The organism is Halomonas sp. GFAJ-1, assembly GCA_002966495.1.
Lineage (GTDB): Bacteria > Pseudomonadota > Gammaproteobacteria > Pseudomonadales > Halomonadaceae > Vreelandella.
Map to the genome: position 1 here is coordinate 3,341,691 of CP016490.1, position 57,671 is coordinate 3,399,361.

Here is a 57,671-nt window from a genome sequence, read left to right on the forward strand (position 1 = left end):
GAGGTGCTGATGCTGCAAGAGTGGCTGGCCACCCGCATTAATACGTTAGCGCCGAGTCAGCTGACGTTAGCTGATCCTGGCTATAAGTTGCTTTCTCACTGCACTGAAAAAACCAATGCCCCAGGCAGCCCCAAGGCCTGGCAGCAGGTGTTTGCAGCATTTGGCTTAAAACTTGAACTGGCCAATACCGGCTGCTGCGGTATGTCCGGCACGTACGGACATGAAACCCGCAATGTGGCAACGTCAAAAACCATTTACGCCCAATCCTGGCAGCCCCAGGTGGAGGCCGAGGAAAATACGGGCAAGCTGCTAGCAACAGGCTACTCTTGCCGCAGCCAAGTGAAACGCTACTCTGCGCAAACCCTACCGCATCCGCTTCAGGCGCTGCTTAGGTGCCTGCACAGCCGTTAAGCTTGCTATAAGCGAACGAAAGGGGCTTACATCGGATGTAAGCCCCTTTTTTATTACACTGCATTTTCTATTTCACGGATTAAGCAACTATCCAGCTGTTACTCCGTGAAAGGCAGCGAGGAGTGGTGCAGCACAATGCGCAGCTCGCCTTCATCGTCTAGCTGATAGCCCCAGCTCTTATCTACTGTGGTGGTGTTGCCATCGCTATCCAGGATAGAAACATTGCCCACAGTCATCGCTGTATCACCGCTAATAAAGATAGCTGCGTTATCAATGGTCACTTCCTGCCAGCCATTCAGTGCGAAGCCGCTATCGTTGGGGAATTCATCGCTATGCCCAACAAAGTAAGCCAGCGCGCCCTCGGGCGTGGTACGGAAAGTTTGCGGCGCGGCTGCTAACGTTGGTTTAAATAGCACCGGCCCCATCTCATAGCCATAAGCGCTATCAATAACCAATTGGGCCAGTTCACTGGCGGCCTCAATGCCGTCGTTTTCATAGGTGTTTGAGATATTTACCAGCGCTTCACCCCACGCTTTTTGCGCTTCGATCACCTGTTCTTCCGTAATGTCTCCGCCTAAATGCGTTACCTCATAGGCGCCTGCTAAGGAGGCAGTACCGATACCCATACCCAGCACGGCGCTAGTAAAAAGTACTTTAATCATTACTATTGATCTCCTAAGTACATATAAAAAGGCAGTGAACGTTTTGCTTCACTGCTCTACTTAGCACGCCGGTCTACCTTCGTGCTAAGAAACCTACTTGAACGCAGGCTCTTGCCATCAATCAGACTGACACCTCTTAAAAGTTAACCAAGAAGCGAAGTTAAGAGGCGCTCTAAAAAAATAGTCTTTTTAACGCGAGTCCAGGGTTCTCTTCACGCATAAAGGCTTCGCCGACCAAAAAGCCGTTTACATCGTGGTCACGCATTAGCTCTACGTCATCGCTGGTATGGATACCAGACTCGGTAATTACCGTGACGCCTTCAGGAATGCTTGGCAACAGGTCAAGAGTGGTATTCAGGCTCGTATCAAAGGTGTGTAGGTTGCGGTTGTTGATGCCCACCAGCTTCAGGTTCAGCGCCAAAGCGCGCTCTAGCTCAGTGGCGTCGTGGACTTCTACCAATACATCCATCCCTAAAGCGTTAGCCTGCTGATGCAGATCGCGCAGTTGAAAGTCGTCCAGGGCAGCGACAATCAGCAAGATGCAGTCTGCGCCAATGGCCCGGGCTTCGGTTACTTGGTAACCATAGGTAATAAAGTCTTTACGAATCACTGGCAGCTCGCACGCGTCACGGGCGGCGATCAAGTAATCTTCATGGCCTTGAAAAAAATCCGCATCGGTCAGCACCGAGAGACACGCAGCTCCTCCTTGGGCATAGCTTTGCGCAATATCCGCAGGGTGAAAATCTTCGCGCATTACCCCTTTAGAGGGCGAAGCTTTTTTTACCTCGGCGATCACCGCCGCATCACCCGCAGCAATACGGGCATTCAACGCATCAATAAAGCCACGGGGAGCGCTCTGCTTTTCAGCCAGCGCCAGCAAATCCGCTTCACTGACCGCTTGGCGGCGCTCAGCCACCTCTTGGTCTTTACGGGCCAAAATACGCGTTAAAATTGTCGGTGTTGCCTGGTCGCTCATTGAAGTATTTATCCTTTAAAAACGCTGGTGAAGTGCGAAAGCTCTTTTAACTTTTCAAGCGGCAGCTTGGAGGCTTGGGCATCCTGGGCTACCATCACGCCCTCTTTTAAGCTATCGGCAACGCCCGCACAGTAAAGCGCCGCACCCGCATTCAGGGCAACCATATCCGCAGCCGCACCTTCGCCACTTAACGCAGCTTTTACCAGCCTCAGGCTGTCTTCGGCGCTAGCCGCTTTCAGCGTTGCTAAGCTTTGGCGTTCAATACCCAGCGCTTCCGGGGTAATGGTGTACTGGGTAATGTCGCCCTCTTTGAGTTCCGCCACCAGCGTAGGTGCCGCCAGGGAAATTTCATCTAGGCCATCTTCTGAATGCACTACCATTACGTGGCGGCTGCCAAGCTTTTTGAGCACTTCAGCCATGAGTGGCACAAGCTCAGGAGCATAGACCCCCAGCACTTGGTTTGGTGCACTGGCAGGGTTAGTCAGCGGGCCAAGAATGTTAAATAGCGTGCGCACACCCATTTCACGGCGCGGGCCAATAGCGTAACGCATTGCGGGGTGGTGGTTGGGAGCAAACATAAAGCCAACCCCCACCTGCTCAATACAGCGAGTTACCTCTTCCGGTTTAAGGTCAAGATAAATACCGGCTATATCGAATAAATCTGCACTACCTGAGGAGGAAGAGACGCTGCGGTTACCGTGCTTAGCCACATGAGCGCCACCCGCAGCAGCCACAAAGCTAGCTGCCGTCGAGACGTTAAACAGATTAGCGCCATCACCACCGGTACCCACAATATCTACCACGTTGTCGGTACTAAGCGTCACCCGCTTCATTAGCTCGCGCATTACCTGAGCGGCTGCGCTAATTTCCACGGCGCTTTCGCCTTTCATGGCCAGTCCCACTAGCAGGCCACCAATTTGCGCATCAGAGGCTTCGCCGGTCATGATCTGGCGCATCAGCGCGTGCATCGCATCGAAAGAGAGGTCTTCGCGGCGCATCACCGCGTTAATTGCATCTCGCATTTGCATGAACAGAAAAGCCTCTAAAGCGTATGAATTTGGCGATCAGCCGCGTTGTAAAAAATTGGCCAATAACGCATGACCTTGGCGCGTGAGTATTGACTCAGGATGAAACTGTACCCCTTCAATATCCAAGTTACGATGGCGAAAACCCATTATCAACCCAGGCGTTACGTCATCGCTTGCCGTCAAGGCGGTGACCTCTAAACAGTCGGGTAAGCTTACTTCATCCACAACGAGCGAATGGTAGCGAGTTACCTCAAGCGGGTTTTCAAGCCCATTAAATACGCCTTGCCCCCAATGCACTACGGCAGACGTTTTGCCATGCATAACCTCTGGCGCACGCACTACCTTACCACCGTATACCTGACCAATCGCCTGGTGCCCAAGGCAGACACCCAAAATAGGCAGTTTACCGGCAAAATGGGTAATAGCTGCCAATGAAATACCCGCTTCGTTAGGCGTACAAGGTCCCGGTGAAATCACCAAATGAGTAGGCGCGATGGCCTCGATTTGTTCAAGGGTAAGCGCATCGTTGCGGTAGGTCATTACCTCCGCACCAAGCTCACTCAGGTACTGAACGATATTGAAGGTAAAGCTATCATAATTATCGATCATCAAAACTTTAGGCTTGCTAAACAACTGATTAACGTCAACATTAGCCATCTATCTACTCGCAGTTACCCAGGCTAGTACCCAGGCTCATCCTTTAACACCGATCAGGGATTGTACCGCCCTACCTATGCATCCGCCACGCGCTATCGCTAGGCCAGAAGCCTAGTCCTGTACTTATAAAAACAAAACAGATGGCAACCTTAAGCAGGCAAGAGGCTAACCGACTATTAGTAGTAACGGCCATAGATAGAGCGGTAAAAGCACCGCACAACAACGTGCCGTACGATGCTTTGATTTGCTTCGATAAGCTTAGGCGGGAGATTTTGCTTGCTTAGGGCTATGGGCTGCGTGCAGACGGGCAATTAACTGGTCTTCTAGCGCAAAGCGCTCGGTAAGGCCTTTTGCCAGTCGATCAATCCAGGCAGGTAAGCGCGCCAAGTTTTGCTGGCAACGCACCGGCGACGCAAAGTCTTCGTCAAACTCCAGCACCATAGCAGTAGACATTTCTAGCCGCTCCAGCAGCTTCGAGGCAATTAGCAAAGCGCTTTCGTCGTTGAACGCTTTGGCCTCTTCCGCTAGCTGAGGGTAAATTTCAAAATGCCCGGCGCTGATATAATCCATTAACAGCTCACTGAAGACATCAACACGCGCTTTGCTAACCGCTTCCAATTCAGCATCGCAGGCGTCTTTCAGTTCGATAAAGCTAACCAAAAGCGCGCGACGTTGATCCAGCCAACGGTCAATCAAACTGTGCACGCCCCCCCAGCGCTCCAGGGCATTTTTGCAATCTTCGAGCATGGGGTTTTCTCCTTGCAGATAACCACCTTTGATAAGGCTAGACTCGCCTTTCCATCTAACCCTGTCAATCCCAGCAGGTACGGTTTCCATGATACTAAAGGCCAATCTATCTATAGGCTGGCCGCGTATGAATGCTTAACTAGCGCTTGATGGCCACCCACAAAATACGCAGCGGTGCGATAGCTAAGATTAAAAAGCCCACCAAAGTCCACGCGGGTAGCGAAAGGCCTAACAGCATAAAGTCAATTTCGGCGCACTCTCCAGAACCAGTGAGCACCATAGCGACTACTTCCTGCATAGGCAGGATATCCATCATGTAGTCCAGGCCAGGACCGCATGAGGGGACTTGGTCAGCGGGCAGGCTCTGCAACCAAACGTGACGACCGGCAATAAACGCGCCGACACCTACCGCGATTCCCCCAAGCGCGCCATAAACGCTCTTACCTATACGACCACGGGGGTTATGTATCGCGGCGACGGCCAACACTAGCCCAGCGGCTATCACCGCTACACGCTGAAAAATACACAATGGGCAGGGGGCAAGCCCGGCAATATGCTCAAGGGCCAGGGCGACCGCCATCATGACAACGCAGAATGCAACACCGACTAGCGCAGCGGGGCGAATAGAAGCGGCGCTCATTGGCTATCCTCTGATGAGATAGCCGAAAGCGCACGAGACTCACGCGCTTTGGCAAAATAGCTGCTTAGAAACTCGCTAAAACTTTCTTGATCAGCGGCTTCGATATCCCGCTGCTGCTGGTGGGAGGTTTCAATGAGCTGTGCCAACAGCGCCTCACGGGAGCGCAGCATCGGCGTTGCTTTAAGCTTATCCGCCTGCTCTTTCGCTAGGCTTAATAACGCATCACTCAGCGAACCATTACCCTCTTGTAGACGAGCCAGCATCTGCGCTGACGGCGTCAATGATGGATCCTTCAGTCGTGGCGCTAACGCTTCTAGCGCGGCGGCATGAGGGGTGCCCTCTTCCACTGCATCCAGCAGGCGTGCGACTTCGCCTAGTTCTGCAAATATCTGTTCGCCCCACGCTCGCACGGTGGTGGTTTCACAGTTATGTATTAGCGTTAGCGCCGGGTCGCGGCCGCGCTCTACCACCAAACGGCGGTTGTCATCCAGGCGGTCGCACTCCTCATCGGAGATCCAGGGGCTATCGCTCAGCAGGCACCACATCAAAAAAGTGTCGACAAAACGCATCTGCGTTTCGGTAACGCCTAGCGGGTCGAAAGGGTTTAAATCCAGGCAGCGCACTTCTATGTACTCAACCCCACGCGCTTCAAGCGCTTGACTGGGCGTTTCATTGTGCTTGGCTACCCGTTTGGGACGAATATCGCTGTAATATTCGTTCTCAATTTGCAGAATATTGGCGTTTAGCTGATGCCACTCTTCGCCGGTTTTTACGCCTAGCTTTTCATAGTCAGGCCACGGAGAAGAGATCGCATGACGCAGCGTGTTAACGTAGTTAGACAGCGAGTTAAAGCAAATTTTTAGCTGCGATTGTACTTTATTCTGGTAGCCCAAATCCGACATCCGCAGGGTCGTCGCATACGGCGCAAAGTAGGTATCGTCGCTGAGTGACTGTAGCTTTTCAGGCACTTTACCTTCAGGTAAAAAGCTCTTATCAATGGCCGGTGAGGCACCAAACAGATAGAGCAGCAGCCAGCTATGACGCCGAAAATGCCGAATCATGCCGAAATAACGGGTGGAGCGATAATCGTTAAAGGGAATGTTCGTGGCTTTTTCCATCTCACGCAGAGCGTGCCACATATCTTCTGGCAGCGAGACGTTGTAATGCACACCTGCAATTGCCTGCATTATGCGCCCGTAGCGCACATCCAACCCTTTTCGATAGACATGCTTCATGGTGCCAACATTAGAGCTGCCATAGTCAGCTATCGGCACGCTTTCATTGCCCGACAGCCGCGAAGGCATACTGCCGGGCCATATCCACTCATTGTCTAGGTGATGATAAGTAAAGGTATGCAGGTCTGATAAGAACGCCAATGCTTCACGTGGCTCTGAGTAAACCGGCGTTATGTACTCAAGCAGTGCTTCTGAGTAGTCGGTAGTGATATGCGGATGCGTTAATTTAGAGCCTAACGCCTGGGGATGCGGCGTTTGGGCAATATGACCATTGGCATCAACCCGCAGCCCTTCTTTTTCCAGCCCGCGACGCAGGCGACCTAACCGCCCTAGCCGAGCGCTAGGCAGCAAGCGCTCAACCTGAGCAGTTAGCGAAGATGGCACAGTGAGAGGTTCAGGCAAGGTGAACACTCCTTGTCAGTAAGGCCCGCCATAAGCAGGCCTTGGTGAAATCAGCTGGCATTGCCATGGTCGTTTTTCATGCTTTCTAGCGAGAACAGAAAGCAGGATATGGCGGCAATCCTGTTTTTTTCAAGACACGCGACTATTTGCCCTGCTTTGCTTTAAGCAGCGCTGCGCCTAATGCTCCCATGGCCGCGGGGGCCTCATTTGGCTTGGGCTGGCTGCCCTGTTGCTGGTTACCCTGTCGACTACTGCGCGGTGGTTTGCGTGGTTCGTGGTTAACCGTGCCGCTGGCCGTAGCTTGGGCTTGCTGTTCTGGTTCATCGTCCAAGCGCATGGAAAGCCCTACCCGCTTGCGGGAAATATCCACGCTCATTACTTTGACGCTGACAATATCGCCCGCCTTAACCACGCTGCGCGGATCGTCGATAAAGCGGTCAGAAAGCGCTGAAATGTGTACGAGTCCGTCTTGGTGAACGCCCACATCCACAAAGGCGCCAAAGTGAGTCACGTTGGTCACAGTGCCTTCCAACACCATTCCCAGTTTTAAGTCTTTCAGAGTTTCAACGCCTTCGCGGAACTCAGCGGCTTTAAACTCAGGGCGCGGGTCGCGCCCCGGCTTATCCAGCTCTTTTAGAATATCGCTCACCGTGGGCACGCCAAAACGCTCGTCGGCAAAATCAGCGGGCTTAAGCGCTTTTAAGGTAGCGCTGTCACCAATCAAGCCCTTTACATCCCGACGATTCTGCTTGGCAATGCGCTCCACCAGGGTATAAGCCTCGGGGTGAACAGCGCTGGCATCCAATGGGTTTTCAGCATTGCTGATGCGCAAGAAGCCGGCACACTGCTCAAAGGTTTTTGGCCCCAGGCGGCTAACCTCTAACAGCTCTTTACGGCTTTTGAACGCGCCTTGGTCATTGCGCTGGGCCACGATATTCTCGGCAATCGCCGCGCTCAGGCCTGCCACGCGAGAAAGCAGTGCGCTAGACGCAGTGTTGAGATCCACACCAACCGCGTTAACACAGTCTTCTATGACAACTTCCAGGCTACGTGACAGCTGCACCTGGGAAACATCATGTTGATATTGGCCTACACCAATGGATTTAGGCTCAATTTTAACCAGCTCTGCGAGTGGATCTTGCAAACGGCGGGCAATAGAGACAGCGCCCCGAACGGTCACATCAAGATCCGGCAACTCACGGGAGGCATATTCAGACGCAGAGTAAACCGAAGCACCCGCTTCAGACACCATCACTTTGCTCAAACGATATGCCGGCGCTAATGCTTTCAGTAGCTCACCCGCCAGCTTATCGGTTTCGCGGCTTGCGGTGCCGTTACCCACGGCAATCAACTGAACATCGTGCTGCTTAACAAGCTTCGCCAAGACACCCAGCGACTCATCCCAGCGGTTTTGCGGCGCATGGGGATAAATAGTGGCTTGATCAACGAACTGCCCCGTCGCATCAACCACCGCTACCTTACAACCAGTTCTTAACCCTGGATCAATGGCAAGCGTCACTTTTTGACCTGCTGGCGCTGCCAACAGCAAGTCTTTTAAGTTAGCTGCAAATACTTCAATCGCTGTTAGCTCAGCCTGTTCCCGCAGACGCCCTAACAGCTCGGTCTCAAGCGCCGTATAGAGCTTCACTCGCCAGGTCCAGCGCACTACTTCAGCTAACCATTTATCCGCTGGGCGGCTTTGATCACTAATACCAAACTGTTTGGCAATGGCGACCTGGGCAGGGTGTATCGGGGCTTCCTCTTCGCCGGGAAGACGTATCGACAGGCTGAGCACTCCTTCATTACGCGCTCGGAACATCGCCAAGGCGCGATGAGATGGCGCTTTGGCGATTTTTTCATCGTGCTCGAAATAGTCGGCGAACTTGGCACCTTCCTGCTGCTTGCCATCTAACACGCGGGCACTTAGCTCGCCCTCTTGCCAGAGGCGCTCGCGCAGTTGACCAATCAACTCGGGGTCTTCTGCAAAGCGCTCCATCAAAATCTGTTTAGCACCATCTAACGCGGCTTTAGCATCCTCAATGGCGGGGATATCGCCCTCTGCGGGACGCAGATAGTGGGTTGCTTCGCTTTCTGGATTAAGGGATGGGTTAGCAAGTAGCGCATCCGCCAACGGCTCAAGGCCTGCTTCGCGAGCAATTTGCGCTTTGGTGCGGCGCTTTTTCTTAAACGGTAGGTATAGATCTTCAAGGCGCTGTTTGGTCTCAGCAGCGTCAATGCTGGCTTTTAGCGTGGCATCAAGCTTGCCCTGCTCATCAATGGCAGAGAGTACCGCCGTGCGGCGCTCTTCAAGCTCGCGCAGATAGCGCAGACGCTCATCGAGTTGGCGAAGCTGGATATCGTCTAATGCGCCGGTGACTTCTTTACGGTAGCGGGCAATGAAAGGCACGGTAGCGCCGCCATCTAAAAGTGCGACCGTGGCGGATACTTGCTCGAGACGTACGCTTAGCTCAGTCGCTAGGCGGGAAATAATACGCTGATTGACATCCATAAATTGCAACTAACTCATGCAGCATTTTTAAGTGCCAACAAGGTATCACAAACCCACAGCGGCGGCATGGGTTGGCCACGAGTGACGCTACTTTAAAGCAAGCAACAAGCCTTTAAGTAGGCACAAAACGCAGGGCTACGCCGTTGTTACACCAGCGTAGGCCTGTAGGCTCTGGCCCGTCGTTAAACACGTGCCCCTGATGACCTTCGCAGCGGGCGCAGTGATATTCGGTTCTGGGCCATATCATCTTGAAATCTAATTTAGAGAGAAGATGACCTTCTATATGGGTGTAAAAGCTTGGCCAACCCGTGCCTGAATCATATTTCATGGCACTGGTAAAAAGCAGCAAATCACACCCAGCGCAGCGGTACTCCCCATCCCTCACTTCGCTATCTAATGGACTAGAGAAAGAGGGCTCAGTGCCCTCTTTACGAAGCACATAAAAGGCATCGTCGGAAAGACGCTCTCGCCACGCCTCTTCACTCAGTGTCAGTTTTTCAATACCGGGGGCTGCCTCAAGATTCAAACGTGGAAAACCATACGATACACCTGGAAGTGCACCCGCTAATCCGGTTAGGCCAGCCAAACCTAAAAATTGACGCCGTTTCATAAGCGCAGCTCCCATCGAAGACATGAAATGAATAGACCACAAAAAAGGGGCAGTGCCTCAGCACTGCCCCTTCTACGACCGCTTAGTTATCCAAACGTTCGACAAGCCAAATATTTATGCAAACCTTAGGTCAGCTGCGGGCCAGCTTTCAGAATCGCATCGTTAACGCCCTCAAATTTCTTGAAGTTATCGACGAATTTGGTTGCCAAATCGCGCAGGTGGCGATCATACGCATCACGGTCGGCCCAAGTTTCACGAGGGTCGAGCAGACTAGAGTCTACGCCCGGCACGGCAACCGGTACCTGCAGGTTCAAACCATCAATGTGTTTGGTTTCCACATCGCGCAGGATACCCGACTGAATCGCGCTGATAATCGCGCGGGTAGTCGGAATCGAGAAGCGTGAGCCGCCCTCTCCGTAAGCACCGCCAGTCCAGCCGGTATTAACCAAATAGACCTGAGCATCTTTCTTTTCAACGCGCTTGATCAAAAGATCAGCGTATTCACGCGCAGGACGTGGGAAGAAAGGCGCACCAAAGCAGGTCGAGAATGTGGCAGCTAAGCCCTCAGAAGAGCCCATTTCAGTAGAACCGACCTTCGCGGTATAGCCCGAAAGGAAGTGGTACGCGGCCGCTTCTTTGGAAAGAATCGATACCGGTGGCAGCACGCCCGACATATCGCACGTTAGGAAGACAATTGCGTTCGGCTCGCCGGCCAGGTTTTCCGGTACGCGTTTTTCAACGTGCTCCAGCGGGTAGGCGGCACGGGAGTTCTGGGTCAGGCTGTCGTCAGCGTAAGCCGGCTCACGGCGGTCGTTGAGTACAACGTTTTCCAGTACGGTGCCGAACTTAATAGCATTCCAAATAACCGGCTCGTTCTTCTCGGAAAGGTCGATACACTTAGCGTAGCAACCGCCTTCCATATTAAAGACGATACCGTCGCCCCAAGCGTGCTCGTCGTCACCAATCAAGTAGCGAGCCTGGTCGGCAGAAAGCGTCGTTTTGCCCGTACCAGAAAGGCCGAAGAACAGGCAGGTTTCGCCATCTTCCCCAACGTTGGCAGAGCAGTGCATCGGCAGCACGTCAGCAGCAGGCAGCAGGAAGTTCTGCACCGAGAACATGGCTTTTTTCATTTCGCCGGCGTAACGCATACCGGCAATTAGCACTTTGCGCTCGGCAAAATTGATAATTACGCAGCCGTCTGAGTTAGTACCATCACGGCTAGGGTCACACTCAAAACCGGCTGCGTTAAGAATTGTCCACTCATCTTTGGCCGCTTGGTTGTAGGCCTGAGGACGCACAAACATGGTGCGACCAAACAGGTTTTGCCAAGCGGTCTCAGTGGAAACACGCACTGGCAGATAGTGAGTCGAGTCACTACCTACGTGTAGTTCAGCAACGAAATGCTCACGGCTACCCAGGTAGTCTTCTACGCGTGCCCACAGCGTTGAGAATTTTTCAGCGTCGAACGGACGGTTAACGCTACCCCAGTCAATGCTGTCGCGGGTAGAAGGTTCATCGACGATAAAGCGGTCTTTCGGTGAACGCCCTGTGCGTAGGCCGGTGTTAACCACCAGGGCACCGTTAGCCGACAGGCGGCCTTCACCACGGGCCACGGCGCGCTCGATCAGTTCGGCGCTGCTGAGATTGACGTGGGCTTGGGGAGCGGCTTGAGTCGTGGTCATGTCGATTCCTGGGCCTTAAGGCCGTTTCTCTCGTTTACCGGGCGTCACCGACGCCTTAAATGGTCAGCCCAGCCACGATAAAGGGGGCTGGACGCGCTTAAGTCCGGCGCATTATGACAAAAAGAAAGCCCCCGGGAAACGGGGGTTTTGAGCAAATGTCTTGTAGTTAAACTACTACATTTGTGTACTATTTTGTGCTGCACCGCAATATTTATTCAAACAACCGTTTAGCAGGCTTGCTATATCCATTGCTGTGCCTAGCATGGCAGTTAAACATCTTTTGCACACCTATCTACCAGGGCGACTACATAACTAGTGAATCACCGGAGGGGACGCACCTGGGTCATCTAACAAAATTTCAATATCCGCTGCCGTGTAGTGATATTTCGTATGGCAAAAGTGGCATTGGGTATCAATGACGCCCTGCTCGCGCAAAATATCAAGCAACTCTTCTTGTCCTAAGGTGTAAAGCGCGTGGCTCATCCGCTCTCGAGAGCAGGTGCACCCAAAGCGTAGCGCTTTAGGCTCGAAGACCCGTGCGGTCTCTTCATGATATAGCCGATAAAGCACTTCACGCTGCTCAAGGCCAAGCAGCTCATCGGACTTAATCGTGTCAGCCAACACAACACTGCGCTCCCAAGCATCCACGTCCTGATTCTGCGAAGCATCGGGCAAGCGCTGCAGTAACAGCCCCCCAGCCCGCTTGCCGTCCGCCGCAAGCCATAACCGCGTCGGCAGCTGCTCCGACTGACCAAAGTAAGCCTCAAGACAGCCGCCCAGAGTACTGTGGTCTAACGCGACAATGCCCTGGTAGCGATGCCCTTCTCGTGGGTCGAGGGTAATCACAATTTGGCCTTCACCCACCAGCTCACGGAAGCTTGCGTACTCACTCGGCAGCGCTGCATCTTCTCCAATACGAGCAATGGCGCGCAGTTCACCACCAGGGTTAGACTCTGCCATTAACAGTGCCAACGCCCCTTGTCCGCGGACTTCAATGCTTAGCGTGCCATCTAGTTTAATGGTATCGGTTAACAGCGCCACGGCAGCCAACAGCTCGCCAAGTAGCTCATTAACAGCGGCAGGGTAAGCGTGGCGGTCAAGCACCTCTTGATAGGCTTCGGCAAGCGTAACAATTTCGCCGCGCACGTTGGTTTGGTCAAACAGGAAACGCTGGATTTGATCAGACATAAAAAACCGTATGAAAGGGAAAAAGAATAAAAGTGCCTGAGGAAATCAGCGTATTGGCTGAACCTCTCAGTCACTCCCGTGACGCTGAAAGCGTTGAATATCACGACGCTGCTTTTTATCAGGGCGCTTAAGAGGGTGCTGCATAGCTTCGTTGGTTAGGCGTCGCGCTTCGGCTTCTTTAGCCCGGCGCTGAGAACTCTCTTCGGTTTCTGCATAGAGCTTGCGCGCCTCGGGGGCACCACGACGCTGGTCGGACAGCGAAGTCACTTCCACCTCATAGATATCCCACCCTTGCGGCACGCGTATTAAAGCACCTAGTTCTACGGCTTTACTGGTTTTCACCCGTGCGCCGTCATAATGCACCTTACCGCCTTCAATCGCTTTTTTAGCCAAGGCGCGGGTTTTAAAAAAACGGGCGGCCCACAGCCACTTATCCAAGCGAACGCTATCACTCATTAACGCTCTCCAAAGGTTTATGAACCCTACCCCGGCAAATTATTTGGCAGTAGCTGGGCAAACCGGTCTAGGGCGATAAATTCCTGTAGTTCTTTTTCAGGCCGCCGGCTATCGGGCTGCTTGATACCTAACAGGTGCTTAATACCAAACTCGCGGGCACTTTCCAGTACGCTCGCATTGTCATCGATAAACAGTGTACGCGACGGGTTAAAAGGCTCCCGCTCTTGAAGGGCAAACCAAAAGGCCTGCTCTTCTTTGGCAGCCCCAACATCTTCTGAGGAGATGATGGCATCTAAGTAGTTTTCCAACCCTGTGAGCGGTAACTTTAAGGCTAAGCTAGCACGGTCAGCGTTGGTGGCAAGCACCACGCGTGGATGGGCGTTCTTTAGCCATTTTAGAAAGTCTAACGCGTCACTGCGCAGGCCAATCAAATGCTGCACTTCCTGCTTTAACGCTACAATATCTACCCCTAGTTCACGACTCCAATACGCTAGGCTGTACCAATTGAGCGTGCCCTGCTCACCAATAATGCGTGCCCGCAGCTCTTCTTGGCTGGCGATATCAAGCTGGTGAAGCTCCACATAGCGCCGGGGCAAATGCTCCAGCCAAAAATGGCTGTCGAAATGCAGATCCAGCAGGGTGCCGTCCATATCGAGTAGGACGGTATCGATCCCGCGCCAATCAATCATTGCCGCTCCAGTCTTAAAGAGTAAGCGTGCTATTGTAGCGTAACCCGTTTTTTGCAGCCACGGAGGCACGATGTCTAATAGCGATCAATCGTCAGGCGAGACCCTAACCGGCTACCCGCGCAAGCCACAGATTTTGGCCCGCCAGAGCGTGGCAAGAAGCCGTTTATTTCATATTGAATCTCTAGACTTACGCTTCTCAAATGGTGAAGAGCGCCAGTTTGAACGCTTGACCGGCGCTGACCGTGGCGCTGTTATGATTATTGCCATGCCCGACCCAGAGCACGTGCTGCTTATTCGTGAATACGCCGCCGGGTTTGAAGATTATGTACTAACGCTACCTAAAGGATTGGTAGACCCTGGCGAAGATATCGTCACCGCGGCCAACCGCGAACTTATGGAGGAGTGCGGATTCGGTGCCCACTGCATTGAACCGTTGGTAGAGCTTTCCTTAGCGCCTAATTATATGCGTCACCGCATGCAGGTACTGCTCGCCACTGACTTATACCCTAAACGACTACCGGGGGATGAACCCGAGCCACTAATTGTCGAAACCCACGCCCTTGAAGAGTTACCCGCGCTGCTGCTCCGGGAGGATTTCCACGAGGCCCGTGCCATCGCTGCACTGTACATCGCTAGAGACAAACTGCGCGAAGAGAAGCGTGACAGCGCGATGGATTTACTCTGAGGCGGAAAGGGATTAAAACAAGGGCGCCATCGGCCACCCTGAGCTTTTCACAAACGCTTTTTTTACAAACGTTTTTTTACAAATGGTGCTTGAGCGCTATCCAACGCCGCTGCCGATGGCTATCCAGGCCCGCCTCCAGAAGCATCATAGTACGCAGGGCATCGTCGATATTTACCGGCAGCGGAGCGCTATCACGTAAGGCGGCCGCAACCCCTTGATAGTAAGCAAGGTAGTTCCCCGGCAGCGTGGGGTGCTCGCGATGCTGAATAGACACGGACTCGCTTTCATCTTCGTTGAGCACCAATGCACCAGGAGCATCCACTCCCCAGTGCGGGGTAGGTATTTCGCCACCCTTTAAGCGCTCTTCTTGGGGGTCAAGACCATATTTGGTGTAGCTACCTTTGGTGCCGTGGATGCGAAAACGCGGCGTCGGCTCGGCTACTAGCGTACCGGCACTTAAGCTAACCCGAAAGCCGTCGTACTCCAGCAAAGCGAGGAAATCGTCATCCGCTTTGGCACCGTCACGTCGCATGGCTAACTCCAGTAAAATGGCGCTAGGCATCCCAAATAGCTCGCAAGCCTGATCTAACAGGTGCGGGCCTAGGTCGTACCAAATACCGCCACCTGGCGTGGCTTTTTCACGCCAGCGGTCGCGTACTTCAGGGCGAAAGCGATCAAAGCGCGACTCAAACCCTATCATACGCCCCAGCGTGCCTTCCTTTAGCAGCGCCTGAATGGTCAGAAAGTCGCTATCCCAGCGGCGGTTGTGAAAGACCGATATCAGCCTCTCTTTATCCACCGCTAGGGCTTTTAACTGTTTTGCCTCTGAGAGTGTCACGGTGAATGGCTTATCGACCACGACATGCTTACCCGCTAAGAGTGCCGCTTTAGCTAAGGGGAAGTGGGTATCGTTTGGGGTGGGAATCACAACTAGATCAAGGTCTGGTCGCTTACATAGCGCCAGCGCTTGGCTTTCTATTTCCACATTGGGCAGATTCGCCTTCACCTTGTCCGCATCGCTTGAGGAAACCGCCACTAGATCCAGCCCTTCAGTCGCTTGAATCAGCGGGGCATGGAAGGTTTTGCTTGCGAAGCCATAGCCAACAAGGCCAACGTTGATGATCGCCTTCATTACAATCCTTAGTTGATTTGACGGTTCACGGTTGGCAAAAAGAACAGCCCGTACGAGACGGGCTGTTATGACGCAATTAATCTAGCTTGGAGAGGTCGCGCACCGCGCCTTTATCGGCGGAAGTGGCGAGCAGCGCATAGGCTTTTAGCGCGGGAGTCACCTTCCGAGGGCGCTCTTCAACCGGTTTCCAGGCGTCTTTGCCCTTAGCGTCCATGGCTTCCCGGCGCTTGGTCAGCTCTGCATCACTGAGCTGTACGTTGATGGTGCGGTTAGGAATATCGATCAGGATGGTGTCACCTTGCTCGACCAAACCAATCGCACCACCTGCCGCGGCTTCAGGAGAGACATGTCCAATCGAGAGACCGGATGTACCACCGGAGAAGCGGCCATCGGTCAGCAGCGCGCAGGCCTTACCCAAACCTTTCGACTTAAGGTAGGAGGTCGGGTAAAGCATCTCCTGCATACCGGGGCCACCTTTGGGGCCTTCGTAGCGAATGACGACCACATCGCCCTCTTTCACTTTGCCATCTAATACGTTGGCAACGGCTTGGTCTTGTGACTCCACCACGTGGGCTTTGCCCTCGAACACCAGAAGAGAGTCATCAACGCCTGCCGTTTTCACGACGCAACCATCGAGCGCAATATTGCCATATAGCACGGCCAAGCCGCCTTCGCGGGAAAAGGCATGTTCCAAATCACGAATACAGCCCGTGGCGCGGTCACCGTCCAAACTTGGCCAACGAGCGCTTTGCGAAAACGCCGTTTGGGTGGGCACGCCTCCGGGGCCTGCTTTGAAGAACTCCACGACCTCTGCGCTTGGTGAGCGCATGATATCCCACTCATCCAATGCTGCTTTCAGACTGTCGCCATAAACGGTGGGAACCGATGTATCCAATACTCCCGCACGGTCGAGCTCGCCCAGAATCGCCATGATGCCCCCGGCGCGGTGAACATCTTCAATATGATACTTCTGGGTATTGGGCGCCACTTTACACAGCTGCGGCACTTCGCGAGAAAGACGGTCGATATCCGCCATGGAGAAGTCCACCTCGGCTTCTTGGGCGGCGGCCAGAAGATGCAGAATAGTGTTCGTGGAGCCACCCATGGCGATATCCAGCGTCATGGCATTTTTAAAGGCGGCTTTGTTACCTATGGCACGGGGCAACAGGTGGACTTCTTCACCTTCGTAGAAACGTTTAGCGAGTTCGACAATCCGGTGTCCGGCATTTTCAAACAGTCGACGGCGGTCTGAGTGAGTAGCCAGCACCGTGCCATTGCCGGGCAGCGCTAACCCAAGCGCTTCCATTAAGCAGTTCATGGAATTAGCTGTAAACATACCGGAGCAACTGCCACACGTGGGGCATGCGCTGCGCTCTACTTCGGCAAGGGTTTCATCATCCACGCTGTCATCGGCCGCCATTACCATCGCATCAACCAGGTCAAGGCCGTGATCTAACAGCTTTGTTTTACCCGCTTCCATGGGGCCACCGGAAACAAAAATGACCGGAATGTTCAGGCGCATCGCGGCCATCAGCATTCCGGGGGTGATTTTGTCGCAGTTGGAAATACACACCAAGGCATCAGCACAGTGTGCGTTGCACATGTACTCAACGCTGTCGGCAATAATATCTCGGCTTGGCAGCGAATAGAGCATGCCATCGTGGCCCATGGCAATGCCGTCATCCACCGCAATGGTGTTGAACTCTTTGGCAACACCACCCGCTTTTTCTATCTCACGGGCAGCTAACTGCCCCATGTCTTTTAAGTGAACATGGCCCGGTACAAACTGAGTAAACGAGTTAGCCACTGCAATAATGGGCTTATGGAAATCGTCATCCTTCATACCCGTAGCACGCCAAAGGGCACGGGCACCGGCCATATTACGGCCAGCAGTGGTAGTACGGGAGCGATACTCGGGCATGGTGTCCTCTACATCTTTATCGTGGCCTGCCACATTCGTGGCAGCAGGCAAATGAATCCAGCGGCTTTGAATTGTGGCATGAGCGAACCGTAGAGACTAGATGGTGAGGGCAACCAACACTCACTTTTACACACCTTCGGCCTAATACACTGCATAAAACATGCCACCCGAAGGTGGCATGAACGTAGTCGATCTTCTAAACAAAAAGTACCAGCGCTAAGTTACTCCTTCAGGCTCCTCCTATGAACGTTGAGCGGCACATTCATTAATTAAAACTCGTCCCAGTTCTGCGTGCTTTGAGAGCGGGCGGGCGCAGACGAGGATCTGGCGGCAGGCAAGTTGAGCGATGCTTTACGCAGCGCTTGGTTAACTTGGTTAAGCTTTTCACGTGCGGCTTGAATGCTTTCTTCCTGGGCACCTTCTAACCGGAACGCGTCAACAACGTTTGCCAACTCGAAGGCTTCTATCGCCAAGTTATCTGCGGAGGCGGCAATGCTCTGTACCTTCGTCGCATTTTGCTGAGTGACGTTGTCCATTTCGGCAATTGCTGTATTAATCTGCCCAATACCGCTGCTCTGTTCACTGGAAGCGGTGCTAATCGACTCCATCAACTCACTTACGCGACTCACCTGCTGCATAACGTTTTCGATCGCTTTTTCCGCCTGCTCAACGGCGGTACGGCCACCGCTTACCTCTTGAGTGGTGCTATCAATCATCTTACGAATTTCTTGTGAAGCGTCCGCACTCCGGCTAGCAAGCATACGTACTTCGCTAGCAACGACCGCAAACCCTCGGCCATGCTCACCCGCACGGGCTGCTTCAACAGACGCATTAAGTGCCAAAATATTAGTTTGAAAGGCAATACCGTCGATCACCCCGATCATTTCGGTCATTTTTTCGGCACGCTGTGCGATGCGCTGCATCCGTTCAACCAGCTGCTCCATTTGCGCTTGGGTATCGCGGGTACTGACAGCATTCTGCGCAGCAAGCTCGGTAGCCTGACGGGCATTTTCGGTATTCTGCTGCACCGTTGAGGTCATCTCCTCCATGCTTGAGGCGGTTTGCTGAAGCGATGACGCCTGCTGCTCCGTGCGCGAGGCAAGCTCTTCGTTTTCAGTGGCAATTTGCTGAACTGCTGGCGTCACCACTGAAACACGGTTTTCTACATCGCCGACAATGCTCGCTAAGCTAAAGCGCATGGTATCCAAGGAATAGAGCAGCTCGCCTAACTCATCATTCGTTTGACGACGCTCCCGCGCGGCAAGGTTGCCCGCCGCAATTTGAAACGTCATGTGCCGCGCGCCTGCTAAACTGCGAAATACCGATTTGAGAATGACAAAACTAAGCCCCACCATCACCAATAGCCCTACCGCCATCAACACCAGCTGAGCAATCAGCATTTGCTGACGCCCCTGCTTCGCCTCAGCCACTAGCGCTTCGGCATTAACGCGCTCTTGGCTAACGAGCTGGCTAATCGCCTCGCGAAGTATTTCGGTGGTTGGCTGAACGCTGTCGTTAAAAGCTTCAAACGCTGCAAACCCATTGGCTTCCATGACAGCAGCAAGCGCTCTATCAATACCGCTGCGCCAAGTGACCACCGCAGCATCAAACGCTTGTACACTCTCTTCCCCCGAATCATTGTCAGCAAGGTACTCACCCCACAACCTTTCAATGACTTGGGTATGCCCACCCGTTGTGTCGGCAACAGCCTCTAAATCAACCCGCCTTGGATTGCGAATAGCAGGTTCAATCACTTCAACCGCCTGCCCTACATGCCGCTCGATACGCTGAAGATTCGTTACGGCCTCGAGGCCAGAACGGTTCAGTGTTTCCAAGCGATCCCCTGACTGCACCAAACCAAAAATCCCTAACCCACCAGCCAATGCCAGCAGTAGCAGCGAGGCAATAACCATGCCGGTGAGCTTAGCTTTTAAACTGGTTAGCTGAAAACGCGTAAAAAAACCGCCAATCCCACGGCGTTTTAGCTGCCCTTCTGAAAGCGTATAGCGGCGAGACTTACCCTTCTCACGAATCTCGGCGTACACTCTTTCGGCCAAAGCAATACGCTTCGGCGAAGCTTTGCGCCGTAATGAGGTATAACCAACAATGCGATCTCCATCCCTTAGTGGTGCGACAGTGGCATTAACCCAGTAGTGATCGCCGTTTTGACGACGATTTTTGACTGTCCCCTGCCAAGTACCACCAGCCTGTATAGTTTTCCAAAAATCAGCATAGGCCGCTTCTGGCATATCTGGGTGGCGAATCAGGTTGTGAGGCGCCCCCATCAACTCATCTCGCGTATAGCCACTAACTTCCACAAACGCAGCGTTTGCGTAAGTCACATTGCCTTTTAAGTCAGAACGAGAAATTAAAACCGTTTCATCGTCCAGCGCGTATTCACGTTGCGTGATGGGTTGATTATTACGCATTCAGGTTCCCCAGGGTTATAATTTAGAAACTGCTGAAAGCTTTTTCGCGAATCAGGAGCTCTTTTATATTGGCAGGTATTATCCTGTGTCTTCTCTTAATTTAACTAGTAAACAAATGTAAAAAAGCGCCATTCTTTATAGAATGGCGCTTGATTTAAACGGTCGAATTATAAACTAAGTCTTAGCTAGCTAAACACTACGTTAGCGACATCACGGTAACGGTTGGCAAAGTGTACCGTCATGCCCTCTTTTAAATAGTCGGGTAACTCTTCATAGTCCCGGCGATTAGCGTCAGGCAAAATCACCTCGAAAATATCGCTACGCCGTGCGGCAATGATTTTTTCACGGATTCCTCCTACGGGTAGCACCTGCCCAGTTAGTGTCAGCTCTCCGGTCATGGCTAGCGGCCGCTTAATTGCCTGATGCTTGGCCAGCGAAAGTAGTGCCGTCGTCATCGTTACCCCGGCAGAGGGGCCATCTTTGGGTGTGGCGCCTTCAGGTACGTGAAGGTGCACAAATGCGGAGTCAAAAAAGTCCGCATCCGCGCCATACTCAGCCAAATGGCCCAAGGTGTAGCTATAGGCGATATTAGCGGACTCTTTCATTACATCGCCCAGCTTACCGGTGAGTTTAAACCCGCGGTCTAGGGCGTGCACTTTACCGGCTTCAATCGGCAATGTGGCGCCTCCCATGGAGGTCCAGGCAAGCCCGGTGACCACCCCTTCACCTTTAAGCACTTTTTCTTTACGGAAAAGGGGCGCACCTAAAAATTCTTCCAGGTTTTTAACCGAAATTTTTACCGTCTCTAGCTTCTCTTCTAACAGCTTAACTGCCGCCTTACGCACAATACGGTGTAGCTGTTTTTCTAACTGACGAACACCCGCTTCCCGGGCGTAGCCGTCAATCACCTGTTTAAGCGCAGCGTCGGTTAAGTTAATGCGCTTTTTCGGCAAATTGTCGCGCTTAAGCAGCTTAGGCCAAAGGTGGTGTTTAGCAATCTGCAGCTTCTCTTCAGCGATATAGCCTGACAAGCGTATCTGCTCCATACGGTCCAACAACGGGGCTGGGATAGAGTCCAAGGTATTGGCCGTACACACGAACAGAACCTTGGAAAGATCCATTCGCACGTCCAGATAGTGATCAAGAAAGTCGACGTTTTGCTCAGGGTCTAGCACTTCAAGCAACGCAGAGGCAGGGTCACCCTGAAACGATTGGCCGAGCTTGTCAATCTCATCCAGCATAATCACTGGGTTTTCAACTTCAACTTCTTTAAAGGCTTGCACCAGCTTGCCGGGCATGGCACCTACATAGGTGCGTCGGTGGCCCTTAATTTCAGCTTCATCGCGCATACCACCCACTGAAAAACGATAAAACTCACGGCCAAGCGCTTCAGCAATCGAGCGTCCTATTGAGGTTTTACCCACTCCTGGCGGGCCAACCAACAGCACAATAGAGCCACCTACATCGCCTTTAAAAGTACCTTCCGCGAGGAATTCAATAATTCGCTCTTTAACGTCTTTCAAACCATCGTGATCGCGGTCTAGCACCTCACGGGCTGTAGCAAGGTCTAGCTTATCCTGGCTGGTGACACCCCAAGGCAGTGACGTTAGCCAGTCTAAATAGTTACGCGTTGTGCCGTACTCTGGAGAGCCGGTTTCCAGCACGCTGAGCTTATTTAGTTCGTCGTCAATGCGGCTCTGGACGCGTTCAGGCACGACCAGCGACTCCAGGCGCTGCTTGAAGGTATCAACATCGTTTTCGCGGTCGTCTTTTGAGATGCCTAGCTCGCGCTGAATGACCTTCAGCTGCTCACGCAGGAAGAACTCTCGCTGGCGCTCCTGCATCTGGGCATTCACCTGCTCACTGATCTCGCCCTGCAACAGCGCCACATCAATCTCTTTACGCAGCAGCGGCAACACTTTCTGCATCCGCTCTTCCACCGACAGGGTGGCCAGCACATCCTGAAGCTCTGGGCCTTTAGCGGAGGTAATGGCAGCGGCAAAATCGGTCAATGGCCCTGGTTGATGAGGGCTAAAGCGGTTGAGATAGTGTTTTAACTCTTCGCCATAGAGCGGGTTAATCGGCAGCAGCTCTTTAATGCCGTTGATAATCGCCATGGCATAAGCACGGGTCTCTTCATTCTCCGCGTCAACCGGCTCTTTTGGGTAAGTCACTTCAACTAAATAGGGCGGCTCTTTGGAAAGCCAGCGGGTAATTTTAAAACGCTGCAGCCCCTGAGCGATAAACTGGATCTGCTGATCCTCGCTCTTGAGCTTATGTACTTTGACGGCAGTCCCAATCGCGGGAAAACGGTCATGGTCAAGCGAATCCACGCCCTGCTCACCGACAAACGCAACCCCAATGGTGTGGTGCGGTGTGTTGCCCACTCGACGCATGGTCTCTTCCCAGCGCTCACGGTTAATAACCAACGGCTGGACTTGAGCAGGAAAGAAAGGACGATTATGAATCGGTAGGAGATAAATACGCTCTGGCAGCATTTCGCTGGCAGGCACCAGCGAATTTACCCGTTCGCCGTCGGAACGGTGCTCTTTATTTTCAGAGAGCGTTTCACTTTCAGAGGGCTCTTGGTGGGACTCTTGTGGCTCGCCATCGGTTAGCCAATCAAGATCTTCGTGATCGCGGTCGTAATCTTGGTCGCTCATGCGCCCTCCAATCCACAGTAACAAGCAACAGTCACTAGCAACTGTCACTGCTTGATATGCCTTGTGGAATGCGGGCACAAAGCCAAAACTTCAACCCTTTACGATGGCTTAAAGCAATACAGTTACGGCCATAAAGCGGGTATCGGCCGACCGTTTACCCGCCACCCCCCTCGTACCACGTCAAACTGCAGCTCTCGGGTTCCCAGCGGCAGGCCTAGCCATAGCGCAGCTACGGTAGGGGCATCATGCCAAATAAAATCGCCGTCGATACGCTCAAGCCAACGTGCTCGCTCCTCAGGCTTTTCTAGGGCCGCAATACTTAGTTCATTAAGATTGCGAGCATCAAAAAACAGCGCGCCATCCGCCTCAACGCTCAGCCCCAATAACGGGCTGTCAATGATGACGACCGGCACATCCAAGCGAGGCGAATCGCTTAATACTTGCAGCAAGTCTGGCTCCAAACGGGCCAGTAATCCTTCTGCCATCGGCAAGCTGGTATCTCCCCAGGCAGCCTCTTGGCGTAAACGCCGAATAGTTTGCCGCACGGCATCCGCGTTAAGGCGAGAAAGCTCTGCTTCCACTCTGCCGCTAAACAGAGGTGTTTCAGGGGCTTCACTGGGCACGCGCACTTCACCCACAATAAGCTCGCCTTTAAGGCGCAGCTCACTCTCATCAAGCACCATATAGCTGTGCACATCCAGAGGCGCTACCTGAACATCATAAGCGGGATAACGCATCGCTAAGTTTTCGATATGCAGATGGTCGCGCTGGGCAAAATGGTAGGCATCTTCAATGTAGGTATAGCGACTTTCCAATACGCTAGGGCCAAGGGTTAGCTGGGCCAGCCCATCCGTTAAGGTTAATTGATCCAGCAGCACGCGGGTATGCCAATCACCAAATACGCCTTCAAGACGTATGCGCGCACCGCGCACGTCTAGCTCGCGGCCATTTTGTTGAATAACAAACGGGGCCAGTGCTAACCGCAGCTCGCTATAACCGCTGAGCGTATGATAACGGCCCTGCCAGCGAGGCACTGAAGGCGCTGATACTTCACCCACCGCTTTTTGCAGAACGCTATCTAAGCGCGGCAGTATTGTGCCCTCCACATCGGTACTTAAAATTCCATGGCGCGCACGGTAGCTTATCTCTAGTCGCCAAGGACGACCAAGCAGCGGCGAAAGCAATAAACTTCCCTGCGATGTTAACCATCCTTGGTGGCTTTCCGTACGGCTCACCCGCCACTCCCCCCGTGCCTCGAGGTCTTCAAGCGCTTGGCGAAGGCTGCGCTCAAACAGCACGCTCGAAAGCAGTTGCGCCACCATCCATGCAACAGCGATGACGGCGAGAACGGGAGCGATCAGACGTTCCTTGCGCATGCCCTCTCCTTTAACAGCCCAAAATGGCGAGCAGAGCCAACGTTACCTATCTGTTCAGGCCAGCACAGTTAAAACAATCAGCCCAAAAAGTACATGTAAACCCAGTACAACCCAAGCTCTTGCAGCCAAACCTAGTGCAGCCAAAACCAGAGGTGCATGGTACTCCAGGCGTAAATCCCTGCCATTACGTCATCAATCATAATGCCGAAACCGCCCGCTACCCGTCGGTCTGCCCAGCGGATAGGCCAAGGCTTAAAGACATCAAAAATGCGAAAGACGATAAAGCCCCAAAGTGCGGCTTCCCAGGAAAAAGGCACCGCCGCCATGGTAATCCAGTAACCAACAAACTCATCCCACACAATACCCGAGTGGTCATGTACCCCTAAGTCTTGCGACGTTTTCTCACAGAGCCAAACGCCTACAACAAAGGCGGCCATCACCAAGCTTAAATACCATACCAGGGGTAGATCGGCCATTATCCAATAAAAAGGAATTGCCGCTAGAGTACCGAAGGTACCGGGCGCCCACGGAGCGGTGCCACTCCCCAGACCGAAAGCAAAAAAGTGGGTTGGCCTGCGCCAAACACTGGCGGGCGCACGGTTCATACCTCACCCCCACTAAAGTGCTGCCAGCCTGCATAGTCGGTGGCATCAATTCCTCTCACCCCCGGCGTTTCACAGCAGCGCCCTATCACGGTAAGCGGCAGGCCTATACTGGCAAGGCATGCCTGGGCACGCGTTACGTCATCAGGGGCAAGCGTTACCAGAAGTTCATAGTCGTCGCCGCCTGAAAGAGCCGCTTGACGAGCAGCATCAAGCCCACGCTGCTCTACCAACCCTTCCGCTAACGGAATCGCCTCTAAATCAAGTACCGCACCCACCTTTGAGGCAGTACGCAGGTGGGCGAGATCTGCCAGCAGCCCATCGGAGATATCCATGGCTGCCGTGGCAATGCCACGAAGCGCAGCGCCTGCTGCAAGCCGGGGCTCAGGCAACAAATAACGCTGCAGTAAGGGGTGCGATAAGTCTCGCTCCCCCTGTTGCCAATACGCCAAACCGCCCGCACCACCGCCTAATGCGCCGGTTACCGCAATCACATCACCCGGCTTAGCACCGGCGCGGGTCATCGCTTCACCTGCGGGCACTTCACCCATCACGGTAACGCCGATGGTTAGCGCCCCAGAGGTAACATCGCCCCCCACCAGCGTTGTAGCATGCTGATGACAAAGGTTATGAAACCCTTTTGCATAGTCCGCTAGCCACTGTTCAGCGGCGGCATGCTCTGCAAATACCCGCTGATCGAGGGTTAGCGCCATTAGGCACCAGCGCGAGGTTGCCCCCATCGCGGCCAAATCGCTTAACGCAACGGCAAGAGCGCGGTGCCCTAGCGCATAGGCGGGGGCATCGCTGGGAAAGTGGACATCGATAACGGACGTATCGACGCTGACCGCCAGTTGCTGCCCTGCCTTGGGCACCAATAGCGTGGCATCGTCGCCATTTCCAAGAGCAACGCCGTCAGTCGCTTGCGCCTCCTGCGGCGACATAAAATAGCGTCGAATCAATTCAAATTCGGCAAGCACAAAGGCCCCTTAAACGCTTGATCAGGCCGCTCGCTTACAAACGGCGAGCGCTGACTTCGGCACTACGTAAGCGGTTTGCCAGCTTATCAAGAATGCCATTCACGTACTTATGGCCGTCGGTGGCGCCAAATGACTTAGCCAGCTCAACGCCTTCGTTGATCACTACACGGTACGGCACTTCCATCCGGTGGGAAAGCTCGTAAGCACCCAAACGCAGAATCGCTAGCTCCACCGAGTCCAGATCCTCTAAACGGCGATCCAGCAACGGGGATATTTCACGATCGAGTTCTGCCTTAAAACGCACCGTATTGTGCAACAGCTCATGGAAAAGCGCTTTGTCGGCAATTTCCATTACCTTGACCCAGTTTTCGTGATCTTCCAGATCGTCATCAGCCACTTGGCTACGGAACTCAGCTTCAATAGTGGTGATGGATTTACCGGTCATTTGCCACTGGTAAAGCCCTTGAACCGCCAACTCACGTGCGGCGTGGCGCCCTTGCTGCGCAGCAGAGGGCTTACGCTCACTACGCTCGCTCATTGGTTGTCTCCTAACGGCAGCGCACGCAGCAGCGAGACCATTTCCATCGCGGCCATGGCTGCTTCAGTACCTTTATTACCGGCTTTGGTACCCGCACGCTCGATGGCCTGCTCAATAGACTCAACCGTCAATACACCGTTTGCCACCGGTGTATCAAACTCAAGCTGGAGATGGTTCATCGCTGTGTTGCAGCCACCCGCTACGTATTCAAAGTGAGGCGTTCCACCACGAATCACCGCGCCCAAGGCAATCACCGCATCAGGCTGCATGACTTTAAGCACGCGCTTTACCGCCAGCGGCAGTTCCCAGGCGCCGGGCACGTGAACAATGTGGATGTTTTCAGCATCAACACCGTGGCGGGTCAGGCTATCGACCGCACCCTCCACCAAGCTATCCACCACATGGTGGTTAAACCGCCCAACGACGATGACATAGCGGCCATCAACATCTACAAAAGTGCCTTCAACTTGCGAAAGGGATTGCATCAATTTATTCCTGCTGAGAAATTGGCTCATACGCCGTGTCATTAGGCCCCAGGCGCTCGACGACTTCGAGATCAAACCCGGAGAGGGCCGAGAACTTCCACGGGGAGCTAAGTAGCCGCATTTTACCCACGCCCAAATGGCGCAGAATTTGCGAGCCGGTACCAATCGTTAAGTAGTTGCCGGAACCGTCTGAATCGCTGGTGCGCGGTTGACGCACGCGGTCGAGGAAAATATCCAGCTGATTTTTGAAATCCTGATGCGGGCGTCCATCATCGATCAGAACAAACACTCCAGCGGGTGCCTGGGCAATTTCGCTAATCGCACGCTGAGCGTCCCAGCGGCACTGCTCGCCCTTCAGTAAGCCGAGCACATCCCGCAGCGTATCGGCCAAATGCACGCGAACCGTGGTAGCTTGCTCTGGGGTGGGCTGCCCTTTCACCAGTGCTAAGTGGTGTGCGCCTTGTATACGGTCGCGGAATACATGCAGCGCCAGCTTGCCGTGGGCAGTATTAACGCTTGAGGTTTCGATCAGGTCAATGGTTTGCTCATTGACGATACGGTAGTGAATTAAATCAGCAATCGTGCCGATTTTAATACCGTGCTTCTTGGCAAACACTTCTAACTCGGGGCGACGCGCCATACTGCCATCATCATTCATGATTTCGCAGATAACCCCACTGGGGTCACAGCCTGCCAACGCCGCAAGATCACAGGCCGCTTCAGTATGACCAGCGCGGCGTAAAACCCCACCCGGCTCGGCCATCAGCGGAAAAATATGTCCTGGCTGTACGATATCGGTCGGCTTGGCGTGGGGGGCTGCAGCCGCTTGCACGGTGCGAGCACGATCTGCCGCAGAGATGCCCGTTGTAACGCCTTCTGTTGCCTCGATAGAGAGCGTAAATTTAGTCCCGAAACCGGAACCATTGTCCCGCACCATGAGCGGCAGATTAAGCTGCTCGCAACGCTCGCGGGTCATGGGCATGCAGATAAGGCCACACGCATAACGCGCCATGAAGTTGATATGCTCGGCCTGGACTTTTTCGGCCGCCATGATGATATCACCTTCGTTTTCGCGATCCTCATCATCCATGAGAATCACCATTTTGCCCTGGCGAATGTCTTCCACCAGCTCAGCGATAGGGGATAGCCCCTCAGAAGAGAAGTGCGCCATGGAATCTCCAAAATAAAGTGGTCGCATTGCATGCGATTTCGCGCGTCAGGGTACCTTGCTATGCATTCTTGCGCTAGTCAGCATCAGGTTCGGCAATAATGTGCCAGTCACGCCCAACCGCGCGCATCTCTTTAATCGTCAGCCGCTTTTGGTCTGCCATGCGGGTTAACCCCGGCAGGGCAAACAGCGGCCTGGCTTCACCACCAAGCAGCGTGGGGGCGACAAATAACTGCAGTTCGTTAACTAAATTGGCATCTAACAGCGCGCCAGCCAGCGTTGCGCCTGTTTCCACCAGCAGCTCATTAACCTGCTCATTATCGGCTAGCCAGTGCAGCATGTCAGCCAGGGCAATACGCCCCCCTTGGTCGGCAGGAAACACCACTATTTCCGCGCCCGCCGCTTCTAGTTTGTGGCGTTTCTCTTCACTGTGCTGCTCGGTGGTAATCAATAGCGTGCGTCCTGGCTCGCGTAAGCAAGCGGCGGCCAGCGGCAAGCGGAGCCGGGAGTCTAAAATAACGCGCAGCGGTTGGCGTTTAACCACCTCATCGGCATTCGCCAGCGCCAGCTGGTCGGCCCGCAAGGTTAGCCGTGAATCGTCCATAATCAACGACTCAACGCCACTTAAAATAGCGCTGGAACGCGCCCGTAACCGCTGTACCTGACTACGCGCTTCGGGGCCGGTAATCCATTGGGACTCACCTGACCCCATCGCCGTACGCCCATCAAGGCTCATCGCCATTTTAAGCCGCACAAAGGGGCGCTTATGTTGCATACGGGAAATAAAACCAGGGTTTAGCGCCCGTGCATCCGCTTCCAAAAGGCCTACATCAACTGTTACCCCATCGGCTTGTAGCCGCTTAATACCTTGCCCACTTACCTGTGGATTGGGATCGACCATCGCGACAACCACACGGGAGACCTTGGCCTCTGCCAACGCCACCGCGCATGGCCCAGTGCGGCCGGTATGGGAGCAGGGTTCCAGCGTAACGTATGCGGTTGCCCCGCGGGCTAAGCCAGCCGCTGCGTTTAGTGCGTGTATTTCAGCGTGAGGGCCGCCGGCACTGATGTGAAAGCCTTCACCCACTACTCGCCCCTCATCGCTTTCATCATAGCGGACGATAACGCAGCCCACGCGGGGGTTTGGGTCGGTGGTATAAAGCCCTTGCTTGGCGAGCTGAAGCGCCCGCGCCATGTACTTATGATCTTGTAGGGAGAACGCAGCGTGGCGTGGCTCAGCGCCCATTACTGTTTTCCGCCATTATTGGGTGTGGCCACCGATCGCTCTTGATCAGGCTCCTGGGAAAGCCGGTCTATTTCAGCGCGAAATTCGTCTAAATCCTGGAATTTACGGTACACCGAGGCAAAACGAATATAGGCAACTTGGTCTAAATTGCTTAACGCCTGCATAACAGCCTCGCCAATCTCTCGGGCGTTAACTTCTCGGTCCCCCTTGGCGCGCAGCGATTGACGAATACGCTCAACCGCGGCCTCAATCGCTTCGGCACTTACGGGACGTTTTTCCAGCGCGCGCAGCATTCCTGCCCGTAATTTGGCTTCGTTAAAGCTCTCCCGAGATCCGTCCGACTTAACCACCCGGGGCATGATGAGCTCGGCGGTTTCATACGTCGTAAAGCGCTCATGGCAGCTGGCACACTGGCGACGCCGACGCACCTGGTCACCCTCTGCTACCAGCCGAGAATCGGACACTCGAGTATCATTAGCACCACAAAAAGGGCAATGCATGGCAGTCAACCTATTATCAGTACGTGCAGCTAACAGCACAAAAAAGCATATTTATTCAACGCGGCGTTAACCTAGCATTGTAACGATTTGGCACACAAGCTGCAGCGTTTGTCGCACGTTGTTTAGGAGAGCGCCCGCATGACCCCTTTCGAGCAGACGGTACATCACTATTTAACGCACCTTTACGGCCCGCGAGCAGGCGAGGTTCAGCGGCGCTTAGAGCAGCATCTTGCGCATTTTCGACCTAGGCTACCAGCGGCGCTGCAGACAGCAACAGCCGCCCCCGACGCACCAACATGGAGCGAGAAAGACCAGTGGGTGATCAGTTACGGCGACACAATTGTCGCTGAAGACGCCCCTCCCCTTGCGGTGCTAAGTGAATTTCTCCAGCGCTATCTGGGCGATCGGATTAGCGGGGTGCACGTGCTGCCCTTTTTCCCCTGGAGCAGCGATGACGGCTTCTCAGTGATCCATTACCGGGAAGTAGAGCCAACGCTGGGCGACTGGACACATATTCGCGAGCTGGCCAGCCACTATGACCTGATGGCAGATTTGGTGCTTAACCATGTTTCACGAGAATCGCTCTGGTTTGTGGACTACTTAGCTGGCAGCCTACCCGGGCGGGACTACTTTATTGAAGTAGACCCGGAAACCGACGTTACCCAAGTGACACGTCCACGCAGCAGCCCGCTTTTAGTGCCCGTTTCTACGCGGCGGGGAACCCGCCACCTGTGGGCAACCTTCTCGGAAGATCAAATCGACTTAAATTTTGAGAATCCCGATGTATTACTCGAGTTTGTCGGTATCCTGCTTTTTTATCTTCAGCAAGGCGTGCGCATTATTCGCTTAGATGCAGTGGCGTTTTTATGGAAGCGTCTGGGCACGTCCTGCATTCACCTACCGGAAACCCATACGGTAGTGCGCCTGTTGCGAGCCATTGTGGACGAAATAGCCCCCGGCACCCTGCTGATTACCGAAACCAACGTGCCTCATGCAGAAAATATCAGCTATTTTGGCTTAGAGCGTTTGCCCGAGGGGGCACCCGACGAAGCCCATATGGTGTATCAGTTCGCCCTGCCGCCACTGCTGTTGCACACATTAACCCGAGGTGAAGCATCCACTCTCCAACACTGGCTCGCCAACCTGCCAGTGCTGCCCAAGCAGTGCACCTACTTAAACTTTACTGCCAGCCATGACGGTATTGGCGTACGCCCGCTGGAAGGTCTGCTGCCTGACCATGAGCGGGATGCCCTATTAGAACTAATGCACCGCTTTGGCGGCTTCGTCAGCATGCGCAGCAACCCCGACGGCAGCGATACCCCCTATGAAATTAACATTACTTGGTTTGAAGCCATGCGTGGCACGCGGCGGGGGCCAGACCCATGGCAAATTGCCCGTTTCATATGCAGCCAAGCCATTATGCTGAGCCTACAGGGCATTCCCGCGCTCTACCTGCATACGCTGACCGGCACACTGAATGACGTAGAAGGCGTGGAACGCAGCGGGCGTCTTCGCTCAATTAATCGGCGGCGCTGGAAGCGTGATGAGCTGGCACTGCTGCTTGAAAACCCCTCTACACCCACCCATAAAGTTTTCAATACGCTTAACCACTTGCTGGAACTGCGCCGCAGCGAGCCCTGCTTCCATCCGCATGCTGCTCAGCGTGTACTGCCAAGCCCGCCTGACTTATTAGTGGTTGAGCGTGGCCCGCTTAGCGACGGCCGTCGTTTGCTAGCACTCTTCAATGTTACCGACACACAGCTTCCACTAGAGCGCGCGGGTGAAGCGGTTAACCAAGCGCTCAGCCTACATGATTGGCAAGACTTGAATCCCAATAGCCAAGGAGAGGAAAAAGCCGCTTTATCCCCTTATGCGGTACGCTGGCTGGTGGCTATTAACTGACCAAGGCCAATTGATAAAACAAAACCAGCACTTGGATAGAAATCTTCAAGCTTGCATTGCGGCATAACGTCTCAGTGCAGAAAAACATAATCGCCAAATAATCACGCAGTGACACACTGTGGCACGGATCATTACTAAGGATTGTAGTTAATTATGCTGCAGCAAAGCATTGCGATTGGCCCTATGGGGTTTAGCCTTCATCAACTCGTCATTGGGTTAGCCTTTTTGCTCGCGCTTCTGGCGGGGGCACTCATCGGCCAGCGACACCGCGTCGCAGTGAGCGATACGCTATTTACCGTGCTGTTTGTCGCGATTATTGCCGCACGGGGCGTTTTTGTTATTCGCTATTGGGGAGAGTACGACAGTCTTCTAGCCCGCCTGGACATTCGCGACGGTGGCTTTGATATTTTGGGAGGGCTCGTTGCTGCGCTAGGCTACGCGGGCTGGGCGCTGTGGCGCTCCCCCCGTCAACGCATCCCGCTTAGCGGCGCGTTAATGGTGGGCGGTCTCACCTGGGGCCTAATTGCCGGAGGGTCGACCCTGATTGAGCAGCAGTCCCGTCCTTTACCTGACATTGCTTTAACCACTCAGGAAGGCATCACGACCAGTCTTCCCCACTTTGCACAGCAAGAACAGCAGCCAATGGTGGTGAATCTCTGGGCAAGTTGGTGCCCTCCCTGTATCCGTGAAATGCCCGTGTTTGAGCAAGCCCAACAAGCTGAACAGGACATTACCTTTGTGTTCGTAAACCAAGGGGAAAGCGCCCAGCAAATAGCGTCATTTATGAACCAATATGCGTTTTCGTTGGAAAATGTTTGGCAAGATCCAGCCAATGCTCTGGGTCAAGCTACTGGCGCCAATGCCATGCCCACCACGCTTTACTACAATGCCGAAGGCCAACTGGTGAACACCCACTTCGGTGAGCTTTCCCGCGCCACCCTAGAACAAGGGTTAGAGCGTTTAAGATAGCGTTTTTCAGCGCCACGATGCTGAACATTAATTAAGGATACGGTTATGCAACGTTTTACTCTTTCCCATTTAAGGCTTCCCTCCCTAGGCCGCTTTGTGATGTTAGCGGGTCTTGGCGCTGCCCCGCTAAGCTATGCCGAAGACCTTCCCGCGCCGGTTCAGGCGTTGAGCAATCAGGGGTTAACGATTCACGGTCAGTTCGAGGCACCCGGCGGAATACGAGGCTATGGCGCCAGCGTACAGGGCCAGGACATGGCGATCTACTTAACACCCGATGGTGAGCACGCGATTGTGGGTACGTTAATGGATAGCGACGGTAACGACCTCACCGAAGCACAGCTTGATGAGCACGTCCGTGTTCCTTTGGAAGCTGAAACGTGGCAACTGCTGGAAGAGAGCCACTGGATACAGGATGGCGACACCGCAGCACCACGCATTATTTACACGTTTACAGATGCCAACTGCCCATACTGCCATCAGCTTTGGGAGCAAGCACGCCCGTGGGTAGAGGCAGGTAAAGTCCAACTGCGCCATATTATGGTCGGCATTTTAGCCACCAACAGCCCTGCATTAGCGGCCACAATGCTAGGCGCAGACGACCCCAGCGCCGCGCTTAATGCGCACAGTAAAGGTACGCGCGTCAGCGCCAGCGCTCAGCCGCGAGATATTGAAGAACAGGTCTATGCCAATAATCAGCTGTTTGAAGAGCTAGGCTTGTACGCCACGCCTACCAGCGCTTTTCAGCGCGAAACAGAGAGCGGCAGCATTCGTATTGACCGCATTCAAGGAATGCCTAGCGAAGAACGCCTGATTGAGATGATGGGCAGCGAAGCACCCTAACAGATGAACAAGTAGGGGCAACCACTTGGCTGCCCCTACTTACGATGCATGTTACTAGGATTATCACTGTGCTTGACGGTTTACTCCTCAGAAAGCTGCTCAAAGCGAGGCATACCTACATTCCAAGGGATAATGTTGCCTTTCTCACCCATATTCGCGTGATCGCCCAGTACATGGCCGTCGTGCTCGCGGGTTTGCCCATAGAGCGAGCGATTATGGAAGGTGGGGCCAAAGCGCTCTAATGTTTCGGCCACATCGCCCGTATAGCGCGGGTCTTGGGGCCGCTCTTGGCTGCTCATGTAGTACGCGATGTCCCATGCGTCTTGCTCATTAAGCGAGCGAGGCTGCCCAAGCGGCATATTGTTGTAGATAAAGCCTGCGGCCGTATCGACCCGCACCAAGCCTGCGCCCCAGTTGTTCGAGCCATCGCCCCACGGCGCGGGGAATACGTACTCACCGTTCTCATAATGCCCCGAACCATCGTCGCGGTGGCAAATGGCACACTGCTCCTGATAGGCCGCTTCGCCCCGGGCGTAATTGGGCTCCTGTTCCGGCTCATCCGGCGCAGGGAAACCGCGCCCATAAATTGGCTGGCTGGGGTACATGGGCGCCCCTTTCGCTAACCACTGGTGGTAAGCACTTAGGGCCAGCATCTCATCACTACCGTATTCAGGCGGTGTGCCATTCATCGAGTAAGCAAAGCAGCCTGCAATACGCTCTTCAAGGTTGTTGACGTGCTGATTTTTACCTCGAAAATCCGGCAAGGTGATGGCTGCGGCCCACACGGGGGCACTAAATGGCTGGCGACCCTCACCTAAGTGGCAGCTAGAGCAGTTCATGTCGTTATAAACATACTCATCACGCAGCTGCTGGGTATCGGTAAATAGCTCGTAGCCGTAGCGAATGACTTTTTTCAGCTCGGGGTGAATATCTGCCGCGTCAAGGTCTTCCATGGTAGGCGGCACATGCACAAGCTCCCCTTCTTGAGGGGCTGGAAAGCCAAGCTCAACCAAACCTTGGTAAGGCGCTTCATCTGCCTGGGTGGCACCACTATCAGCAAAGGCGTTAATGACTAACCCTGTCGCTAACGAACTACCGACTAGCGCTAACACGAGACGCTTTTTATGAAACATCATTGCGCTGCCTCCCCTGCTGAATTAACCGGTTGCTCACTGACCGTTTGCGTGGCGTACCATGCGGATACGGCCTGGATATCCTCCTCGCTCATGCGCTTGGCAATGGCGCCCATTAAGTTTTGCGGGTCGTTGCTGCGCTCATCATTTTTCCAAGCAAGCAGCTGACTACTGAGGTAACCCGCATGCTGGCTGGTAATAGCTGGAAAATCACTTCCTGCGCCATTTCCCCCTGGGCCATGGCAACTTTTACACGACACGATATACGCATCCCAATCGCCGCGCTCGGCCAATTGCTGGCCACGGGCTAGCACCGCTTCGCTAGCGCTCTCGCCACCCTGGGCAGGCGTAATGGGCATTTGGCTGTAGTAAGCCGCCACATCGGCAATCTGCTCGTCACTGAGCATACTGGCAAACGGCATCATCGAGGCGTTTTGTCGGCGCCCCTCTTTAAAATCGTGCAGCTGCTTGACGATATAGCCCGCATCTAATCCTGCCAAACGTGGCCAGGACTCACCGCCGGGAATATTCATGCCACCACCATTTGCCTGGTGGCATGCGGTACAGGTTGCCGCTGCGGCCTGGCCACGCTGCGCATCGCCCTCTTGTACCTCGGCAAACGCAGCCCCTGCTGCTAGGCAAGCGCTGATCAGCACACTCACCTTGCCCCACTGTTTTTTATTCATGTCTCCCCCGATCGCTTGGTCGTTATCACTCTTTTATTAAGGGTCTCGCCTTCCATCTTTCTGCGTGTTTAGCGTTACCGTAGGCACCGTTAAGTGCGCGCTAAAACCGCCTGCTTCAGCATTTTCAAACGCCACACTGCCGCCAAAGCGCTCAGCAATGGCTTCCACAATGGCAAGCCCTAAGCCACTTCCCTGCTGCTTGCTGGCTCGCCAAAAACGCTGGGTGAGCTGCTTCAGCGTTGCCTCATCTACCCCGGGGCCTTGGTCATGCACACTGAAGGTCGCTTGGCCATCCACGCACTGCACACCCAAGGAGACCGCAGCGCCACGTGGGCCGTGATGCAGCGAGTTATCCAGCAAGTTTCGCAGCGCTGTGATCGCAAGTTCTCTGGGCATAGCAAGGCATACATTGGGAAGCGTCTCTGGCGACAGGCACTGCCCCGGCGCCGCCACGCTGTCGGCTATCGCATACTCAACAATTTCTGCCACCTGACTCGGCTCGCCATCGTCAAAGCGCATTCGTCCTTCCACCCGGGCCAATGTGAGTAACTGATCTAGGGTATGTGCTAGCCGCACAACTCCTGCTTCGGCATGGTGCAGCGACGCTTCAGCCGCGGCCCCTTGGGCACGCTGGGCGACTTGCAGGTGAGTTTTAATCGCCGTTAGCGGGGTACGCAGTTCATGGGCGGCGTCGTTCGTGAAGCGCTGCTCACGAACGAGCGTGTGCTGCACGCGGATCAGCAACCCATTGAGGGTCTCAATAAGCGGTTTGATCTCTTTAGGCACGCCATAAGTAGACACTGGCGCTAACGCTTCAGGATGGCGGCTAGCCAATGCCGCTCGCAGACGCGCTAAAGGCAACAATCCACGCCATACCCCCACCCACAGGGCGATAAAGCTGCCGATCAGCGCGACAATAAAAGGCACCACGGCCACGCGAACGACATCGCTAAGCAACTTATCGCGCTCATCCATACGGTCGGCGGTGGTGATCACCAAATCACCACGCTCATAGGTAAACACGCGCCAGGTGGTATCGCCCTCTTGGCGGTAGGTGTGCCCCCTAGCACCCGGGGAGAGTACCGCTTCAAGGTTGGCATGGGTGCGAGCAATGATGTTGCCTTGTGGCGAATGAACCTGACAGGCCAAGCCTTCAATCGGGGGAATTGAGAGCGCCGCTGTTGCGCTCTGGGCCCATACCTCTTCGGGTAGCTGAAGCACTAGCCCAGCGACCATGCGCGCCGACTGGGCTAAGCGCTGATCAAGGGTTTCTACAAACTTTTTTTCTAGGTCATTTAGTAACCACGCCGCTGCCACACCCCATAACACCACCAGGGTTAAGCCTAGCGTTAGCAGTAGGCGGGCACGCAAGCTCATTGCTGACCTTTGTAGGGTGTGCCAGGCAAATGCACTGCTTCGGGCTTACCAAGCCGGTACCCTAGGCCACGTACCGTCTCGATCACCCCGCTGCCGAGCTTGCGGCGAAGATGGTGGATATGCACATTTAGCGCATTACTCTCTACTTCGTCATTTAAGCCGTACAGGCTATCCTTCAACTGATCCGCCGACAGCACGCTGCGCGGCGCGTGTAAAAACGCTTCCAATAGCACCAGCTCGCGCCGTGACAACGCCACTAAGTGCCCAGCAACGTTTACCTCTCGTGACGCTGGGTCTAAGGTCAGCGCCCCATGCACCGTAAGCCCCTGGCTACGGCCCGACACGCGACGCAGCAGCGCATGTAAGCGCGCTACCAGCTCATCAAGATCAAACGGCTTTATCAGATAGTCGTCAGCACCGCATTGAAGCCCATCCACTCGGTCACGAACCGCGTCTCGGGCGGTTAGCATCAGTACCGGCGTGGCGATTCCTTGCTCACGCCATGACTGAAGTAGTTGTAAGCCATCCCCATCAGGCAACCCGCGGTCGAGTATCACCACATCGCTCGCCACTGACTGCATGGCTTGCCGCGCAGCCTTAATTGAGGAGACGTGATCGACGACAAAATCGTACATCATCAAGCCTGAGCGAATCCCCGAGGCCACCAGCGGGTCATCTTCAATGAGTAAGACGTGCATAGCGGTTTCCTTCTATAGTCTGTCCAGCATGGCAAACGCGCATTAACCTAGCGTTAAGCATCCAAGCAATGTCCATCGTCCAATTAGCTCCCTCTCTCCATCTCGCCTCTCTCCATCTCGCCTCTATCAATCTCTCCCTATCAACAAAAACACCCCTGCTGATCTCAGCAAGGGTGATAGTCGTCATCAAGCAAGCGGGGTAAGCTGGGGTAAGTTAAAGCAGTGCGCTAAACTCGTTTAGCCAAGAACCATCCCACCACCATCGCCACTAACATGGCTAACAGCGGTAACGATAAGCCACCAACAGAGGCAATAGCCGGACCAGGGCAGTAGCCAGAAAGCCCCCAACCAATACCAAATAGCGCCGCGCCGCCTAACAGCTTAGCGTCTAAATCCTGCTTACTAGGTAGCTGGAAGCCGCTACCAAACAGCGGAGTTCCTCGGGCATAAACAAGCCGATAGCCGATGAAAGTCGTGACTACCGCACCGCCTAACACAAACATTAGGGTAGGGTCCCAGGCGCCCGCGATGTCCAAAAAGCCCAATACCCGTGCTGGGTCGGTCATTCCCGAAACCGCCAGCCCAAGACCAAACAGCAGGCCTGCCAGATAGCCAGCCGCTGTTTTAAGCGTGTTTGAATGACTAAGACGGCTCATGCACTGCCTCCTAACACGTGGCGTACCACGTACACGGTCACAATAGCGGCGACTAGAAACATTGCCGTCGCCGCCATCGAGCGCGGCGCCAAGCGCGCTAAACCGCATACGCCGTGCCCGCTGGTACAGCCGCTGCCAATGCCGGTTCCTAGCCCTACTAACAGCCCAGCCAGCAGCATTAACAGTATACCGCCCGCTGGCTCGCCAATGACCGCACCGGGGGCATCCGCCACATTGCCCAACCCACCGCCTAATGCCATCACGACTAACGGGCCACTTACCACCCCCGCCAGAAATGCTAGCCGCCAGGCGCTATCCCCCTTGGGGCGCTGAGTAATTAACGTGCCAACAATGCCGCTAATGCCAGCAATGCGCCCAAGTGACCCCATTAGCCACACAGCAGAGAGCCCGATCAATACGCCCCCCACCAATCCTTGCAGACTCGCTATCCAGTCCACGGTGTGCTCCTGAAAAGTGCTTGTAACGTTGTTTACTCAACTAGCGTACGAGGCTAGTGATCGTTTTAACGCTTGGTTTTACACGTTGAAATACCCAGCAGCGGGTAAAGCGGGCAAAAGTTAAAAAGGCCGGTTGCCAAAGGCACAATCCCTACCCACCCCCAGGCACCTATTGTTCCGGTCAACGCCAACCCAATCAGCACCGCCCCCACCACAATGCGCGCTACTTTATCGATACCACCTACGTTAGTTTTCATACGGTGCTCCTTAATTTAGATAAAAATCGGCTAAAAACGATTAATCGGTACTTTTAGATACACTTGTCCATTATCTTCAGCGGGAGGCATCTCCCCGGCCCGCATATTGACCTGCACCGACGGTATAATTAGCTTTGGCATGCCCAGCGTGGCGTCGCGCTCGGAGCGCATTTTCACAAACTCATCTTCGCTAATACCTTCGTGCACGTGGACGTTAGCGGTGCGCTGCTCCGCCACGCTGGTTTCATGTTGGTAAGTCTCACGCCCTGGGGCTTTATAGTCGTGACACAAAAACAGCCGCGTTTGCTCTGGTAGGGCCAGCACTTTTTGTATTGAACGGTATAACGTGCGGGCATCTCCACCAGGAAAGTCACACCGCGCGGTGCCGTAATCCGGCATAAAAAGCGTATCGCCCACAAAGGCAGCATCGCCGACGACATACGTTAGACAAGCAGGCGTATGCCCAGGGGTGTGCACTACACGCCCTTGCAGTTTACCAATCGTAAAAGTGTCATCTTCATTGAACAGCGCATCAAACTGGCTGCCATCCCGAGCAAATTCGGTTCCCGCATTAAACGCCTTACCAAAAATTTCCTGTACGTCGACGATATGGGCGCCAATACCGGTTTTGCCGCCTAGCTGCTGATGTAAATAAGGCGCCGCGGAAAGATGGTCTGCATGTACGTGGGTTTCCAGAATCCATTCCACGGTTAAGTCGTTATCACGAATAAAGCTAATAATTGCATTAGCGGAGCGCACATCCGTTTGCCCAGCGGCATAATCAAAATCCAGTACTGAATCGACAATAGCGCAGGCATGGCTATCGGGGTCTTGCACCACGTAGCTAAACGTATTGGTGGGCTCATCGAAAAAAGGGGTGACGATTGGGCGTTGCATACAGTGCCTCCACTAGGTGGCTTTTAGCGTTACTATGCACCCACTATAAACCATATATGGTTATATGTTTATACCCTTATGGAATTTAAAGCCATTTATTAAAGAGATTATTAAACCGATACAGCATTCAACCAAGCCAGTATTGGCAGCATTTAAGGCACGAGACAAAGACAAGCATAAAAAAACCCTGCCAGGAGCAGGGTTCAAAAAAGCGATTGGGCTACACCTTTCCTTGGTTATCTAGCTCCACCGCGTCATGCATGCGGGCCAGCAAATCGGGCACAGCGGCTTGAACTCGGTTCCAGCTGGGGATAAACGGACGCTCGCGTGGGTTATCCAAAAACAGGTTACCTGCTTCTAAAAGGTTGCTGGCAAACAGCTCTACTGCCTGCTCTTCGCAATGGCGGTCCAAGCTGAGCCCGTTCATGGTGGCATCGTGGTCGTAAGCTTCAATAAGGTCTAAGGCATAGCGGTAATAGGTCGCTTTTAGCGTACGGAAATCCTCGCTGCTAAAGCTCACGCCTTGGGTAGCGAGCTTGCGATACAGCGCCTTGGCAATATCCAGGCTCATACGATTCAGGCCACCATTAGGGTCGTCTTCACTCACTGGCTGGTGCTTGTGATCATAGGCATCGGCAATATCGACCTGGCACAGCTGCCTTGGCGCGTAGTTGCGCTGTAACTCGGAAAGCACACCAATTTCCAGCCCCCAATCTGCCGGTATACGTATGCCTTCCAGTACCTCACTGCGCATCGCAAACTCACCGGAAAGCGGATAACGAAAGCTATCCAAATAATCCAAGTAGGGAAGTGGCCCACACACCGTTTTAAGGGCGCGTATGAGCGGCGTTACCATCAGCCGTGACACACGTCCGTTCAACTTCCCCTCCGCAATGCGGGGGTAATAGCCTTTACAAAAACTATAGTTGAACCGGGGATGAGCCACGGGGTACATAAGGCGGGCCAATAACCCACGCTCGTAGGTGAGAATATCGCAGTCATGTAAACCGACCACCGATGAACGCCCAGACGAGAGAATATAGCCTGCGCAGTACCATACATTGCGCCCTTTACCCGGCTCCAGCGCACCTAGCCCATGGCTTTCCAACTCGGCATCCAGCGCCTTTAACCGAGGGCCGTCGTTCCATAAAATACGAGTATGCTGGGGTAAGCGAGAAAAAAACTCTCGGGCATATAAAAATTGGTCGCGATCAGCGCGATCCAGACCAATCACCACTTCATTGAGATAGGGCACTTTAACTAATTCATCGACAATGGCAGAAAGCGCTGGTCCCTCCAGCTCTGAAAACAGCGAGGGTAAGATCAACCCCATGGGGCGCCGCTTGGCAAATTGGCAAAGCTCTTGCTCAAGTGCGTCAACTGAACGGCGCGTTAAGTTGTGAAAATCGGTAATCACGCCATTTTGATGGAAATCACTCATGCAGTATGTCTCCTTGGCTCACTAGCCATACGCGTTGACATAGATATGCTCACATAACGGCAGCATGACAGGTTGGCGCCGCCGCTAAACGGCGGTCGTCTCGCCCCCACCAATGGGCTACCCCCTCAGCCCAACCTAATGGCCCGGTTGCCTCGGTACGGTATAAAGCAGCACTGCGTGGCGTTATCTCCAGCCCATGACACCCCTTGATGACAACTGCTTGGTCCACTGCTTCCAGCATGGTGATATCGTTAGGGCCATCGCCTAACCCCAATGAAATAGGCGGGCTTCCCCTAAGGGCGCTAAAGCGCTTAATTAGCCACTCTACGGCACTGCCTTTATCCGAGGCGCGCCCCATAACGTGCCAAAAACGCCCTCCTTGGGTCAGCTCAAGGCCATCCCCTGCTAGCGCAAGGCGAAACGCCTCAAGCGCTTTTTCATCATCGTGCCAAATGAGCGGCTCGCTCCCCTCTCGCTGCCGAGCAGCCTTTGCACGTGCCTCATCTAATCCGGTGAGCTCCATAATTTGCGGGGTGTTCAGCTCTCCCATGCGGGTAAACCGAAGTCCAAGTCGTTCGCGCCATATTTTTAGCCGAGCACGAATAAACCCCACATCAACCCCTGTGTGTTTAACAACAACCCCATCCCGGGCACTGCCTGGACGGTCTAAACGGGCATGGCACCAACCGGGCGGCAAACCAATCACGGCGCCGTTTTCGGCAACAAAAGGTGTCGCGGTGAGGCCAAGTGATTCGCGAAGCGGGATCAGCTCAGCCCGGGTTTTACTGGTCACAGGAATAACCGGCACGCCAAGTTTTTTTAAGCGCGCGAGCCAGGGGGCTGCGGGGGCAAAATCGTAGGTATGGTGATCAAGCAACGAACCATCAAGATCCGTCACCACCAAGCGCGGCTGCAAAGCAGGATCAATCGCGTTTGCTGCCACTTGTTGGGGCAATGCCTTCGATATTGGAAGAGCGTTGGCATGTTCAGACATAGCATCACCTATTGACCATCTTAAAAGCGTTTGTACACTTTTGTATTAAGACCTTACTCAACACGTCGTCTTCATACACAGATAAGCAAACAAGCAGGTTATATGCCAAAGAAAAATAGACTAACGATAACAAAGAGATATGAACATAAATGACGCGTGATTATTTTTAGCACCAAAAAAGAGCAAAGGATACGCACCCAAAAAGTGCAAAAAAATCAGTGAAGCAGAGCGCTGACCAGGGGCGCCCTGGACTGAACGAGTCATCCATTACGAGCACAGGGCTAAAATATTTGCACAAACCCTTGGAAAATCCCCTCAAATAGCTATACTGACATTGTACTCACTGGCAGTCTTGTACACCCCCTCACCTGATGCCAGTGAGCTGCAGTGAGCCAAGCCCTTTAATGCCCGCCTCCCCCGGCGGGCTTTTTTTTGCGATGTTGGTTTTCTCAATCGCGACTTCTGCAAACATCACTGTTGTACACGGCTTGCAACGACTCAATCTCAGTTACTCAACGTGAATAACCACCTCAACGCGCCGATTGCGCGCTCGCCCCTCCTCAGTGCTGTTATCTTCTAGTGGTCGAGTAGCCGCCAGCCCTACGGCGCGCAAACGCTGCGGTTCTACGCCTGCCGCTTCAAGTGCTTCAACAATGGCAATAGCGCGTGCGCTGGAGAGTGCCCAGTTGGATGAAAACTCGGGGGTGTTAATCGACTGACTATCTGAGTGCCCTTCTACCCACACCTCGCCCTCGTAGCGCTGAATTGTTTCCATCAAACTACTGACAAGCGAAGAGCCACCCTCTGAAAGGTCAGCCGCCGCTGATGGGAACAGCAACTGATCCTGCACGCGCAGGCTAATGCCTTCGGCAACCCGTGATACCTCAACCCCCTCAAGGTTGGGTAGGTAAGGTGATGCTTCAACACGCTCTAGCAGCGTTTCATCCAGCGCCAAAGTGCTATCGACAGCTTCATCCTCCACCTCTTGCACATTGACAGGTGGACGGTCAGTCAGCAGCACCATGTAGTCAGCCAGCGGCGACACCAACTGACGTTCACTGGTCGGCAGCAGCGGTCGTGGCAGCACTACATCGAAAGTGAGCGCTTCAGGGGTAGATGGTTCCTCCTCCACCCGTGCCAATAACGGCGGGACGCTTACGATTGGACGGCGCTGGGGTAACCCAGCCACACCTAACGCGGCACTTATAGCCATCTGGCTTAGCTCACCGGGGATAGTGGGAGGCAAAAAATACCCCTCACGCTGCTTACGCACGCTGGCAAGCTCTATAGGCAAAGGGATGTCGAGCGTGGACAAGACATTATAACGGGTCTCTGGCTCTGCTTCTTGGGGCTTCCACGTTGGGCTTGTGACCCCGGCGGCGGCAATAATAATCACAAAAAGCGCCACTAAGAGCGTCATAATATCGATATAGCTAATCATCCACCCGCTATTGCTCTCATCATCTGAATAAGCAGTCAGCAGCGAATCATGACGCGGCCCAGCGCGGTGATCTTCAAGCATGGGAGCAATTACTCATTCAAGTTTTTAACCTCATGGCCGATATAAGCTAAGCGTGGCAAACTAGTCTATCAAAAGCCGTTTTGTAGCGAGAAGGAACTATCAGGTGCGTATTCGTTTTATTTCATCCTCTAACGTTCGTTTTTTACGCCCTGTTAGCCTCGGGCTCGCAAGCCTAATGCTAAGTGGTTGCTTTTATGCCAATACCTCACAGGCACCGGTTGCAACGACGTACCCTTACACAGAACAGCAGCGGATGCAGGCTGCCCAGCACTGGGAAGTACTGGCCAAGCATGAGGCTGCCGGTATCTTACGCAGTGAACGCGTACGCTTTAGGGATTTGCATATTCCGGCAGAAGAGCATGCCTACCTCAGCGCCTACAGCGGTGGCGAATTTGAACGCGGCTTCCGCACCCTGCTAACCAGTGAACTGGTTTCTAGGGGAGGCAGCGTCACTACCCAGCCTCGCTCAGGCGGCGCAACGGTTCAGATCGATGTAGAAGTCGTTGAACACCGGGATCGCGGTTACATACGTCCGCCCTTTGGCACTTACACAGCCCTTGCCAGCGGCATTGCGGTCGCCACTATTCCACTCCGCAACTGGAGTGAACCTGCTCTGGCATTAATTCCTGCCGCCATGCTGGCCGACACAACAACCGGTAGCTGGACGCATACGGGTAATGAGGAAATCATCGTCACCACGCAAATAATTGAGGACGATCGAATTCTTTACTCATCTTCCAACATTTATTACATAAATGGGGGAGATCGTCGCCACTATGCCCCGCATCGCGTGCCCCAAGCACCTACTACGCCCACTGTTTCCATCACTGACACCTGGTAACGCTATGTCTTCTAGTAACGCTATGTCTTCTAGTAACACTATGTCTTCTAGCAACACCGTGTTTTCTAGTAACGCTACATTTTTATCTTTTACTGTTTACTGTCGCTCTTTAGTGCGTAAAACCTGCTTTTTACCCCTGGTGTTAATGGCGCTGACGCTGGCAGGATGCGGCACCTTTGGCAATACAAACACCCAACCGGCGGAGCCTGAGCCCGACCTTTCCGAGCTAGCCCACGCGGCGGCCAGTCAAATGGTAGCAAACAACCCAGATATAACACGTTATAGCCCGATGATAGCGGCTACGTTTGTCAGCATCGACAATCTTAGCCAATCCTCAACGTTTGGCCGTATTAGCTCTGAGCTTATGGCCTCTGCCTTAGCACGGGAAGGCATGCAGGTACGCGAAGTAAAAATGCGCGACAGCATGTTCATCGAAGAGAGCGTAGGCGAGCTAATTTTATCCCGCCAAGTACAGCGGTTAAGCGCCCAGCACGATGCACGCTCTATCTTGATGGGCACCTATGCCCAAGGGCAAGACTACCTTTACGTCAGTGCTCGGGTAGTTAGGACGGGTGATGCCATGGTGCTGGGTAGCGCCGACTTCAGAGTACGCCTCAATAACAACACACGAAGCTTGTTAGAAGGCCAAGGCGGCTGGTAATCAGCGAGCAGTTATGTAACGGATACTGATGTAAACTTGGGTGTCATAAACTAAAAAAAGCGCTAGCCCATTAGGCTAGCGCTTTTCTTTAAAGGCCACCAGGCACAACCACCTGATAGACGACCTACGTTATTTATAAACCGGGTAGCGACCACAGACGGCAGCGACTTTATCCAGCACCTGGGCTTCTACGCCGCTAGTGTCTTCACCTTTCGCCAATACATCCAGAATGTCGCAGATCCAGCCAGCCAGTTGGGTACATTCGTCTTCACCGAAACCACGGGTAGTGACAGCGGGCGTGCCGATACGCAGGCCAGAGGTTACGAACGGGCTTTGCGGGTCGTTAGGAACGGCATTCTTATTCACCGTGATGTGGGCACGGCCTAAGGCGGCGTCCGCATCTTTACCGGTCACACCCTGCTTGATGAGCGAGAGCAGGAAAAGGTGGTCTTCGGTGCCACCGGATACGATGTCGTAACCCCGGTCGATGAACACCTTAGCCATTGCCTGGGCATTTTTAACGACCTGCTGCTGGTAGGTTTTGAAACCTGGCTCCATGGCTTCTTTGAAGCAGATCGCTTTAGCCGCAATCACGTGCATCAAGGGGCCACCCTGGCCACCGGGGAATACCGCTGACTGGAGCTTTTTCTCGATGTCAGCGTTGTTTTCCGCCGACAGAATCACACCGCTGCGGGGGCCGCGCAGGGTTTTGTGGGTTGTCGAGGTGACCACGTGCGCATGGGGCAGCGGGCTTGGGTAAACACCCGCCGCGACCAAGCCAGAGACGTGGGCCATATCGACCAGTAAGTAAGCGCCTACTTCGTCGGCAATTTCGCGGAATTTGGCCCAATCGACAATTTGTGAATAAGCTGAGAAACCGGCGATGATCATTTTCGGCTTGTGCTCACGGGCAAGCGCAGCCACTTGGTCATAGTCGATCAGACCTTGCTCATTCAGGCCATACTGAATCGCGTTGTAGTGCTTACCAGAGAAGTTAGGCTTGGCACCGTGGGTCAGGTGACCACCCGCATCAAGGCTCATGCCCAAAATGGTGTCACCCGGCGTTACCAGCGCTTGGAACACCGCGCTGTTTGCCTGGGAACCAGAGTGGGGCTGGACGTTAACGTAGGTCGCACCAAACAACTCTTTGGCGTAGTCGATGGCGAGGTTTTCGGCGATATCGACGAATTCACAGCCGCCATAGTAGCGCTTGCCGGGGTAGCCTTCGGCGTATTTGTTGGTCAGCTGGCTACCCTGGGCTTCCAGTACGCGGGGGCTAGCGTAGTTTTCAGAAGCAATCAGTTCGATATGGGCTTCTTGGCGTGCAACTTCTTTTTGCATCGCATCAAAAAGCGCGTCATCGAATCCGGCAATTGTCATGTCGCGGCTGAACATCGGCGAGAACCTCGTAACGAAACGATCATCATGGGAGAAGCGAGGGCGTTATCATAACGCAGCCTGACGCGACTTTCATCGCATCCGCGTCAGGTGTTGCATGAGTATGTTTCATGTTGCTGGCACCCTTCAAAGGCTGACCAAGTGGACAGCCACGCTATTCGGGTAAGCGTCCATCCTCGCTATGCCTCACCCAACAGCCCAAGGCTGGCGGCTGGGGCTTGGCGCCTTAAACTATAAGAAAGCGCATGGCCGATAATACCAATCAGCAGCGCGCCCCCTAGCGGCAATATAAACCAAAGCCCCAAGTGCAGGCGTGGCGTTAACTCCAGCCAGTAAAGGTACAGCGCGGCGGTGGCTAGCTCCGCTAGTGCTGCTCCCATCAAACCACTGGCAAACCCAAGTAGCGCATACTCTGCGCCTTGCACGCGGGAAATCATCTTGGTGCCTGCCCCAAATACGCGCAGTAAGCCGCTTTCATGGGCACGTACCGGTCTACTTGCCGTCAGAGCTGCGTAGAGCACGCTAATGCCTGCTAGCAGCACCAAGGCTAATACCAGTTCTACTGCCCGAGTAACCTGCGTTAGTACTTCGCGCACCTGGCCTAAAATGGCATCTACATTGAGTAGCGAAACGCCCGGAAAATCGCTTACCAACTGGCGAACTAACCCTTGCTCTGCATCGGGCAGGTGAAACGCGGTGATATAACTATGCCCAAACGACTCCAGCACACCCGGCGGGAAAATAATGAAGAAGTTGGGCGTAAAGCTATCCCAATTGAGGCTACGTAAGCTTTCGATACGGGTCGCAATGGTATCGCCCCCCACCGAGAACGTTAGCTCATCGCCAATACCCAACCCTAACCGCTGAGCGAGCCCGTCCTCCATGGAGATAGGTGTAATGTCACCGCTCTCAGTGGGGGTTGCGTCTACCTCACCCATAAAGCCTTGGGGCTCAGCCTCCGGTGTAAACCACTGCCCGGCGACGACTTGGTTACCTTGGGGCACTTCAGCTTGCCAAGTGAGGTTTAGCTCGCGGCGCAGAGAGTTATCTCCCCTGGCATCTGGCGGTACAGCGTCTCGTGGCAATTGCCCATTAATGCCGGTAATACGCCCGCGCACCATCGGGTAAAGTGTGCTCTGGGTGTCTACTCGTGGCGCAACGGCTTGTTCAAAGGCGTCGCGCTCGCCGGGCTGTATGTTGATAGCAAAGTAGTTGGGGGTGTCATCAGGCAACTGGTCTTGCCAGGTAGTCAGCAGATCGCCGCGCACCAACACAATCATCGCCATGGCGAAGAACGTCACCGAAAAGGCCAACAGCTGCCCTAATCCCGCCTGCTTGCGTCGCGCTAACTGCCGCCCTCCCAAACGAAACGCCTGTGACCATACACGCTTCCCTGACAGCCGCTGCACGACTTTTAGCAAGCCATTGAGTAGCAGTGAACTCAATAACCACAGCACGCCCAACAGCGCAGCGCCGCCAATCAGCAGCGCAATCGCCAACGGCAAACTGCCCGAGTAGAGCCATAGCAGGCCGCCAAACACCAGGCTGGCCGCCCCAACCACCACCCATGCAGACGGTGGTAAAGGGTCCAGCTCGCGACGCAGTACTTTCAGTGCGCTCACTTGCTTAATGCGCAGTAGCGTTGGCCCAGCAAAACCCACTAACACGGCTAAGGCAGTAAAAATCCCCAGCCAAAGCGGCATGATGCCGGGGGGCGGCAGCGTCATGGGTAAAAAGCTGGTGAGCAACCAGAGAAGCACCGCCTGCCCCACCAGCCCAAGCAGCGCGCCTACCACCGATGCTGCCAGCGCTAAACCCAGCAGCTGTAGGGAAAAAATCGTCACCAGTTGGTACTGGCTGGCACCAAAACAGCGCAATAGTGCAGCCGTATCCAGGTGGCGCTCCACATAGCGGCGGGTGGACATAGCGACGGCCACCCCCGCCAGCAGCACAGCGGCTAACCCGGCAAGCCCCAGGTAGCTTTCGGCACGCTCTAGGGCATTACCTAACTGAGGACGGTCTACCCGCACGTCACGCACATCCACACCGTCTCTTCTTAGCTCAGCCAGTAGCGGCTGCACTTGGTCTAACGCTGCAGGCGGCCCTGCTGCCAACAAACTAAACTCAATACGCGAGCCTGGCTGTACCAAGCCGGTGGCCTCGAGGTCGGCAGTATTGAGCATTAAGCGAGGGTTGAAGTTGCCAAAGCCACCCGATTGGTCGGCTTCGCGCTCAATAATACCGCTGATGGTAAGTTCGGTTTGCCCCACCTGCACACGGTCGCCCAGCTCAAGTTCAATCAGCTGGATAAGCCTTGGGTCTGCCCATGCCTCCCCCGCCGCTGGGCCAGAGGCGATTTGTTCCGTGCCACTGCCAAGATCAACATGGGATTCGCCATAATGCGGGTAAACATCATCGACCGCTTTCAGGCTAGCGGGCTGAAAACGCTCGCCTCGACTAATCATTGAGACCAGTTCGACTTGATCGCTCAACTCAAGTCCTGCCTGTTCTAAGGTACTGCGCAGCGCATCAGAAAACGGCTCGCGCTGTTCCAACACCAAATCGCCGCCCAGCATCTGGCCCGCCTGACGCTCCAAACCACGCTCCAGTCTGTCGAGAAAAAAAGCAATCATGGTGGAAGCCGCAACCGCGAGCATAAGTGCAATAAACAGCGCCCGCACGTCGGATGCTCGCAGGTCACGCTTTAAACTGCGGGCGGCCAGGCGCCAGTTAATATCACTCATTACTACCCCCATTGATAGATACCGGCTCAAAGGGTTCTAGCTTGCCATTTGCAAGGCGCAGGCAACGGTCGCAGCGGCGGGCAAGGGCGTGGTCATGGGTCACCAGCATCAGCGTGGTGCCCGCCTCGCGGTTAAGCGTGAATAGGAGGTCAATAATTTGTGCGCCGGTGTCAGGATCTAGGTTGCCGGTGGGCTCATCGGCAAATACCAGCTCTGGGTCGGTCACGAAGGCGCGAGCAATCGCCACCCGCTGCTGCTCGCCGCCGGAGAGCTGTTTGGGTAGGTGGCCTGTGCGCTCCCCCAGCCCCACCCGCTCAAGCCAGTGAGAAGCAGTACCATCGCCACCTGCTCGCGGAGATAGCTCTAGGGGCAATAGCACGTTTTCAAGCGCGCTCAAGGTGGGCAGCAGTTGGAAATTTTGAAACACAAACCCTACCCGCCCCGCACGTAGCGCTGCCCTGCCATCTTCATCCAAACGGCTCAAAGGCTGCCCAAACAGGGTTAATTCACCATCACTGGGGGTGTCTAAGCCTGCTAAAAGCCCTAAAAGAGTCGACTTACCGGCACCACTTTTACCTAGAATGGCCACGCTCTCCCCTGCGGCAACGCTTAAAGAGAGGTCGTGTAAGATATGTAATGAGCGCTCACCGCTGGTTACCTGTTTTGAGAGCTTTTCAGCCAGCAGCACAGGCGTCCCCATCCCGACATTAGGAACCTTATGGGCAGACGTAGTGTCGGTGGATGATTGGTTTGCAGGCGCGTCATCGGCTGGCAACGTAGACATTGGGTCAGAGGAGTAAGGCATGAAGCGTGGCATCCCTGTAGCGTGGCATAAACTGGATTGGCAGAAACTATTTCGTCAAAAGCTATTTCGTCAGAACCTATTTCGTCAAAAACTAAGTTTTCAAAAAACGGGTTTTCAAAAACCAGGCTTTCAAAAACCAAGCTTTCAAAAACCAAGTCATCTAAAACTGTGTTATCTAAAGCCCTATCATCAAAAACTGAATCGTATGGTAACCGGAGGGGTGCTGGCACTGGTAGTCACCTTCGGTACTTCATCGATCAACGCAGACCAAGGCCCTACTCTGTTAGTCATGGGTGACAGCTTAAGTGCCGCTTACGGCATTGAGCAGGAAGAGGGCTGGGTAACATTGCTGGAAGAGCGCCTTGCAGGCCAAGCAACGGTGGTCAATGCCAGCATTAGTGGCGAAACCACTTCCGGCGGGGCGCAGCGTTTTACCGACATTATCGGACAGCGGCAGCCTGATATCGTTCTGCTAGAGCTAGGGGGTAACGATGGACTACGCGGTTTAGACCCTAATCAAATGCGTGCCAACCTTGCCCGCATGATTGAACAAAGCCAGGAAGTAGACGCTGACGTATTACTGCTGGGCATTGATATCCCACCTAACTATGGCCAAGCCTACCGGGACGCTTTCACCGGTGTATTCCACTCCCTAGCGGATGAATACGATATTTCACTGGTGCCTTTCTTACTGGAAGGCATTGCCCTGAATAGGCAACTGATGCAAAGTGATGGTATCCACCCCACCGCTGAGGCACAGCCGATTATTCTAGATAACGTATGGCCAGCGCTTGAGCCCTTGCTTTCCGAACACACCCAAAAAGGGGCAGTACAAGCCAACGCTGAGTAGAGTCCATAAGGGAGATTTCATACTTTCAATTAATACTTTCTACTTGGCAGATATAGCGCTCAGGTGTCGTAGCTTGTAGTCTTAATGAATATTTGACGAACGCTAATGGCGCCTATGCCTGACTCTGCTCGCCCCACGCTTTGCTCCCTTTCCCGTCGGCAGTTTTTAGCCACTGCCGGCGCGCTTATGTTGGGCGCCGGGGTGGGGATATTTCCGACGCCTGCGACTGCTTTTAACCCACAGCGCTTGCGTCAAACTATGCAGCAGCAGTATGGGCAGCGCGGCCTTGTCGTATTAGAGGCATGGTTTGACTTGCTAGAGCGTCTACGTGGGCAGGAACTACAGACGCAGCTGCGTGAGGTCAATGACTTTTTCAACCGACAAGTACGCTGGGTTGACGATATCCATAATTGGGGCCAGGAAGACTTTTGGGCCACACCGCTGGAAACCATGGGGCAGGGTCAAGGCGACTGCGAAGACTACTCTATCGCCAAATATATTACCCTTAAGCAGCTTGGCGTCCCAGGTGAACGCCTGAGGATGATTTATGTGCGTGCGCGTATTGGCCGTAGCCAAATTACCCAAGCCCACATGGTGCTTGGCTACTACACAACGCCAAACGCCGAGCCGTTGGTACTCGACAACCTTGTACCCTCCATTAGCCCCGCCTCACAGCGCACCGACCTTGACCCCGTATTTAGCTTTAACAGCGAAGGATTATGGGCAGGCGGCTCATCAGAGTCACGTGCCGACCCCTTAGCCCGGTTATCGCGCTGGCGCAGCGTGGTGGAACGCATGCAATCACAAGGCTTCATTTAAAAGGATAAGGCACCATGTCACTGATTAAACAGCTTTGGCTGGCCATTATTGCGCTTCTTCTACTCTCGTTTGTCGGCAGTCTTGCGATCAGCATTGCCTCAAGCCGTGACTATATTGAGCAAGAAGTCCGCATTAAAAACGAAGACAACGCCACTGCGCTTGCGCTTTCGATGAGCCAGCTTGACAAAGACATCGTGATTCTTGAGCTACTCATTGCTGCACAATTTGATACCGGCTACTACCGCTCAATTGTATTAAAAGACACCGATGGCGAGGTGCTGGTTGAACGCACCGCTGGCGAGTATCGCGGCGATGTACCTGCCTGGTTCCGTAACCTCATTCAATTTGACGTCCCTACAGGACGAGCCACCGTGCAGGATGGCTGGCGGCAGTTCGGCACCTTAGAACTTGAAAGCCAGCATAGCTTTGCTTATGCCTCTTTATGGCGCAGCATGTTGGAATTAGCAGGCTGGTTCTTACTGGCCGGGGCGATTAGTTTAGCCATTGCCACCGTACTGGTACGCGGTATCAAGCACCCGTTAACCCGTGTAGTTGCCCAGGCAAAAGATATCAGTGCCCGCCGCTTTACCACCATTAAAGAGCCCCGCACCTTAGAGCTGAAAGAAGTCGCTCAAGCGATGAATGTGCTTTCGGCCAACGTTCATCAAATGCTCAGCCAAGAGAGCCATAAGCTGGATGAGTTGCGTCGCGATCTTCAGCATGACAGAGTCACTGGCGCACTCAATCGTGATGTGTTCATGGGTAGGCTGGCATCACTGTTGAGTAGTGATGAGGCTCGCGCAACGGGCCTAATGGTCATGGTAAGGGTTCAAGCCTTGGAGCAGCTAAATGAACAGCTAGGCCACCAGACAACGGATAGCTTACTGCGAGAGCTGGTCATACAACTTTCCAAGCTTGACGATGCCTCAGAAGAGGCCCTGGTAGGCCGCCTTAACGGCAGCGACTTCATGCTGTTGCTGCCACTGGAAGAAGATACCCGTGCATTAGCGCCACGTGTTCGCCAAGCGCTTGATCAGGCACTTGAATCAGTGGGCCTGCTCTCCTCTCATACAACACTGCATCTGCCAGCGGCGATTGCTGCCTATGCACCCCACGATGATCGCGGCGCGCTTCTCGCCACGTTAGACGATGCCCTGGCAGAGGCTGAAAGCAGCAGTGCACACCGAGGTGTGGTTGTTCGTGAAGGTAAGCAAGGCTCACTGTTTAATACGCATGCCGAGTGGCGAACAGCTCTTAATACCGCTATTCACCAAGGGCCACAACTGGCCTACTTCCCTGTCACTGATGCACAAAACAACGTGCTCCACTATGAGTGCCCCGCCCGCTTAGAGCTTGCAAATGCATGGCAAACAGCCGGTGTGTTTATTCCCTGGATATCACGCTTCGACCTAGAGCCAGCACTTGATATTGCCGTCGTTAAAAAAGCCTTGGAACAGCTCACGATTGATCCTACGCAAAAATTAGGGATTAACCTTTCGCTTGCCTCCATTACCAACGGGCAGTTTGTCATTGAGCTAAGAGCCCTGTTAGAGAAGCAACCGCAGCTCGCCAAACAGCTCTGCTTTGAAGTGCCCGCAGTATTGAACGCGCACGCTATCGGCAGCTTACGGGGTTTATGTACGGCGCTAAGGCCGCTGGGCTGTCAGTTCGGTATCGAGCACGTAGGCGCTGAATTTACAAAGCTTGCCGATCTTCACGACGTGGGGCTTGCCTACCTTAAAGTGGACAGCAGCTTGATTCGCGGCATTCATACCTCTAGCGAGCAGCAAACCATTGTGCGTGGCATGGCAACGCTATGCCATTCGCTGGGTATTCAGGTAATTGCAGAAGGGGTAACAGAGCAAGCAGAGATGGAAAGCCTATTTCGTGCTGGCCTGGATGGCGCAACCGGCCCCGGCATCAGCCTCTAACTACTTATATAAGCGATGCGATGGCATACACCACAGCAGCGCGTCTTACGACGCGCTTATTTAAATCAGCTCGTCCCCATCACCTAATAAATTGACATCGTTTTTAGAACGCAGCGACTTTCGCTCCAGAATCTTACTCTGAGCGGCAGCAGGCAAATCGGTAAAGCTCAGCACGCCTTTCTCTAGCAACACTTCCAGCATATCTTCCACTACCCGCACAAACGCGAGATCTGACGCGATCATTTGCGCCGACTGCCCGGTTTGCTGAGCCAAAAAGGCAAACACCTCCGGCGAATCCGCCGCGATGGTGTCATCACACTCAGGCGATGGCTCTTTGCTGAGCATCACAATCTCCCCTTCGGCATTGCGTTTGATATAAAGCATGGTGGCTTCCTCTGTCAGTAAACACGCTGACATTTTGATAATAGTAATAAACGGTATGATGCAACAAGGCCGCCCGTGGGCGGCCTTGAAGTCAGTGCAAATTTATTGGTCGATTTTCAGTTGATTGTTATCCAGCATATGCTGAATTACATCCTGTGAAGAACTCGCGTCGCCGAAGTCAGCGAAACTCTTACCTTCCAAGCGAATCACTTGATCTGCATTATTCTTATCGCTGCCCAAATTACCCTCGGAGTTGAGATAGAGCACAGTGTCGTCGCCTTCCTGCTCAGCGACGATGTAATCAGCTAGCGAGTCTTCAGTCTCATAATCCAACAACTGACGAATATCCAGAACATTGTTGCCATTACCAAAATCTCTAACCACATCAATGGCAGCGTCTTCTGGCGTTCCTTGGTCTCCTGCTTCCCAAAGGAAGATGTCGTCACCATCACCACCGACTAGGATGTCGTTGCCGGCACCGCCAATTAGGGTATCGTTGCCCGCACCGCCAATGAGAATATCGTCACCGGCACCACCATCCAGGGTATTACTTCCCCCATCAGTGCGCACCGTGTCGATCAACGACTCCCAGTTCTCTCGAACATAGTCAAGAATCTGCTCATCTTCGGGCGTAACACCATTATTCACCTCCCACTTGAGGTATTCTCGCAACCCTTGGTAGCCCAGGCCATCATGACCACCTGCAGCGAAGAAGACACCGGTGTCACCATTGGTCCACTCGAGATGGTCGGTATTGATGGTATCGCCAAAGATAATATCGTTGCCATCACCACCGCTCAGGATGTCATCGCCTAGAGCCTCAAGCTCATCGAACTCTGAGCTGCCCTCTAGCGCAGAGGCCAGATCTTCTGCGGTATTCACGATATCAACATCACCCGCCTGGTCCGTCACGGTGCCGCCCAACCAGTTGTAGTTTCCTGCGTTTTGACCCGTTGGAGTCCTGACGTTTAGCCAGCCCCAATCTGTAAATCCTGCAACAAACACGGACTCTTGCCCGACAGACTCTCCTGTTGTAGTAAAGAACTGAAGGTAGTCCTGATTAACATCAGACCCAATAGCAATAGCTTCAACTTGGCTCAGCTCTGCCAATGGTTTGAAAGCATTGACAGAGTTTTGCAACACACTGTAACTAGTCGCATTGCCAGGCCCCGTGACATTACCGTTACCTGTACGATAATCCAAAGAAGGATCACCATCCGTTAGGAAGTAGGTGAGATTTTCAAACTCGCCAGATGCCTGCTGCCCATTCTGAGTATTAAACCAGGCCACGGACTGCTCAAAGGCGGCCTGATAGTTCGTACCACCACCAGCCGAAAGTGCATCAATTGCTGAAATCAATTGGTTGACATTGCTCGCATCAAGCCCCTGGACCGTCACCGCAGTTGAGGCATGGGTAGAGAACGGAACCAACTGCACATTGATTGTTCCTTCATGATCCTTCAATTGGTTAGCCAAGTTAACCAGTGACTGCTTGGTCAACTCCATCAGATCCAGGCCGGGGGTTCCCGAGCCATTGCTCATACTCCCCGACACATCAACGATCAGCGAGATATTGTAGTTGGCTGCAGGGTCAACAATTGTCACCTTGCCACCCCGGTCTCCAATCAGCACATCATCGCCGCCGCCACCTACGATCTCGTTATCATCATTATTGCCTACTTTCAACGATGCCGGTGGCTGAACTTCATAAGCCCGGTCCGCATCTGCTTCGTAGGTATTACCGAAGTCATCTACACCGTCGACCTTGGCGATAATATTACCGGAATTCAGGCCCGCGACTTTATCTGCCGGCACAACCACGGACCAGGAGCTGCCATCACTATCAACGGTGGTGGTATAGATCTCGCCTCCAATGGTGACTTCGATAGCGTCACCAGCCTTGGCATCACCTTCAACAGAACCGGAGATCGACTGCCCTTCTTGGGCCTCGTCATTACTCAGGAAATCATCGCCACCAAAGACCGGGTCAATCGTAATGGTAGCTTCTGGTGCTACGTTTTCGACGCGTTTTTCATCCTCGGCCTCGGCTTTATTGCCCGCAGGATCGGTGACAGTGGCGCTAACACTAACGTTAGTCGCACCTTCGCTCACAGCGACCCAAACAGTGACACCGTTATTAATGTCATTCTGATCCAGCCCCACTGTGGTCAGCGTGTTGCCACCCGAATCTTTAACAACCAACGTATCACCAACCTCAGTACCCTCTTGGAAAGTAATTAAGGCTTCCACGCTACCTGGCTCGCCAGCAGCAATTTCCTCGATGTTGTAGATATCATCTTCGCCAGCACCTAGGAGTGCCACGCTGACTGCTGGAGGTGTGGCGTCCAGCGCCGCTTTGTCGGTGGCGGTGGCTTCGTTGCCGGCCAGGTCTTCTACCGTGGCGGTCACGGTCAGCTCACCGTCGGTGAGGTCGCTCAGGTCGGCGGTGGTTTCATAGGTGCCGTCGGCGCCCACGGTGGCCGTGGCGGTCACGGTGGTGGTGCCGTCGGTGATCTCGAGGCTGACGATCTGGCCTTGTTCCACGCCCTCGGTGCTGCCGCTGATCGGCGCGTCGGCAACGTTGTCGCCGTTGACGTCGGCCAGGCTCACGATGATCTCGGCGGTGGTGTCGAGGATCGCGATGTCGTCAACGCTGCCTTGGTTACCGGCTTCGTCGGTCACCGTCATGGTCACGGTCAGCTCGCCGTCGGCCAGGCTGCTCAGGTCTTGGCCCGCCACCGTGACGTCGTTGCCGTCCACGGTGATGTCCGCGGCGTCAACGGTGATGCTGCCACCCTGGGCGTCGGTGATCACGATGCTGTTGATCGTGCCGTTGGTTTCAACGCGGCCACTGAAGGTGACGTTGTCTTTTTCACCGTCGTTGATCAGGCCATCGGCGGCGTCGAAGGCGATGTTGTTGTTCTCGCCAGTGCCATCGCCGGGGGCGACGGTGTCGAGGATCGCGGTGTCGTCAACGCTGCCTTGGTTACCGGCTTCGTCGGTCACCGTCATGGTCACGGTCAGCTCGCCGTCGGCCAGGCTGCTCAGGTCTTGGCCCGCCACCGTGACGTCGTTGCCGTCCACGGTGATGTCCGCGGCGTCAACGGTGATGCTGCCACCCTGGGCGTCGGTGATCACGATGCTGTTGATCGTGCCGTTGGTTTCAACGCGGCCACTGAAGGTGACGTTGTCTTTTTCACCGTCGTTGATCAGGCCATCGGCGGCGTCGAAGGCGATGTTGTTGTTCTCGCCAGTGCCATCGCCGGGGGCGACGGTGTCGAGGATCGCGGTGTCGTCAACGCTGCCTTGGTTACCGGCTTCGTCGGTCACCGTCATGGTCACGGTCAGCTCGCCGTCGGCCAGGCTGCTCAGGTCTTGGCCCGCCACCGTGACGTCGTTGCCGTCCACGGTGATGTCCGCGGCGTCAACGGTGATGCTGCCACCCTGGGCGTCGGTGATCACGATGCTGTTGATCGTGCCGTTGGTTTCAACGCGGCCACTGAAGGTGACGTTGTCTTTTTCACCGTCGTTGATCAGGCCATCGGCGGCGTCGAAGGCGATGTTGTTGTTCTCGCCAGTGCCATCGCCGGGGGCGACGGTGTCGATAGCGCCATTATCAAAAGCGGTTGCTTCGTTTCCAGCCGCATCCGTAATACTGGCATCTACGGTGTAGTCGCCTTCGGCTAGCGGCGTGGTTACTTCAACACTCCATGTGCCGTCAGACCCCACTACTGACTCTAGTTCTTGGGTATTGCCTGCAGCATCGGTGACGATGACTGTGACCGTGCCGCCAA

General features: G+C 54.1%; 51 protein-coding genes (2 of these 51 cut by a window edge). 10 read left to right on the forward strand and 41 right to left on the reverse strand.

Going from position 1 to position 57,671, the window contains the following annotated elements; genetic code table 11:
* Positions 1 to 411 carry the 3' end of an FAD-linked oxidase gene (locus BB497_15060; GenBank protein ID AVI63931.1) on the forward strand. Its footprint begins 2,691 nt before the window's first position, so 411 of the gene's 3,102 nt are visible here — the last part of the coding sequence; the start codon falls outside the window, past its left edge; it ends in the stop codon at positions 409 to 411.
* Between the two features lie 98 nt (positions 412 to 509).
* On the opposite strand, the gene BB497_15065 is transcribed toward BB497_15060, so the two are convergent.
* The 13 genes from BB497_15065 to BB497_15125 all read right to left on the reverse strand — a co-directional run bounded on the left by BB497_15065 (position 510) and on the right by BB497_15125 (position 13,892).
* Positions 510 to 1,073, reverse strand: coding sequence for a phosphoribosyl-AMP cyclohydrolase (locus BB497_15065; GenBank protein ID AVI63932.1), 564 nt, complete (start codon positions 1,071 to 1,073; stop codon positions 510 to 512).
* A gap of 172 nt (positions 1,074 to 1,245) precedes the next feature.
* Positions 1,246 to 2,049, reverse strand: coding sequence for an indole-3-glycerol-phosphate synthase (trpC, locus tag BB497_15070; protein ID AVI63933.1), 804 nt, complete (start codon positions 2,047 to 2,049; stop codon positions 1,246 to 1,248).
* Between the two features lie 8 nt (positions 2,050 to 2,057).
* Complete coding sequence (locus tag BB497_15075) at positions 2,058 to 3,077, reverse strand: anthranilate phosphoribosyltransferase (protein ID AVI63934.1); 1,020 nt, start codon at positions 3,075 to 3,077, stop codon at positions 2,058 to 2,060.
* A gap of 36 nt (positions 3,078 to 3,113) precedes the next feature.
* The gene (locus BB497_15080; GenBank protein ID AVI63935.1) at positions 3,114 to 3,734 is read right to left on the reverse strand and encodes an anthranilate/aminodeoxychorismate synthase component II; all 621 of its coding nucleotides are present in this window, start codon (positions 3,732 to 3,734) and stop codon (positions 3,114 to 3,116) included.
* A 258-nt stretch (positions 3,735 to 3,992) separates the two neighbouring features.
* The gene (locus BB497_15085; GenBank protein ID AVI63936.1) at positions 3,993 to 4,481 is read right to left on the reverse strand and encodes an anti-RNA polymerase sigma 70 factor; all 489 of its coding nucleotides are present in this window, start codon (positions 4,479 to 4,481) and stop codon (positions 3,993 to 3,995) included.
* A gap of 139 nt (positions 4,482 to 4,620) precedes the next feature.
* On the reverse strand, positions 4,621 to 5,121 hold the full coding sequence (locus tag BB497_15090; protein ID AVI63937.1) for a dihydrolipoamide acetyltransferase: 501 nt from the start codon (positions 5,119 to 5,121) through the stop codon (positions 4,621 to 4,623).
* Positions 5,118 to 6,758 carry a glutamate--cysteine ligase gene (locus BB497_15095; GenBank protein AVI63938.1) on the reverse strand — a complete coding sequence of 547 codons (1,641 nt, stop codon included), beginning with the start codon at positions 6,756 to 6,758 and terminating at the stop codon, positions 5,118 to 5,120. Before BB497_15095 ends, BB497_15090 begins: the two co-directional genes overlap by 4 nt.
* Positions 6,759 to 6,900: 142 nt before the next feature.
* Positions 6,901 to 9,267: an RNA-binding transcriptional accessory protein gene (locus BB497_15100; protein ID AVI63939.1), complete on the reverse strand. Its 2,367-nt coding sequence runs from the start codon at positions 9,265 to 9,267 to the stop codon at positions 6,901 to 6,903.
* Positions 9,268 to 9,379: 112 nt separating this feature from the next.
* Positions 9,380 to 9,877, reverse strand: coding sequence for a peptide-methionine (R)-S-oxide reductase (locus tag BB497_15105; GenBank protein AVI63940.1), 498 nt, complete (start codon positions 9,875 to 9,877; stop codon positions 9,380 to 9,382).
* A gap of 125 nt (positions 9,878 to 10,002) precedes the next feature.
* Positions 10,003 to 11,559, reverse strand: a complete 1,557-nt coding sequence (locus BB497_15110) for a phosphoenolpyruvate carboxykinase (ATP) (protein ID AVI63941.1) — start codon at positions 11,557 to 11,559, stop codon at positions 10,003 to 10,005.
* Positions 11,560 to 11,871: 312 nt separating this feature from the next.
* Positions 11,872 to 12,747, reverse strand: a complete 876-nt coding sequence (locus BB497_15115; GenBank protein AVI63942.1) for a molecular chaperone Hsp33 — start codon at positions 12,745 to 12,747, stop codon at positions 11,872 to 11,874.
* 66 nt (positions 12,748 to 12,813) lie between these two features.
* Positions 12,814 to 13,203 (reverse strand): RNA-binding protein, encoded by a 390-nt coding sequence (locus tag BB497_15120; GenBank protein ID AVI63943.1) that lies wholly within the window; start codon positions 13,201 to 13,203, stop codon positions 12,814 to 12,816.
* 26 nt (positions 13,204 to 13,229) lie between these two features.
* A complete protein-coding gene (locus tag BB497_15125; protein AVI63944.1) occupies positions 13,230 to 13,892 on the reverse strand; it encodes a haloacid dehalogenase in 663 nt (220 codons plus the stop codon).
* 70 nt (positions 13,893 to 13,962) lie between these two features.
* Between BB497_15125 and BB497_15130 the strand changes: the two genes are divergently transcribed.
* Entirely contained in the window at positions 13,963 to 14,577 is a 615-nt protein-coding gene (locus tag BB497_15130; GenBank protein ID AVI63945.1) for an ADP compounds hydrolase NudE, read from the forward strand.
* 76 nt (positions 14,578 to 14,653) lie between these two features.
* Here BB497_15130 and BB497_15135 read toward each other — a convergent pair whose 3' ends face one another.
* From BB497_15135 to BB497_15190, 12 genes are all read right to left on the reverse strand, one after another.
* Positions 14,654 to 15,709, reverse strand: a complete 1,056-nt coding sequence (locus BB497_15135; GenBank protein AVI63946.1) for an oxidoreductase — start codon at positions 15,707 to 15,709, stop codon at positions 14,654 to 14,656.
* Between the two features lie 76 nt (positions 15,710 to 15,785).
* Positions 15,786 to 17,630: a dihydroxy-acid dehydratase gene (locus BB497_15140; GenBank protein AVI64373.1), complete on the reverse strand. Its 1,845-nt coding sequence runs from the start codon at positions 17,628 to 17,630 to the stop codon at positions 15,786 to 15,788.
* 269 nt (positions 17,631 to 17,899) lie between these two features.
* On the reverse strand, positions 17,900 to 20,059 hold the full coding sequence (locus tag BB497_15145; GenBank protein ID AVI63947.1) for a chemotaxis protein: 2,160 nt from the start codon (positions 20,057 to 20,059) through the stop codon (positions 17,900 to 17,902).
* 185 nt (positions 20,060 to 20,244) lie between these two features.
* Positions 20,245 to 22,722, reverse strand: a complete 2,478-nt coding sequence (locus BB497_15150; protein AVI63948.1) for an endopeptidase La — start codon at positions 22,720 to 22,722, stop codon at positions 20,245 to 20,247.
* A 122-nt stretch (positions 22,723 to 22,844) separates the two neighbouring features.
* Positions 22,845 to 24,098 (reverse strand): hypothetical protein, encoded by a 1,254-nt coding sequence (locus tag BB497_15155; GenBank protein AVI63949.1) that lies wholly within the window; start codon positions 24,096 to 24,098, stop codon positions 22,845 to 22,847.
* Between the two features lie 131 nt (positions 24,099 to 24,229).
* Positions 24,230 to 24,703, reverse strand: coding sequence for a phosphatidylglycerophosphatase (locus BB497_15160; GenBank protein ID AVI63950.1), 474 nt, complete (start codon positions 24,701 to 24,703; stop codon positions 24,230 to 24,232).
* Positions 24,700 to 25,677 carry a thiamine-phosphate kinase gene (locus BB497_15165; GenBank protein ID AVI63951.1) on the reverse strand — a complete coding sequence of 326 codons (978 nt, stop codon included), beginning with the start codon at positions 25,675 to 25,677 and terminating at the stop codon, positions 24,700 to 24,702. The genes BB497_15160 and BB497_15165 overlap by 4 nt, the downstream gene beginning before the upstream one ends.
* Positions 25,678 to 25,711: 34 nt before the next feature.
* A complete protein-coding gene (locus BB497_15170) occupies positions 25,712 to 26,215 on the reverse strand; it encodes a N utilization substance protein B (GenBank protein ID AVI63952.1) in 504 nt (167 codons plus the stop codon).
* A complete protein-coding gene (locus BB497_15175; GenBank protein AVI63953.1) occupies positions 26,212 to 26,700 on the reverse strand; it encodes a 6,7-dimethyl-8-ribityllumazine synthase in 489 nt (162 codons plus the stop codon). Before BB497_15175 ends, BB497_15170 begins: the two co-directional genes overlap by 4 nt.
* A gap of 4 nt (positions 26,701 to 26,704) precedes the next feature.
* On the reverse strand, positions 26,705 to 27,871 hold the full coding sequence (locus tag BB497_15180) for a 3,4-dihydroxy-2-butanone-4-phosphate synthase (protein AVI63954.1): 1,167 nt from the start codon (positions 27,869 to 27,871) through the stop codon (positions 26,705 to 26,707).
* Positions 27,872 to 27,944: 73 nt separating this feature from the next.
* Positions 27,945 to 29,114 (reverse strand): riboflavin biosynthesis protein RibD, encoded by a 1,170-nt coding sequence (locus BB497_15185; protein AVI63955.1) that lies wholly within the window; start codon positions 29,112 to 29,114, stop codon positions 27,945 to 27,947.
* Entirely contained in the window at positions 29,114 to 29,614 is a 501-nt protein-coding gene (locus tag BB497_15190) for a transcriptional regulator NrdR (GenBank protein ID AVI63956.1), read from the reverse strand. The genes BB497_15185 and BB497_15190 overlap by 1 nt, the downstream gene beginning before the upstream one ends.
* Positions 29,615 to 29,752: 138 nt before the next feature.
* On the opposite strand from BB497_15190, the gene BB497_15195 reads away from it, so the two are divergent.
* From BB497_15195 to BB497_15205, 3 genes are all read left to right on the forward strand, one after another.
* Entirely contained in the window at positions 29,753 to 31,516 is a 1,764-nt protein-coding gene (locus BB497_15195; protein ID AVI63957.1) for an alpha-amylase, read from the forward strand.
* A 153-nt stretch (positions 31,517 to 31,669) separates the two neighbouring features.
* On the forward strand, positions 31,670 to 32,485 hold the full coding sequence (locus tag BB497_15200) for a thiol:disulfide interchange protein (GenBank protein AVI63958.1): 816 nt from the start codon (positions 31,670 to 31,672) through the stop codon (positions 32,483 to 32,485).
* 45 nt (positions 32,486 to 32,530) lie between these two features.
* Positions 32,531 to 33,325 carry a thiol:disulfide interchange protein DsbG gene (locus BB497_15205; protein ID AVI63959.1) on the forward strand — a complete coding sequence of 265 codons (795 nt, stop codon included), beginning with the start codon at positions 32,531 to 32,533 and terminating at the stop codon, positions 33,323 to 33,325.
* Positions 33,326 to 33,405: 80 nt separating this feature from the next.
* Here BB497_15205 and BB497_15210 read toward each other — a convergent pair whose 3' ends face one another.
* From BB497_15210 to BB497_15260, 11 genes are all read right to left on the reverse strand, one after another.
* Positions 33,406 to 34,461 (reverse strand): cytochrome C, encoded by a 1,056-nt coding sequence (locus tag BB497_15210; GenBank protein AVI63960.1) that lies wholly within the window; start codon positions 34,459 to 34,461, stop codon positions 33,406 to 33,408.
* Complete coding sequence (locus BB497_15215; protein ID AVI63961.1) at positions 34,458 to 35,144, reverse strand: cytochrome C; 687 nt, start codon at positions 35,142 to 35,144, stop codon at positions 34,458 to 34,460. The genes BB497_15210 and BB497_15215 overlap by 4 nt, the downstream gene beginning before the upstream one ends.
* Positions 35,145 to 35,180: 36 nt before the next feature.
* A complete protein-coding gene (locus BB497_15220) occupies positions 35,181 to 36,521 on the reverse strand; it encodes a two-component sensor histidine kinase (GenBank protein ID AVI63962.1) in 1,341 nt (446 codons plus the stop codon).
* Complete coding sequence (locus BB497_15225; GenBank protein ID AVI63963.1) at positions 36,518 to 37,219, reverse strand: DNA-binding response regulator; 702 nt, start codon at positions 37,217 to 37,219, stop codon at positions 36,518 to 36,520. Before BB497_15225 ends, BB497_15220 begins: the two co-directional genes overlap by 4 nt.
* Positions 37,220 to 37,446: 227 nt before the next feature.
* Entirely contained in the window at positions 37,447 to 37,875 is a 429-nt protein-coding gene (locus tag BB497_15230; GenBank protein AVI63964.1) for a hypothetical protein, read from the reverse strand.
* Positions 37,872 to 38,333, reverse strand: coding sequence for a hypothetical protein (locus BB497_15235; GenBank protein ID AVI63965.1), 462 nt, complete (start codon positions 38,331 to 38,333; stop codon positions 37,872 to 37,874). Before BB497_15235 ends, BB497_15230 begins: the two co-directional genes overlap by 4 nt.
* A 65-nt stretch (positions 38,334 to 38,398) precedes the next feature.
* A complete protein-coding gene (locus tag BB497_15240) occupies positions 38,399 to 38,590 on the reverse strand; it encodes a hypothetical protein (protein AVI63966.1) in 192 nt (63 codons plus the stop codon).
* A 30-nt stretch (positions 38,591 to 38,620) separates the two neighbouring features.
* Positions 38,621 to 39,487 carry an MBL fold metallo-hydrolase gene (locus BB497_15245; protein AVI63967.1) on the reverse strand — a complete coding sequence of 289 codons (867 nt, stop codon included), beginning with the start codon at positions 39,485 to 39,487 and terminating at the stop codon, positions 38,621 to 38,623.
* A 220-nt stretch (positions 39,488 to 39,707) separates the two neighbouring features.
* The gene (locus BB497_15250; protein AVI63968.1) at positions 39,708 to 40,928 is read right to left on the reverse strand and encodes a glycosyl transferase; all 1,221 of its coding nucleotides are present in this window, start codon (positions 40,926 to 40,928) and stop codon (positions 39,708 to 39,710) included.
* Positions 40,929 to 40,977: 49 nt separating this feature from the next.
* Positions 40,978 to 41,922, reverse strand: a complete 945-nt coding sequence (locus BB497_15255; GenBank protein AVI63969.1) for a mannosyl-3-phosphoglycerate phosphatase — start codon at positions 41,920 to 41,922, stop codon at positions 40,978 to 40,980.
* Between the two features lie 508 nt (positions 41,923 to 42,430).
* Positions 42,431 to 43,444, reverse strand: a complete 1,014-nt coding sequence (locus tag BB497_15260) for a flagellar motor protein MotB (protein AVI63970.1) — start codon at positions 43,442 to 43,444, stop codon at positions 42,431 to 42,433.
* A gap of 103 nt (positions 43,445 to 43,547) precedes the next feature.
* Here BB497_15260 and BB497_15265 point away from each other — a divergent pair, with 103 nt between their 5' ends.
* Entirely contained in the window at positions 43,548 to 44,285 is a 738-nt protein-coding gene (locus BB497_15265) for a hypothetical protein (GenBank protein ID AVI63971.1), read from the forward strand.
* A gap of 40 nt (positions 44,286 to 44,325) precedes the next feature.
* Positions 44,326 to 44,946, forward strand: a complete 621-nt coding sequence (locus tag BB497_15270) for a hypothetical protein (GenBank protein AVI63972.1) — start codon at positions 44,326 to 44,328, stop codon at positions 44,944 to 44,946.
* 129 nt (positions 44,947 to 45,075) lie between these two features.
* Here BB497_15270 and glyA read toward each other — a convergent pair whose 3' ends face one another.
* The 3 genes from glyA to BB497_15285 form a co-directional block, all read right to left on the reverse strand.
* Positions 45,076 to 46,341, reverse strand: a complete 1,266-nt coding sequence (gene glyA / locus BB497_15275; protein AVI63973.1) for a serine hydroxymethyltransferase — start codon at positions 46,339 to 46,341, stop codon at positions 45,076 to 45,078.
* A gap of 182 nt (positions 46,342 to 46,523) precedes the next feature.
* Complete coding sequence (locus BB497_15280; GenBank protein AVI63974.1) at positions 46,524 to 49,088, reverse strand: ABC transporter permease; 2,565 nt, start codon at positions 49,086 to 49,088, stop codon at positions 46,524 to 46,526.
* Positions 49,081 to 49,788: an ABC transporter ATP-binding protein gene (locus tag BB497_15285; protein ID AVI64374.1), complete on the reverse strand. Its 708-nt coding sequence runs from the start codon at positions 49,786 to 49,788 to the stop codon at positions 49,081 to 49,083. Before BB497_15285 ends, BB497_15280 begins: the two co-directional genes overlap by 8 nt.
* 103 nt (positions 49,789 to 49,891) lie before the next feature.
* Between BB497_15285 and BB497_15290 the strand changes: the two genes are divergently transcribed.
* From BB497_15290 to BB497_15300, 3 genes are all read left to right on the forward strand, one after another.
* Positions 49,892 to 50,743, forward strand: a complete 852-nt coding sequence (locus BB497_15290) for an arylesterase (protein ID AVI63975.1) — start codon at positions 49,892 to 49,894, stop codon at positions 50,741 to 50,743.
* A 186-nt stretch (positions 50,744 to 50,929) separates the two neighbouring features.
* Complete coding sequence (locus tag BB497_15295; protein AVI64375.1) at positions 50,930 to 51,562, forward strand: transglutaminase; 633 nt, start codon at positions 50,930 to 50,932, stop codon at positions 51,560 to 51,562.
* Positions 51,563 to 51,576: 14 nt separating this feature from the next.
* On the forward strand, positions 51,577 to 53,493 hold the full coding sequence (locus BB497_15300; GenBank protein AVI63976.1) for a Diguanylate phosphodiesterase, EAL domain protein: 1,917 nt from the start codon (positions 51,577 to 51,579) through the stop codon (positions 53,491 to 53,493).
* Positions 53,494 to 53,553: 60 nt separating this feature from the next.
* Here the strand turns inward: BB497_15300 and BB497_15305 are convergent, their stop codons facing one another.
* Entirely contained in the window at positions 53,554 to 53,877 is a 324-nt protein-coding gene (locus BB497_15305; GenBank protein ID AVI63977.1) for a tryptophan synthase subunit beta like protein, read from the reverse strand.
* 102 nt (positions 53,878 to 53,979) lie between these two features.
* Positions 53,980 to 57,671 carry the 3' portion of a hypothetical protein gene (locus BB497_15310; GenBank protein ID AVI63978.1) on the reverse strand. 580 nt of this gene lie beyond the right edge of the window, so 3,692 of the gene's 4,272 nt are visible here — the last part of the coding sequence; its start codon lies off the right edge, out of view; the stop codon is at positions 53,980 to 53,982.

Bases quoted from the DNA above. Each gene is read 5' to 3' on its own strand.
- BB497_15065 (AVI63932.1), bottom strand. From the start codon at position 1,073: ATGATTAAAGTACTTTTTACTAGCGCCGTGCTGGGTATGGGTATCGGT.
- trpC (AVI63933.1), bottom strand. From the start codon at position 2,049: ATGAGCGACCAGGCAACACCGACAATTTTAACGCGTATTTTGGCCCGT.
- BB497_15075 (AVI63934.1), bottom strand. From the start codon at position 3,077: ATGCAAATGCGAGATGCAATTAACGCGGTGATGCGCCGCGAAGACCTC.
- BB497_15080 (AVI63935.1), bottom strand. From the start codon at position 3,734: ATGGCTAATGTTGACGTTAATCAGTTGTTTAGCAAGCCTAAAGTTTTG.
- BB497_15085 (AVI63936.1), bottom strand. From the start codon at position 4,481: ATGCTCGAAGATTGCAAAAATGCCCTGGAGCGCTGGGGGGGCGTGCAC.
- BB497_15090 (AVI63937.1), bottom strand. From the start codon at position 5,121: ATGAGCGCCGCTTCTATTCGCCCCGCTGCGCTAGTCGGTGTTGCATTC.
- BB497_15100 (AVI63939.1), bottom strand. From the start codon at position 9,267: ATGGATGTCAATCAGCGTATTATTTCCCGCCTAGCGACTGAGCTAAGC.
- BB497_15105 (AVI63940.1), bottom strand. From the start codon at position 9,877: ATGAAACGGCGTCAATTTTTAGGTTTGGCTGGCCTAACCGGATTAGCG.
- BB497_15110 (AVI63941.1), bottom strand. From the start codon at position 11,559: ATGACCACGACTCAAGCCGCTCCCCAAGCCCACGTCAATCTCAGCAGC.
- BB497_15115 (AVI63942.1), bottom strand. From the start codon at position 12,747: ATGTCTGATCAAATCCAGCGTTTCCTGTTTGACCAAACCAACGTGCGC.
- BB497_15120 (AVI63943.1), bottom strand. From the start codon at position 13,203: ATGAGTGATAGCGTTCGCTTGGATAAGTGGCTGTGGGCCGCCCGTTTT.
- BB497_15125 (AVI63944.1), bottom strand. From the start codon at position 13,892: ATGATTGATTGGCGCGGGATCGATACCGTCCTACTCGATATGGACGGC.
- BB497_15130 (AVI63945.1), top strand. From the start codon at position 13,963: ATGTCTAATAGCGATCAATCGTCAGGCGAGACCCTAACCGGCTACCCG.
- BB497_15135 (AVI63946.1), bottom strand. From the start codon at position 15,709: ATGAAGGCGATCATCAACGTTGGCCTTGTTGGCTATGGCTTCGCAAGC.
- BB497_15140 (AVI64373.1), bottom strand. From the start codon at position 17,630: ATGCCCGAGTATCGCTCCCGTACTACCACTGCTGGCCGTAATATGGCC.
- BB497_15145 (AVI63947.1), bottom strand. From the start codon at position 20,059: ATGCGTAATAATCAACCCATCACGCAACGTGAATACGCGCTGGACGAT.
- BB497_15150 (AVI63948.1), bottom strand. From the start codon at position 22,722: ATGAGCGACCAAGATTACGACCGCGATCACGAAGATCTTGATTGGCTA.
- BB497_15155 (AVI63949.1), bottom strand. From the start codon at position 24,098: ATGCGCAAGGAACGTCTGATCGCTCCCGTTCTCGCCGTCATCGCTGTT.
- BB497_15160 (AVI63950.1), bottom strand. From the start codon at position 24,703: ATGAACCGTGCGCCCGCCAGTGTTTGGCGCAGGCCAACCCACTTTTTT.
- BB497_15170 (AVI63952.1), bottom strand. From the start codon at position 26,215: ATGAGCGAGCGTAGTGAGCGTAAGCCCTCTGCTGCGCAGCAAGGGCGC.
- BB497_15175 (AVI63953.1), bottom strand. From the start codon at position 26,700: ATGCAATCCCTTTCGCAAGTTGAAGGCACTTTTGTAGATGTTGATGGC.
- BB497_15180 (AVI63954.1), bottom strand. From the start codon at position 27,871: ATGGCGCACTTCTCTTCTGAGGGGCTATCCCCTATCGCTGAGCTGGTG.
- BB497_15185 (AVI63955.1), bottom strand. From the start codon at position 29,114: ATGGGCGCTGAGCCACGCCACGCTGCGTTCTCCCTACAAGATCATAAG.
- BB497_15190 (AVI63956.1), bottom strand. From the start codon at position 29,614: ATGCATTGCCCTTTTTGTGGTGCTAATGATACTCGAGTGTCCGATTCT.
- BB497_15195 (AVI63957.1), top strand. From the start codon at position 29,753: ATGACCCCTTTCGAGCAGACGGTACATCACTATTTAACGCACCTTTAC.
- BB497_15200 (AVI63958.1), top strand. From the start codon at position 31,670: ATGCTGCAGCAAAGCATTGCGATTGGCCCTATGGGGTTTAGCCTTCAT.
- BB497_15205 (AVI63959.1), top strand. From the start codon at position 32,531: ATGCAACGTTTTACTCTTTCCCATTTAAGGCTTCCCTCCCTAGGCCGC.
- BB497_15210 (AVI63960.1), bottom strand. From the start codon at position 34,461: ATGATGTTTCATAAAAAGCGTCTCGTGTTAGCGCTAGTCGGTAGTTCG.
- BB497_15215 (AVI63961.1), bottom strand. From the start codon at position 35,144: ATGAATAAAAAACAGTGGGGCAAGGTGAGTGTGCTGATCAGCGCTTGC.
- BB497_15220 (AVI63962.1), bottom strand. From the start codon at position 36,521: ATGAGCTTGCGTGCCCGCCTACTGCTAACGCTAGGCTTAACCCTGGTG.
- BB497_15225 (AVI63963.1), bottom strand. From the start codon at position 37,219: ATGCACGTCTTACTCATTGAAGATGACCCGCTGGTGGCCTCGGGGATT.
- BB497_15230 (AVI63964.1), bottom strand. From the start codon at position 37,875: ATGAGCCGTCTTAGTCATTCAAACACGCTTAAAACAGCGGCTGGCTAT.
- BB497_15240 (AVI63966.1), bottom strand. From the start codon at position 38,590: ATGAAAACTAACGTAGGTGGTATCGATAAAGTAGCGCGCATTGTGGTG.
- BB497_15245 (AVI63967.1), bottom strand. From the start codon at position 39,487: ATGCAACGCCCAATCGTCACCCCTTTTTTCGATGAGCCCACCAATACG.
- BB497_15250 (AVI63968.1), bottom strand. From the start codon at position 40,928: ATGAGTGATTTCCATCAAAATGGCGTGATTACCGATTTTCACAACTTA.
- BB497_15255 (AVI63969.1), bottom strand. From the start codon at position 41,922: ATGTCTGAACATGCCAACGCTCTTCCAATATCGAAGGCATTGCCCCAA.
- BB497_15260 (AVI63970.1), bottom strand. From the start codon at position 43,444: ATGCTTGAAGATCACCGCGCTGGGCCGCGTCATGATTCGCTGCTGACT.
- BB497_15270 (AVI63972.1), top strand. From the start codon at position 44,326: ATGTCTTCTAGCAACACCGTGTTTTCTAGTAACGCTACATTTTTATCT.
- glyA (AVI63973.1), bottom strand. From the start codon at position 46,341: ATGTTCAGCCGCGACATGACAATTGCCGGATTCGATGACGCGCTTTTT.
- BB497_15280 (AVI63974.1), bottom strand. From the start codon at position 49,088: ATGAGTGATATTAACTGGCGCCTGGCCGCCCGCAGTTTAAAGCGTGAC.
- BB497_15285 (AVI64374.1), bottom strand. From the start codon at position 49,788: ATGGGGACGCCTGTGCTGCTGGCTGAAAAGCTCTCAAAACAGGTAACC.
- BB497_15290 (AVI63975.1), top strand. From the start codon at position 49,892: ATGAAGCGTGGCATCCCTGTAGCGTGGCATAAACTGGATTGGCAGAAA.
- BB497_15295 (AVI64375.1), top strand. From the start codon at position 50,930: ATGTTGGGCGCCGGGGTGGGGATATTTCCGACGCCTGCGACTGCTTTT.
- BB497_15300 (AVI63976.1), top strand. From the start codon at position 51,577: ATGTCACTGATTAAACAGCTTTGGCTGGCCATTATTGCGCTTCTTCTA.
- BB497_15305 (AVI63977.1), bottom strand. From the start codon at position 53,877: ATGCTTTATATCAAACGCAATGCCGAAGGGGAGATTGTGATGCTCAGC.